General features: G+C 44.8%; 50 protein-coding genes (1 of these 50 only partly in view). 36 read left to right on the top strand and 14 right to left on the bottom strand.

Translation table 11 applies throughout. The annotated features are described in order from the left end of the window. Positions 1–29: 29 nt before the first annotated feature. Positions 30–2546 (top strand): replication restart helicase PriA, encoded by a 2517-nt coding sequence (gene priA / locus DVG78_RS09810; RefSeq protein WP_114460910.1) that lies wholly within the window; start codon positions 30–32, stop codon positions 2544–2546. A 31-nt stretch (positions 2547–2577) separates the two neighbouring features. Further along, a complete protein-coding gene (gene pyk / locus DVG78_RS09805) occupies positions 2578–4035 on the top strand; it encodes a pyruvate kinase (protein ID WP_199563223.1) in 1458 nt (485 codons plus the stop codon). A 65-nt stretch (positions 4036–4100) separates the two neighbouring features. On the opposite strand, the gene DVG78_RS09800 is transcribed toward pyk, so the two are convergent. Next, positions 4101–4364 (bottom strand): SWEET family sugar transporter, encoded by a 264-nt coding sequence (locus DVG78_RS09800; RefSeq protein WP_114460909.1) that lies wholly within the window; start codon positions 4362–4364, stop codon positions 4101–4103. Positions 4365–4822: 458 nt separating this feature from the next. On the opposite strand from DVG78_RS09800, the gene ilvD reads away from it, so the two are divergent. From ilvD to DVG78_RS09710, 18 genes are all read left to right on the top strand, one after another. After that, positions 4823–6508, top strand: a complete 1686-nt coding sequence (gene ilvD / locus DVG78_RS09795; RefSeq protein ID WP_114460908.1) for a dihydroxy-acid dehydratase — start codon at positions 4823–4825, stop codon at positions 6506–6508. A 118-nt stretch (positions 6509–6626) separates the two neighbouring features. Then, positions 6627–8348, top strand: coding sequence for a biosynthetic-type acetolactate synthase large subunit (ilvB, locus tag DVG78_RS09790; protein ID WP_114461021.1), 1722 nt, complete (start codon positions 6627–6629; stop codon positions 8346–8348). 88 nt (positions 8349–8436) lie between these two features. Further along, the gene (gene ilvN / locus DVG78_RS09785; RefSeq protein ID WP_114460907.1) at positions 8437–8973 is read left to right on the top strand and encodes an acetolactate synthase small subunit; all 537 of its coding nucleotides are present in this window, start codon (positions 8437–8439) and stop codon (positions 8971–8973) included. A gap of 89 nt (positions 8974–9062) precedes the next feature. Continuing rightward, a complete protein-coding gene (locus DVG78_RS09780) occupies positions 9063–10205 on the top strand; it encodes a hypothetical protein (protein ID WP_147277036.1) in 1143 nt (380 codons plus the stop codon). A gap of 5 nt (positions 10206–10210) precedes the next feature. Next, the gene (locus DVG78_RS09775; protein ID WP_114460905.1) at positions 10211–10978 is read left to right on the top strand and encodes a class I SAM-dependent methyltransferase; all 768 of its coding nucleotides are present in this window, start codon (positions 10211–10213) and stop codon (positions 10976–10978) included. Between the two features lie 20 nt (positions 10979–10998). Further along, on the top strand, positions 10999–12042 hold the full coding sequence (ilvC, locus tag DVG78_RS09770; protein WP_013926516.1) for a ketol-acid reductoisomerase: 1044 nt from the start codon (positions 10999–11001) through the stop codon (positions 12040–12042). A 152-nt stretch (positions 12043–12194) separates the two neighbouring features. Next, positions 12195–13478 carry a threonine ammonia-lyase IlvA gene (gene ilvA / locus DVG78_RS09765; RefSeq protein ID WP_114460904.1) on the top strand — a complete coding sequence of 428 codons (1284 nt, stop codon included), beginning with the start codon at positions 12195–12197 and terminating at the stop codon, positions 13476–13478. After that, the gene (locus DVG78_RS09760; protein WP_114460903.1) at positions 13475–13693 is read left to right on the top strand and encodes a hypothetical protein; all 219 of its coding nucleotides are present in this window, start codon (positions 13475–13477) and stop codon (positions 13691–13693) included. The genes ilvA and DVG78_RS09760 overlap by 4 nt, the downstream gene beginning before the upstream one ends. Positions 13694–13799: 106 nt before the next feature. Next, the gene (locus tag DVG78_RS09755; RefSeq protein WP_114460902.1) at positions 13800–14642 is read left to right on the top strand and encodes a helix-turn-helix transcriptional regulator; all 843 of its coding nucleotides are present in this window, start codon (positions 13800–13802) and stop codon (positions 14640–14642) included. A gap of 102 nt (positions 14643–14744) precedes the next feature. After that, positions 14745–16148, top strand: a complete 1404-nt coding sequence (gene leuC, locus DVG78_RS09750) for a 3-isopropylmalate dehydratase large subunit (RefSeq protein ID WP_114460901.1) — start codon at positions 14745–14747, stop codon at positions 16146–16148. Then, on the top strand, positions 16145–16582 hold the full coding sequence (locus DVG78_RS09745) for a GxxExxY protein (RefSeq protein ID WP_310589121.1): 438 nt from the start codon (positions 16145–16147) through the stop codon (positions 16580–16582). Before leuC ends, DVG78_RS09745 begins: the two co-directional genes overlap by 4 nt. Before the next feature lie 63 nt (positions 16583–16645). After that, the gene (leuD, locus tag DVG78_RS09740; RefSeq protein WP_114460899.1) at positions 16646–17242 is read left to right on the top strand and encodes a 3-isopropylmalate dehydratase small subunit; all 597 of its coding nucleotides are present in this window, start codon (positions 16646–16648) and stop codon (positions 17240–17242) included. A gap of 20 nt (positions 17243–17262) precedes the next feature. Continuing rightward, a complete protein-coding gene (locus tag DVG78_RS09735) occupies positions 17263–18762 on the top strand; it encodes a hydroxymethylglutaryl-CoA lyase-like TIM-barrel protein (RefSeq protein WP_229598181.1) in 1500 nt (499 codons plus the stop codon). A 16-nt stretch (positions 18763–18778) separates the two neighbouring features. Next, on the top strand, positions 18779–19849 hold the full coding sequence (gene leuB / locus DVG78_RS09730) for a 3-isopropylmalate dehydrogenase (protein WP_114460897.1): 1071 nt from the start codon (positions 18779–18781) through the stop codon (positions 19847–19849). Between the two features lie 192 nt (positions 19850–20041). Beyond that, entirely contained in the window at positions 20042–20254 is a 213-nt protein-coding gene (locus tag DVG78_RS09725; RefSeq protein WP_114461020.1) for a hypothetical protein, read from the top strand. Positions 20255–20345: 91 nt separating this feature from the next. Next, complete coding sequence (locus DVG78_RS09720) at positions 20346–21035, top strand: hypothetical protein (protein ID WP_114460896.1); 690 nt, start codon at positions 20346–20348, stop codon at positions 21033–21035. A 59-nt stretch (positions 21036–21094) separates the two neighbouring features. After that, the gene (locus DVG78_RS09715) at positions 21095–21481 is read left to right on the top strand and encodes a VanZ family protein (protein WP_114460895.1); all 387 of its coding nucleotides are present in this window, start codon (positions 21095–21097) and stop codon (positions 21479–21481) included. Positions 21482–21496: 15 nt separating this feature from the next. Then, complete coding sequence (locus DVG78_RS09710) at positions 21497–21991, top strand: GNAT family N-acetyltransferase (protein WP_114460894.1); 495 nt, start codon at positions 21497–21499, stop codon at positions 21989–21991. A 5-nt stretch (positions 21992–21996) separates the two neighbouring features. On the opposite strand, the gene DVG78_RS09705 is transcribed toward DVG78_RS09710, so the two are convergent. The 4 genes from DVG78_RS09705 to DVG78_RS09690 all read right to left on the bottom strand — a co-directional run bounded on the left by DVG78_RS09705 (position 21997) and on the right by DVG78_RS09690 (position 24155). Further along, positions 21997–22767 carry a TIGR02757 family protein gene (locus tag DVG78_RS09705; protein ID WP_114460893.1) on the bottom strand — a complete coding sequence of 257 codons (771 nt, stop codon included), beginning with the start codon at positions 22765–22767 and terminating at the stop codon, positions 21997–21999. Next, on the bottom strand, positions 22767–22955 hold the full coding sequence (locus tag DVG78_RS09700) for a hypothetical protein (RefSeq protein WP_114068959.1): 189 nt from the start codon (positions 22953–22955) through the stop codon (positions 22767–22769). Before DVG78_RS09700 ends, DVG78_RS09705 begins: the two co-directional genes overlap by 1 nt. Before the next feature lie 64 nt (positions 22956–23019). Continuing rightward, positions 23020–23679 (bottom strand): hypothetical protein, encoded by a 660-nt coding sequence (locus tag DVG78_RS09695; RefSeq protein ID WP_114460892.1) that lies wholly within the window; start codon positions 23677–23679, stop codon positions 23020–23022. Then, entirely contained in the window at positions 23676–24155 is a 480-nt protein-coding gene (locus tag DVG78_RS09690) for a hypothetical protein (protein ID WP_114460891.1), read from the bottom strand. The genes DVG78_RS09695 and DVG78_RS09690 overlap by 4 nt, the downstream gene beginning before the upstream one ends. Before the next feature lie 84 nt (positions 24156–24239). On the opposite strand from DVG78_RS09690, the gene DVG78_RS09685 reads away from it, so the two are divergent. From DVG78_RS09685 to DVG78_RS09670, 4 genes are all read left to right on the top strand, one after another. Next, positions 24240–24593 (top strand): hypothetical protein, encoded by a 354-nt coding sequence (locus DVG78_RS09685; RefSeq protein WP_114460890.1) that lies wholly within the window; start codon positions 24240–24242, stop codon positions 24591–24593. After that, on the top strand, positions 24580–28557 hold the full coding sequence (locus tag DVG78_RS09680; protein WP_114460889.1) for an AAA domain-containing protein: 3978 nt from the start codon (positions 24580–24582) through the stop codon (positions 28555–28557). Before DVG78_RS09685 ends, DVG78_RS09680 begins: the two co-directional genes overlap by 14 nt. 105 nt (positions 28558–28662) lie before the next feature. Beyond that, on the top strand, positions 28663–29943 hold the full coding sequence (locus tag DVG78_RS09675) for an LVIVD repeat-containing protein (protein WP_114461019.1): 1281 nt from the start codon (positions 28663–28665) through the stop codon (positions 29941–29943). A gap of 25 nt (positions 29944–29968) precedes the next feature. Next, positions 29969–30595 (top strand): hypothetical protein, encoded by a 627-nt coding sequence (locus DVG78_RS09670; RefSeq protein ID WP_114460888.1) that lies wholly within the window; start codon positions 29969–29971, stop codon positions 30593–30595. 75 nt (positions 30596–30670) lie between these two features. Here DVG78_RS09670 and rnc read toward each other — a convergent pair whose 3' ends face one another. From rnc to nadD, 4 genes are all read right to left on the bottom strand, one after another. Beyond that, positions 30671–31369, bottom strand: a complete 699-nt coding sequence (rnc, locus tag DVG78_RS09665) for a ribonuclease III (protein WP_114070409.1) — start codon at positions 31367–31369, stop codon at positions 30671–30673. Between the two features lie 63 nt (positions 31370–31432). Continuing rightward, positions 31433–32680: a beta-ketoacyl-ACP synthase II gene (gene fabF, locus DVG78_RS09660; protein ID WP_114460887.1), complete on the bottom strand. Its 1248-nt coding sequence runs from the start codon at positions 32678–32680 to the stop codon at positions 31433–31435. A 31-nt stretch (positions 32681–32711) separates the two neighbouring features. Next, a complete protein-coding gene (locus DVG78_RS09655; protein WP_013926487.1) occupies positions 32712–32948 on the bottom strand; it encodes an acyl carrier protein in 237 nt (78 codons plus the stop codon). Positions 32949–33005: 57 nt separating this feature from the next. Beyond that, positions 33006–33578 (bottom strand): nicotinate (nicotinamide) nucleotide adenylyltransferase, encoded by a 573-nt coding sequence (gene nadD / locus DVG78_RS09650; protein WP_114068966.1) that lies wholly within the window; start codon positions 33576–33578, stop codon positions 33006–33008. A gap of 134 nt (positions 33579–33712) precedes the next feature. On the opposite strand from nadD, the gene DVG78_RS09645 reads away from it, so the two are divergent. The 4 genes from DVG78_RS09645 (at position 33713) to DVG78_RS09630 (ending at position 38089) form a co-directional block, all read left to right on the top strand. Next, complete coding sequence (locus DVG78_RS09645) at positions 33713–34900, top strand: M20 metallopeptidase family protein (RefSeq protein ID WP_114460886.1); 1188 nt, start codon at positions 33713–33715, stop codon at positions 34898–34900. A gap of 7 nt (positions 34901–34907) precedes the next feature. Further along, complete coding sequence (locus DVG78_RS09640; protein WP_114460885.1) at positions 34908–35369, top strand: hypothetical protein; 462 nt, start codon at positions 34908–34910, stop codon at positions 35367–35369. 64 nt (positions 35370–35433) lie between these two features. Further along, positions 35434–37215: a M61 family metallopeptidase gene (locus DVG78_RS09635; protein ID WP_114460884.1), complete on the top strand. Its 1782-nt coding sequence runs from the start codon at positions 35434–35436 to the stop codon at positions 37213–37215. A 100-nt stretch (positions 37216–37315) separates the two neighbouring features. Continuing rightward, on the top strand, positions 37316–38089 hold the full coding sequence (locus tag DVG78_RS09630; RefSeq protein WP_114068970.1) for a glucose 1-dehydrogenase: 774 nt from the start codon (positions 37316–37318) through the stop codon (positions 38087–38089). A 128-nt stretch (positions 38090–38217) separates the two neighbouring features. On the opposite strand, the gene DVG78_RS09625 is transcribed toward DVG78_RS09630, so the two are convergent. Beyond that, on the bottom strand, positions 38218–39870 hold the full coding sequence (locus DVG78_RS09625; RefSeq protein ID WP_114460883.1) for a S41 family peptidase: 1653 nt from the start codon (positions 39868–39870) through the stop codon (positions 38218–38220). A 334-nt stretch (positions 39871–40204) separates the two neighbouring features. Next, positions 40205–41242: an AlbA family DNA-binding domain-containing protein gene (locus DVG78_RS09620; protein WP_114460882.1), complete on the bottom strand. Its 1038-nt coding sequence runs from the start codon at positions 41240–41242 to the stop codon at positions 40205–40207. A 415-nt stretch (positions 41243–41657) separates the two neighbouring features. Here DVG78_RS09620 and DVG78_RS09615 point away from each other — a divergent pair, with 415 nt between their 5' ends. Together DVG78_RS09615 and DVG78_RS09610 are read left to right on the top strand one after the other, a co-directional pair. Continuing rightward, entirely contained in the window at positions 41658–42179 is a 522-nt protein-coding gene (locus tag DVG78_RS09615; RefSeq protein ID WP_114461018.1) for a transposase, read from the top strand. Then, positions 42176–42697 (top strand): transposase, encoded by a 522-nt coding sequence (locus DVG78_RS09610; RefSeq protein ID WP_114460881.1) that lies wholly within the window; start codon positions 42176–42178, stop codon positions 42695–42697. The genes DVG78_RS09615 and DVG78_RS09610 overlap by 4 nt, the downstream gene beginning before the upstream one ends. A gap of 108 nt (positions 42698–42805) precedes the next feature. Here the strand turns inward: DVG78_RS09610 and DVG78_RS09605 are convergent, their stop codons facing one another. Continuing rightward, positions 42806–43699 carry an OmpA family protein gene (locus tag DVG78_RS09605; protein ID WP_114460880.1) on the bottom strand — a complete coding sequence of 298 codons (894 nt, stop codon included), beginning with the start codon at positions 43697–43699 and terminating at the stop codon, positions 42806–42808. A 219-nt stretch (positions 43700–43918) separates the two neighbouring features. On the opposite strand from DVG78_RS09605, the gene DVG78_RS09600 reads away from it, so the two are divergent. The 5 genes from DVG78_RS09600 (at position 43919) to tamL (ending at position 54569) form a co-directional block, all read left to right on the top strand. Continuing rightward, positions 43919–45322, top strand: a complete 1404-nt coding sequence (locus DVG78_RS09600; RefSeq protein ID WP_229598180.1) for a cytochrome P450 — start codon at positions 43919–43921, stop codon at positions 45320–45322. A 161-nt stretch (positions 45323–45483) separates the two neighbouring features. Continuing rightward, positions 45484–46467, top strand: coding sequence for a pyruvate dehydrogenase complex E1 component subunit beta (locus DVG78_RS09595; RefSeq protein ID WP_114461017.1), 984 nt, complete (start codon positions 45484–45486; stop codon positions 46465–46467). Positions 46468–46652: 185 nt separating this feature from the next. Then, a complete protein-coding gene (locus tag DVG78_RS09590) occupies positions 46653–47390 on the top strand; it encodes a hypothetical protein (protein ID WP_114460878.1) in 738 nt (245 codons plus the stop codon). Between the two features lie 67 nt (positions 47391–47457). Then, complete coding sequence (locus DVG78_RS09585; protein ID WP_147277035.1) at positions 47458–52224, top strand: translocation/assembly module TamB domain-containing protein; 4767 nt, start codon at positions 47458–47460, stop codon at positions 52222–52224. Next, positions 52221–54569, top strand: a complete 2349-nt coding sequence (tamL, locus tag DVG78_RS09580) for a translocation and assembly module lipoprotein TamL (RefSeq protein ID WP_114460876.1) — start codon at positions 52221–52223, stop codon at positions 54567–54569. Before DVG78_RS09585 ends, tamL begins: the two co-directional genes overlap by 4 nt. A 65-nt stretch (positions 54570–54634) precedes the next feature. On the opposite strand, the gene purQ is transcribed toward tamL, so the two are convergent. Continuing rightward, positions 54635–55321, bottom strand: coding sequence for a phosphoribosylformylglycinamidine synthase subunit PurQ (gene purQ / locus DVG78_RS09575; RefSeq protein ID WP_114068980.1), 687 nt, complete (start codon positions 55319–55321; stop codon positions 54635–54637). Positions 55322–55599: 278 nt separating this feature from the next. On the opposite strand from purQ, the gene DVG78_RS09570 reads away from it, so the two are divergent. Beyond that, positions 55600–56313 carry an MBL fold metallo-hydrolase gene (locus DVG78_RS09570; RefSeq protein ID WP_114460875.1) on the top strand — a complete coding sequence of 238 codons (714 nt, stop codon included), beginning with the start codon at positions 55600–55602 and terminating at the stop codon, positions 56311–56313. Positions 56314–56424: 111 nt separating this feature from the next. Here the strand turns inward: DVG78_RS09570 and DVG78_RS09565 are convergent, their stop codons facing one another. After that, positions 56425–57671, bottom strand: partial view of a M14 family metallopeptidase gene (locus DVG78_RS09565; protein WP_114460874.1) — the 3' portion only. It continues 670 nt past the right edge of the window; 1247 of the gene's 1917 nt are visible here — the last part of the coding sequence; its start codon lies off the right edge, out of view; it ends in the stop codon at positions 56425–56427.

Below are 57671 nucleotides of genomic sequence, written 5' to 3'. Positions count from 1 at the left end.
TGCGCTTTCAACTTTGGCTTTAGAATAGAGTGCTAACTGCAGAAAATGACGATTTTGGTTTAGAAGAAGTTACGCTGTTTGCGGATTTAATCTTGCCAGTTCCGGTGAGACAATTGTTTACGTATCGTGTTCCGAGAGTTTTCAACGCTGCCATCAAAAACGGGGCTAGAGTAGTTGTTCCTTTTGGTAAAAACCGTGTCGTAACGGGTGTTGTGGCCCATATACATACCACCCCGCCGTCGCGTTATCAGGCCAAATACATTGGTGAACTACTGGATGATGAGCCCTTGGTGACCCCTTACCAAATCGCCCTTTTTAACTGGATTGCCGATTATTATTTATGCAGCGTAGGGGAGGTGCTCAACGTAGCTCTTCCGTCTGGCTTGAAGATTACGAGCCAATCCAAAATTCAGTACAATCCTGATTTTGAGTATTTTGACCTGCTTACCGAAGAGGAAGCCGCCCTTTTGGAAGAAATAAAAAAATACCAATCCCTCACCTACGAAGAAGTGGGAAAGCGGGTAGGTGATCAAAACATCAACCACGTCATCAAATCGTTGATTGGCAAGCGGGCCGTTATTTTGTACGAAGAAGTACGCGAAAAATATAAGCCCAAAATTCAGAAAAAAGTGAAACTGACGGGTCGGTACGAAACCCGAGAAAACCTGATGGAGTTGATTGGTCAACTCGACAAAACACCTAAGCAACAGGAAGTTGTGATGCGTTATATGAGTCAGGTGCCAATCCAAAATGACCCGTATGCCAATCGTACGGGCTTGGAAAAGAGTTTTTTTACCCAAAATGAAGAAATCTCTGATTCGGCATTGAGTACGCTGATAAAGAAAGGCGTTTTTGAAGAATTTGAAGTGACCGTGTCGCGATTTGCAGAAGTAAAACCTGATTTTACGGCGGGCGTTAATATTAAACTAACGACGGCGCAACAACGCGCATTTGACGAGATTATTAATCTATTTCAGGAAAAAGATACGGTACTGCTCCACGGAGTGACGGGGAGCGGCAAAACCGAAGTATATATTCACCTCGCCCAGCAAGTACTGGAAAGCGGCTCACAGGTGCTGTTTTTATTGCCCGAGATCGCCCTTACGACCCAGATTGTAGTGCGCTTGAAAAAAGTTTTCGGCGATAAACTGGGCATTTACCACTCCAAATTTTCCGACAATGAGCGCGTAGAAGTCTGGAAAGGAGTCGTCTCGGGGCAGTTTCAGTTGGTGGTGGGTGTGCGTTCGGCTATTTTTCTGCCCTTCGACGCCCTCGGGTTAATCATCGTTGACGAAGAGCACGAAAGTTCCTACAAACAATACGACCCTGCGCCGCGTTATCATGCCCGGGATGTATCAATTGTGGCCGCACAACACCAGCAGGCCAAAGTGCTGTTGGGTTCGGCCACGCCCGCCTTGGAATCGTATTATCAGGCCTTGAATGGCCGCTACGGTTTGGTGAAATTGACCGAGCGCTTCGGCAAGGCCAGTATGCCCGAATTTGTGCTGATTGATACCAAACAGGAGCGCAAAACAAAAAAAATGAAGTATGAATTTTCGTCGGTTTTGGTGGAGGAACTGCGCGAAACGTTGGCCCGAAACGAACAGAGTATCATTTTTCAAAACCGTCGGGGGTATTCTTCTTATCTACAATGCGAAGAATGTGGGTGGATTGGCGAATGTGAAAATTGCGCCGTAAGTTTGACGTATCACCAAAAAGACGCCGAGCTTCGCTGCCATTATTGCGGCCATAAAGAAGAGGTTCCGAAATTTTGCCCGGGTTGTAGTTCTACCAAAGTGCGCACCGTGGGATTCGGGACCGAAAAGCTGGAAGATCAACTCAAAATTTTCTTCCCTACGGCCCGCGTAGCCCGGATGGATTTGGATACAACCCGCGCCAAAAATGCCTACAAAGAAATGATTGAGGACATTGAGCAGGGCAACGTAGATATTTTGGTGGGGACCCAAATGATTAGTAAAGGACTTGACTTTGAGAATGTAAGTATGGTGGGCGTTTTTGATGCCGACCGGATGATTCACTTTCCTGATTTACGCTCAACCGAAAGGGCGTTTCAGTTGATAACGCAAGTGAGCGGCCGGGCTGGACGCCGGGCAGACCGAAAAGGGCGGGTATTAATTCAGACGGGAAACACAAATCAAAAGATTTTACAAAAAATTATTGCGAACGATTACGAAGGAATGTACGCCGAAGAAATTGTGGAGCGGGAACAATTCAAATATCCACCGTTTACGAGGCTTATAAAATTGACTGTCAGGCATTTGGAGCAAAATGTGGCGCGCCAAGGAGCCGAAAAACTCACCCATCTTTTAATGGAAAAAATGGGGGAAGACCGGGTGCTAGGACCGCAGCCGCCGCTGGTTGAACGCATCCGAAATCGGTTTTTGTTTGACATTCTTATAAAACTCGAGCGCGAAAAAGTTAATTTTAAGGCCGCAAAGACTTTTATCCTCGAAAAAGTGACGGATATTCTGACCGATAAAACATTAAAAGGGGCAGATGTAACCATTGATGTAGATTGCCTCTAATAATACCCATCAAAAAAAACCTAGCCAAAAGATGATCAATAAAAAGACCAAGATTGTTGCCACCGTAGGCCCTGCTTCAGAAACATCTGAACTTCTGTATTCACTGGTACAGGCAGGGGTGAATGTATTCCGACTGAATTTTTCGCACGGCTCTCACGCCGACCACTTGGAACGTATTCAGAAAATCCGCCAAAATAATGCTACCTACGGTCTCAGCGTTGGAATTTTGCAGGATTTGCAGGGCCCTAAAATTCGCATCGGCAATGTCGAAAGCAAAGACGGTGTGAAAATTGTAGCAGGCCAAAAATTAGTGTTTACCAATGACGATATTATTGGTACTTCTGAGCGCGTAAGTACACCTTATAAAGGAATGTACCAAGACGTAAAAATGGGCGAGCGCATCCTGATGGATGATGGCAAGCTGGAAGTAAAAGTAGTAGGCATCGAAGGAACCGATGTGGTAACGGAGGTAGTCTATGACGGTATACTGAAGTCTAAAAAAGGAGTAAACCTTCCAAATACCAAGGTCTCGATGCCGTCGGTGACGGAAAAAGACTACGAAGACCTCGAATTCGGGCTGGAAAATGATGTAGACTGGATAGCGTTGTCATTTGTGCGCTATGCGTCTGATATTCAGGAGGTAAAAGATTATATCAAAGCAAAAGGCAAAAGCATTCGAGTGGTGGCTAAAATTGAAAAGCCCGAAGCCATCGAAAACATTGATGCTATCATTGAAGCCACCGATGCCATTATGGTGGCTCGTGGAGATTTGGGCGTAGAATTGCCCGCCGAAGAGGTTCCCATGATTCAGAAAATGATTGTGGAGAAATGTAATCGCGCGGCTAAGCCCGTTATTGTGGCTACGCAGATGCTCGAAAGCATGATTGATGCACCACGACCCACGCGGGCAGAAATCAATGATATTGCCAATTCTGTATTGGACGGTGCCGATGCCGTAATGCTTAGCGCAGAAACTGCCTCTGGAAAATACCCTATTGAGGCTGTTACGAGCATGGCACAGACGATTCGTCAGGTTGAACAAACAGAAGCGAAGAAAAAAGCGGATGATACCGAAATTTATTTCAAATACCACGCTGCTGTTAATGATAATCCTGGTCCTAATGTGCTGAATGACAACGTGGTAATGAGTGCTTGTCGCTTGGCGCGTGATACCCACGCAAAGGCGATTATCGGTGTGACGCGTTCTGGTTATACGGGTGTTCGTTTGTCGCATCACCGTCCAGAAGCTGATTTGTATGTCTTTACGCCCAGCCGCTCATTAATGTGCGCGCTTTCGTTGTACTGGGGAGTGAAGTCAGTGTTTTATGACCGTGAAGACCTTTCGACAGATGATTTAATTGACGATATCAAAAGGGTTCTTGTTGAAAAAGAAGCGTTGCATACGGGAGATATTTTCGTAAACACGCTGAGTATGCCAGTCAGCAAGCACCGCAAAACCAACGCGGTTAAACTGAGTATTGTAGACTAATCTGCTTTCAGTTTCGGTAGAATTTTAAGCCCTTTCTCTCACCGAGAAGGGGCTTTTTTTATGCACTATATATTGGAAGAACGGGTGTATTTCCATTTAAAATAAAGAATAACAAACGAAAGAACCAGCGTGGTGGCGTTGGCGGCCACAACTGGAAAAGAATGCGCCATGATGCCATAACCGAGCCAAAGCGCTACACCAATGGTAAACAACAAAAACATGGCCAGTGAAACGTCTTTGGCAGATTTGGTACGGTAAATCTGTAAAACCTGGGGAATAAAGGCAAGCGTGGTTAACGCACCCGCTGCATAGCCCATTATCTCTAACATTGCTGTACGAATTTTAATGAATAATGCTTATATAGTAGAAAAGTTATATAAAAAGTTTCATAACATTGCATTTTTGTTGGTATAATACAACAAGTGATTGTAAGGATACTAAAACGTGGCCAGATTTTTGATAAAATCATTAAAAGAAGAGAATCGAAAGAAGTGACAATTTTTTGTGCCTTCAGAGACAGTATAGGCATTTTTGGGTTGGGATAATGCAAAAAAAATAACTTTTGTTTGGAAAATAAATCCTGACCGGTTTTATTTGTAACGCAAATACGCAATTAGCGTAATTTCGCTATCAGAAAAAATTTGCTCTAAAATGTTTGCTAATATAATTGTGGTCGTGGTCGTCATTCTTTGCACCCAAACGGTGTGAGTGGATTCCGATTGCTACCGTCGAAGCCTCGCTCACACCGAAAGATGAGTGAGGCTTTTTTGTAAAACAAACCTCCTATATGTCAGAACAACTTAACAAATTTAGCCGCACGCTTACGCAAGAAGTCACAAATCCCGCCGCCAAAGCCATGCTTTATGGCGTAGGATTGACCAAAGAAGACATGCAAAAAGCCCAAATTGGCATTGCCAGCACGGGTTATGAAGGAAACACCTGCAACATGCACCTCAACGGATTGTCGGTGCATGTAAAAAAAGGAATTCAGGAAAATGGCATGGTCGGCCTTATTTTTCACACCATTGGCGTATCAGATGGCATGACCAACGGTAACGACGGGATGAGCTATTCGCTGCCCAGCCGCGACTTGATTGCCGATTCTATCGAAAACGTAGTGGGTGCTCAATGGTACGACGGAGTGATTGCGGTGGTAGGTTGTGATAAAAATATGCCCGGCGCCATGATGGCCATTGCCCGGTTGAACCGTCCGGCCATGTTGGTCTACGGCGGAACGATTCGGACGGGAGAATATAAAGGACAGAAACTTGACATTATTTCGGCGTTTGAAGCCTTGGGCAAGAAGTTTGCTGGAACGATTTCGGACGACGATTACGAAGGGGTTATTCAAAATGCGATTCCGGGTGCAGGAGCCTGCGGCGGAATGTACACGGCCAATACCATGGCCAGTTCAATGGAAGCAATGGGCTTAACGTTGCCCAATTCATCGACCTATCCAGCCACGCACGAAGGCAAAAAAGCGGAGTGCATCGCCATTGGAGCGGCCATGAAACAATTGTTGGAGAAAAACATTTGCCCGCGCGACATCATGACGCGCAAAGCCTTTGAAAACGCCATGACGGTGGTGATGGCGCTGGGTGGTTCGACCAACGCCGTGTTGCATTATCTCGCCATTGCCCGTGCCGCAGAAGTAGATTTTACGTTAAAAGACATTCAGGATATTTCGGATCGTACGCCTTTGATTGCCGACCTTAAACCGTCTGGTAAGTATTATATGGAAGATGTACTGGCCATTGGCGGGGTTCCGGCCATTATGAAGTATTTGTATCAGCAGGGACTTTTGCACGGCGATTGCTTGACCGTAACGGGCAAAACCATCGCTGAGAATTTGGCCGAAGCTCCTGATTTGGATTTCGATACCCAAAAAATCATTTTCCCGCTTTCGACACCCCTCAAACCCACGGGACACTTACAAATCATGTACGGAAACTTGGCAACGCAAGGTGCCGTGGCCAAGATTACGGGCAAAGAAGGCGAGCGTTTTGAAGGAATCGCCAAAGTATGTGAGCGCGAAGAAGAAGTGATTGAATACATCTCAAAAGGTGAAATCAAAGCGGGGCATGTCATCGTGATTCGCAATGAAGGCCCCAAAGGCGGTCCGGGTATGCCCGAAATGCTTAAGCCAACGTCGGCGGTAATGGGAGCGGGTCTTGGTGACAAAATCGCGATGATTACCGACGGTCGTTTTTCGGGTGGTACGCACGGTTTTGTGGTAGGTCACATCACGCCAGAAGCCTACATGGGCGGAACGATTGGTTTGGTAAAAGACGGTGATAAAATTACGATTGACGCCGTAAACAACGTACTGCAACTGCACGTGTCGGACGAAGAACTGGCCGAGCGTCGTAAGGAGTGGAACCAACCCGAGCCTCCGTTCAAAAAAGGAACTCTGGGCAAATACATCCGCAATGTGAAGTCAGCAAGCGAAGGCTGCGTAACGGATGAAGCATAATTAATAAAGCAACAACAAATTAAAAACCATATCCGTCATGGACAACCAATTAACCATGATTGCACAACAGGAAATTGCGTCAGCAGAAGCTGTTTTGACGCAAGAAACAGTTCAGTCAATGACAACAACAGACGTTATCGCCGAAGGCCCTCGGTTTTTGTCGGGAGCGCAGGCGCTCATGGAATCACTGATTGCCGAAGGGACGGAAGTGATTTTTGGCTACCCGGGCGGTGCCATCATGCCCACGTATGATGCCCTCTTTGATTATACCGACCGCCTAGACCATATTTTGGTGCGGCATGAGCAAGGCGCAGGACACGCGGCGCAAGGATACGCCCGTACCAGCGGAAAACCAGGCGTTTGTCTGGTGACTTCTGGCCCTGGCGGTACCAATTTAGTGACACCCATCGCCGATGCCATTATCGACTGTACGCCTTTGGTGTGCATCATAGGACAGGTAAAATCAACTTTGTTAGGAACGGATGCTTTTCAGGAAACGGACATTATTGGGGTAACAACGCCCGTATGTAAGTGGAATTACCAAATCACCCACCCCGACGAAGTGCCAGAAATAATGGCTAAGGCGTTTTATATTGCCACTTCCGGAAAACCTGGCCCCGTAGTGATTGACTTTACGCGGGATGCGCAAGTTGGGATGATGGACAAACCCTATCAATACAAAAAAATAGAGGGTTTGGCCAGCTACAAACCAAGGACTGTTCCTAAAGATGAACACGTACAGAAAGCGGCGGAATTAATCAATAATGCCAAAAAACCCTACATTTTATTTGGGCATGGCGTATTGATTTCGGGTGCGATGGAAGAACTGAAGGCATTTGTCGAAAAAACCGATATTCCCTGCGCCAGTACTTTGTTGGGATTGTCGGCGATGCCGATTGACCACCCTAATTATGTGGGTTGGTTGGGAATGCACGGTAATTATGGCCCCAACGTCCTCACCGACCAAGCTGATGTCATTATTGCCATTGGAATGCGTTTTGACGACCGTGTAACGGGCGACGCCACCAAATACATTCGTCAGGCTAGAGTAGTGCATATTGAAATAGACCCGTCAGAGATTGACAAAATCATCAAGGCAGAAGCCCCCGTGGTAGGGGATGCAAAGGAAGCTTTGCGGAAGCTGCTTCCCTTGGTGAAGGCCAACAATCACTCTACATGGCGCAATGAATTTAAGAAATTTGACGTCATCGAAGAGCAGAAAGTAACCCGTCGGGAGTTGAAGGAAGAAGGAGAAATCAAGATGGCGGAAGTGGTAAATATGCTTTCCCAAAAAACCAACGGTGAAGCCTGTATTATTGCGGATGTAGGTCAACATCAGATGATTGCAGCGCGGTATTACCAATTTAAAAAGCCACATTCATACATAGCTTCGGGCGGATTAGGAACCATGGGCTTTGCTATTCCGGCTGCGTTTGGTGCCAAAAAAGGCGCTCCTGACCGCGAAGTAGTGGCCTTTATCGGCGATGGTTGTTTTCAGATGACCATTCAAGAGTTGGGAACCATTGCGCAGAGTGGATTAGCGGTAAAATTGATTATTCTCAACAATAATTATTTGGGAATGGTACGGCAGTGGCAACAGCTATTTTTCGAAAAGCGCTATTCATTTGTGGAGCTGAAAAATCCCGATTTTGTAACCATTGCCAAAGGTTTCGGGATTACGGGGCATACTTGCTCTGAGCGCGACAACCTGAGCGACTCGCTGGATGCCTTGCTCAAATCAGATAAACCGTATTTGTTGGAAGTAATCGTGGAGAAAGAAGAAAACGTATTTCCAATGGTCCCTGCCGGGGCTTCGGTTGTTGATATTCGGTTGGACTAGGCCGACAAGACACCAACGGTTTGGTACTTAAATAAATGCACAACTTAAAACTCCCCTTTGGAGCGAGCCGACGATTCGGTTGGGGCTTATGACGACTTACACCATCTGTATATTTACCGAAAATACTTTCGGATTGTTAAATAAAATTACGATTCTTTTCACCCGTCGGCGGGTCAACATTGAAAGTTTGACAGTGTCGGAAACAGAACGAAAAGGGGTGTCTCGGTACACCATCACCATCAAGCACGACAAACGCGAAGAAGTCGAAAAACTGGTGCGTCAAATCCGCAAAGTAGTGGAAGTTTTGGCCGTATTCGGTTATCTGGACGATGAGGTTGTGTACAACGAAATTGCGCTTTTCAAAATCGCGACTCCTATCGGTACCCGGCCCATCGATATCGAAACCATCAATAAAGTGTACAAAGCTTGGGTGGTTTACTGGGGGCTCGACTACGTGGTTATTGAGAAGGCAGGTAATGAAGCCGAAATCATGGATTTTTTCCGTTACATCAAGCCTTATGGGATACTTGAGTTCGTCAAATCAGGCCGTGTGGCCGTCGGAAAAACCCCTCAAGGGTTAGTGGAGTACCTTCCGCAGGAGGTACATGGCGAGTATTATGCTTAAAAAAACTACCTTTGTCAAAGCGTTTGACAATCTAATATGAGAGGGTCGGACTGGTATTAAAACCGATAAATTTGACTGGATACGTTTTAATGAGACAACCACAGCAATCACTTACAACACCTTTTAGGTGGCTGGACAGTAAATTACATCAGTTCTTTGACAATAAATTTTGGCAGGTAAGGCTATTGTTTTTAGCCCTAATTATCTCAACTGGTACGCTATTGACCTTTAATTTTATTTTGGTCGATAAGGGCTTGCGAAGTTTGTATCTTGAAATGCGGCAACCAGGTTCTATCGGCGGGTTTTTTTGGGATGATATAATCAAACAGGGCGCTGACCCGTTTACGCCTAAAGACTATGAAGCGGGTTCACACGAGGCAAATCAAACTTTTCGTCTGACCATCCCGCTCATTGCTTATGCCTTGCACCTAAACGTAGCTACTCTTTATATGCTTCAGCTGTTGGTGGGATTGGTATTTTTATGGACAGTCGTAAACATCGTTAATCGTATTTTGAACGACCGCGTCCTGACGTTTTATTTCCTGACGGGCTTTACAGCGATTTATGCAGGAGCCAATTTTTACATCAATTATTTGGGACATGTAGACGTTTTTCCCTTTTGTTTTATGGCTTTTGCCCTCTACTACCGAAACCCGCTACTTATACTCTTGTTTTCGCAGTTGAGTTTCTGGTGTGATGAGCGAGCCATCATCAATTCTTCATTCATTGGTTTGTGGTTTTTGATACCGTTCGTTGATCAATTACAAACGACAGGTAAATGGAATTGGAAACTTATTTCGCCAACTATTCTCATTTTAATTTTCAGCGGTGTATTGTATTTGGCACTGAGAAAATGGCTTGAATTATCATTCAATTTGAAAATAGGACATGACAATGCTCTATCTGTCAAATCCTTTTTTTGGAGTTTGAGCATTTTTGGGGATAAAGTCACTCGTGGGTTAGAAGGAATGTGGCTGATTATTGGGGCAGCTTGCCTAATTTTGTGGCAAGCCAGACAATTATGGAAACTATTTTTGTTTGCTGGAGCACTAAGTGTCACCTTATTAATTGCTTTACTGGTTGCCGATGGTACACGTGCATTATCGTTTGGTTTTATTGCTTTTTTTATTGCGTTGAAAATACTGCATGAATCCATTCCGTCAAAGCAGCTGAAGTATTTGTTAATTGTTAGTGCATTGGTGTCGCTGATGTTACCTATTTCGTTTCCCTAAAAATTATGAATGCCTCTTACTATAAAGAGTATTATAACATCGAGCGTGAACACTGGTGGTTTGTGGTTCGGAATCAGATTATCATCAATCATTTGAAACAGACTCTGCCCGTCCAACGTCCACTTAAAGTCCTCAACGTTGGAGTGGCAACAGGGCGCTCGTCGGAGTTACTTGAGGTGTTTGGAAGTGTGAAATCGGTGGAGTATGATCTAGAATGTTATGCTTTTACCAAAGCAAATGTACCGATTGATTTGATTCAGGGTTCAATCCTCGAATTACCCTTTGATGATGAGACGTACGATTTGGTTTGTGCTTTCGACGTAATCGAACATGTCGAAGAACATCAACTGGCGGTCGATGAAATGAAACGAGTGTGTAAGCCCAACGGCTTGGTGTGTGTGACGGTTCCTGCATTTATGTTTTTGTGGAATCAGCACGACGACGTTAACCATCATGTGCGCCGGTATACAATGACGATACTGGGAGATTTGTTTAAGAAAAACGGAAAAATTGTGTTTCGCAGCTATTTCAATTTTTGGCTTTTTTTTCCGATTGCTTTTTTCCGATTACTGTCAAAATTGCTGCCCTTGCATCGACAAAAGATAGAAGACGCAGGTTCAGATTTTACCATAATGAACGGACCTTTTTTCCAAAACATATTCGGACATATTTTTAAAACGGAAGACTGGTTGATTCAAAAAAAAATAAAACTGTTTGTGGGCGTGTCGGCCCTGCTTACTTGGCAAAAGACAATAAGATTCAATAACAATTAATAAATAAACAAAACAATTCAATGGCACAAATCAATTTCGGCGGGAGCGTAGAAGAAGTAGTAACCCGCGAAGAATTTCCTCTTGAAAAAGCACGTGAAGTATTGGCAAATGAAACGATCGCCGTTATTGGTTACGGTGTTCAGGGCCCTGGTCAGAGTTTAAATATGCGCGATAACGGTTTCAACGTAATCGTTGGACAACGTAAAGGAAAAACCTACGATAAAGCAGTTGCAGATGGCTGGGTGCCGGGTGAGACGCTTTTCGAAATCGAAGAAGCCCTCGAAAAAGGAACCATCATCTGTTTCTTATTGTCGGATGCTGCCCAAATTGAATTGTGGCCAACCGTAAAAAAAGCACTTGTTCCTGGCAAGTCATTGTATTTCTCACACGGTTTTGGTGTAACTTATAAAGAGCAAACAGGAATCGTTCCACCAGCTGATGTTGACGTATTTTTGGTAGCTCCTAAAGGTTCAGGAACTTCATTGCGTCGTTTGTTTGTAGAAGGCAAAGGGCTGAACTCCTCTTTTGCCGTCTATCAGGATGCTTCCGGCAATGCCCGTACAAAATGTATCGCCATGGGCATCGGTGTAGGTTCAGGCTATTTGTTTGAAACTGATTTCTACCGTGAAGTTACGTCTGACCTTACCGGTGAGCGCGGAACGTTGATGGGTGCGATTCAGGGAATTTTTGCCGCTCAGTACGAAGTATTGCGCGAAAACGGCCACTCACCATCAGAAGCATTCAACGAAACCGTAGAAGAACTGACGCAATCGTTGATGCCGCTTGTAGCCGAAAACGGAATGGATTGGATGTATGCCAACTGCTCAACCACTGCACAACGCGGTGCCCTTGATTGGTGGAAACCTTTCAAAGAAGCAACCAAGCCTGTATTCCAGAAATTATATGATTCAGTAAAATCAGGTGAGCAAGCCAACATTTCTATCACACGCAACTCACAGCCCGACTACCGCGAAAAACTCGAAGTAGAATTGGCCGAACTCCGTGATTCAGAAATGTGGATAGCAGGAGCGGCGGTTCGCAGCCTGCGTCCTGAGCGTAACTAATACTTTTAACCTCGGCAAGGGCTGCGCGCCCTGGGCTGGGCGCCCCCGTTCAAACCCTTGCTGAGGTGATTATCTTCATTTGGAAATATAGAAAATCCTCCGAGTTGTGTAAATTCGGGGGATTTTTTGCAATTACACTAATCGTCATTTTTATGAGTCTAGCCTCCGAAAAAAATAAACATAAAGCCGCCGATTTGCCGACATTTGACAATATTTTGCAAGCCGCCGAGCGAATTCGCAAAGTAGTAAAGCACACCGATTTGGAGCTAAACCTCAATTTTTCGGAGCGGTACGAAGCCAACATCTACTTTAAAAGGGAAGATTTGCAGGTGGTGCGCTCTTACAAGATTCGGGGAGCTTACAACAAAATGGCGAGCCTGTCGGCCGAAGCGCTCGAAAAAGGAGTGGTGTGTGCTTCGGCAGGAAACCACGCGCAGGGCGTAGCTTATGCCTGTAACAAAATGCAGGTTCGTGGCCGAATCTTCATGCCCAGCACCACACCCGCCCAGAAAGTAAAACAGGTCAAACTTTTCGGAAAAGACCAAATTGAAGTAGTACTTCACGGCGATACCTATGACGATGCCTACCACGCCGCCAAGCATTTTTGTGAAAGCAACGAGGCGACTTTCATCCATCCCTTTGACGATGTGCAGGTGATGGAAGGGCAGGGAACCGTCGGGCTGGAAATATTCCGCGATGCTGACTTTAAAATTGATTATTTATTGTTTGCCATTGGCGGTGGGGGATTGGCGTCGGGTGTGACTACTGTGTTCAAACAACTAAGTCCCGCCACTAAACTCATTGGAGTAGAGCCACTTGGCTCTCCGACGATGTACACCGCCATCAAAGAGAATCACGTAGTAACGCTCGAAAACATTGATAAGTTTGTAGACGGAGCCGCCGTAAAACGCGCGGGTGAGCATACGTTTGAAGTGTGTCGAAAGAATTTGGATTCTATTCTGTTGGTTCCCGAAGGAAAAGTGTGCTCGACCATTTTGCAATTGTACAACGAAGAAGCCATCGTAGTGGAGCCGGCGGGCGCCCTGACAGTGGCCGCGCTCGACCAAATCAAGGACGAAATCAAAGGAAAAGATGTAGTACTATTGATTGGCGGTGGCAACAACGACATCACACGTACCGAAGAAATAAAAGAGCGCAGTCTGTTGTACGAAGGACTCAAGCATTATTTTATCATTCGTTTTCCACAACGTTCGGGGGCGTTCAAAGAGTTTTTGAACCACGTTCTCGGCCCCAACGACGACATTGCGCACTTTGAATATTCCAAAAAAACGGCCCGCGAGCGCGGTCCCGCTTTAGTAGGTATCGAATTGCGCCACAAAGAAGATTTTGAACCGCTTTTGGCCCGAATGCAGGAACACAACATGCAATTTGAATACATCAATAATAAGCCTGATTTATTTGAGTTTTTGATATGAACTTTGATTTTAGAAAATACCACGTCAGGGCTATCAATGCCCAAAGTGACGCTGAAAAAGCGGCGATCAACCAAGAGTTGAAAGACTTGTACGACGCACTTTCGGAGGAAGAAAAGAAAGTGTTCAATGAAGAATTGCAGAAATTTCTGATGTCGCAATACAAAGCAATCGGCGACGATTATCAGGCTCTGAAAAAAGGCGGGGCGTTTAATTAATAATCGAATAGTTGCCGAAGTAGGAGGTCGGATGTAGGAAAAAAAATCTTATTTCTTCTTTCCTACCTCTTATTCACTCCTTCTTAATTAACAGTTTATTTCCCCAATGCTTCGCGTTCCTTCTTCCATCAGTGCCCAACAGTTTCAGTCCCTGAAAATTCAGGACATGACCTTTGTGGCCTACCGGAGCGATGTCTATCCGGAGCGAAACGAGATTTTTTTTGAAGAACACGCCGTGGTAGTAGTGTTGGAAGGGGAGAAAAAATTTATTTCACCCAATCAGGATTTGCATGTTCGAAAGGGAGATATTTTGTTTTTTCAGCGGGGCTGTTATTCCATGAATGAGTCCATCGGGAGCGATTACCGAAGTCTGGTTTTTTTCTTTCATGAAAAGCTCCTCAAAGAGTTCGTGAATCAAAATCAGACCCTATTTGCTCAGGCAGAGGCTGACCATACGCAGCCAATTCTGGTTCTGCAATCATCACCGACCTTTGAGAAGTTTATTGATTCGCTTTTGCCTTATTTTCATTCCCAGACGCCTTATTTAAATCAATTTTTGCGGCTTAAATTTCAGGAATTGCTGCTTCATCTGATTGAGATAGATACCTCCGGACAACTCAAATCCATTCTGTTCAATATCTACAAAGGCCAAAAGACGGAATTGGAATACCTCTTGAATAACTACTATTTAAAACCACTGACAATAAGCGAATTGGCGCACTTGTCAGGTCGCAGTTTATCGGCTTTTAAACGTGATTTTGAAGAACAATTTCACACTTCTCCCGCCAATTGGATCAAACAAAAACGCTTGGAACAAGCGGCCTTTCTTCTCAAAAATGCCAACAAAAACGTATCGGAAGTAAGCATGGAAATTGGGTACGAAAGTGTCTCCCATTTTATCAAGGCCTACAAAGAAAAATACGGTTTTACGCCAAAAAAACACGATTGAACCAAAATCGCTATTGTTTGGGCGTAGGGCGTTATGTTTGATTGCATAGATTCCTGCAATTTTGTATCGTAAAATCTCCACGAGCATTAATCTCAAATTGATATGTCAAACCAACCAAGTACCCTCTTCGACAAAGTGTGGGATGCCCACGTTGTCCGCAAGATTGAAGACGGACCCGATGTGTTCTTCATCGACCGTCATTTTATTCACGAAGTAACCAGCCCGGTGGCCTTTTTGGGACTGGAAAGTCGTGGCATCGGTGTGCTTTTTCCTGAGCGTACCTTTGCTACCGCCGACCACAACACGCCGACCATCAATCAGCATTTGCCGGTAGAAGACCCGCTTTCGGCCAATCAATTGAAAGCCCTCGAAACCAACACGGCGAAGTACGGAATTTCGCACTGGGGTTTGGGACACGCCAAAAACGGGATTGTTCACGTAGTTGGGCCTGAAAACGGTATCACCCTTCCGGGCATGACCATCGTTTGCGGTGACTCACACACCTCTACCCACGGTGCTTTTGGAGCCATTGCCTTCGGTATCGGTACCTCAGAAGTGGAAATGGTGTTGGCGTCGCAGTGTATCATGCAGCCCAAACCTAAGAAAATGCGTATTACTATCAATGGTAAATTGGGCAAAGGTGTCTTACCAAAAGATGCGGTTCTGTACATTATTTCGCAGATTTCGGCCAGTGGTGCTACGGGTTATTTCGTAGAATACGCCGGCGAAGTGTTTGAAAATATGAGTATGGAAGGCCGCATGACGGTTTGTAACATGTCTATCGAAATGGGCGCGCGCGGTGGTATGATTGCTCCTGATGAGACTGCATTTGCTTACCTCAAAGGCCGTGAGCAAGCGCCGAAAGGCGAAGCTTGGGACAAAGCTCTGGCCTACTGGAAAACCCTTAAAACCGACGAAGGCGCGACGTTTGACTTGGAATATACCTACGACGCCGCTGACATTGAACCCCAAATCACCTACGGAACCAATCCGGGCTTGGGAACAGGTATCTCTCAGCACATTCCCAAAGCGGAAGACGTATTGGACGGTGGTGCATCGTATGCTAAATCATTGGCGTACATGGGCTTTGCGGAAGATGATACGATCATTGGCAAACCGATTGACTACGTGTTTTTGGGGAGCTGTACCAACGGTCGCATTGAAGATTTCCGGGCGTTTGCGTCTATCGTAAAAGGCCGGAAGAAAGCCGATAACGTAACGGCGTGGTTGGTACCGGGTTCACACATTGTAGAAGCCCAAATCAAAGAAGAAGGTATTTTAGACATCTTGACCGAGGCAGGTTTTTTACTGCGTCAGCCGGGTTGCTCGGCCTGTTTGGCGATGAATGATGATAAGATTCCAGCGGGAAAATACGCTGTCAGTACCTCAAACCGTAACTTTGAAGGACGTCAAGGCCCGGGAGCACGTACGCTGTTGGCCAGCCCTTATGTAGCTGCCGCCGCCGCCGTTACCGGAAAAGTAACTGACCCACGGGAGTTTTTATAGTTTTACAACAACTGTATTTATTACACAGAGAACCTCAGAGCTCATTTGAGAGCCACAGAGAAACGGAGATAAATGATATAACTCGTCGAATAATTGGGTGTGCAATTGAAGTACATAAGGCACTTGGACCGGGCTTACTGGAGTCTGCGTATGAAGAATGTCTGGTTTATGAACTTCAAAGAGCTGGCTTACAGGTCTTAAGACAGAAACCTGTTCCAATTATTTACAAGGAAATCCATTTAGAACAAGGATATAGAATTGATTTATTAATTGAGGGTTTAGTTGTGGTTGAACTTAAAAGTGTGGAAATACTTAACCCTGTTCATGAAGCCCAGATTCTCACTTATATGAAATTTGCCGAAAAGAAGATTGGATTGCTCATCAATTTCAATGTACTTGTTTTAAAAGATGGAATCCGAAGATTTATTAAATAATCTCTGTGGTTCTCTTAAAAAACTCTGCTGTCCTCTGTGTAACACCTTAATAAACGAAACATAATGGCATACGATCAATTCACTATATTAAAAAGTTCGGCGGTACCTCTTCCACTGGAGAATGTGGATACCGACCAAATCATCCCCGCTCGCTTTTTGAAAGCCACCAAGCGGGAAGGCTTCGGCGACAATCTTTTTCGCGATTGGCGCTACAATCCCGACAACTCGCCTAAAACAGAATTCGTACTGAATAATCCGCTTTATTCGGGCAAAATCCTCGTGGGTGGCCGCAACTTCGGAAGCGGTTCGAGCCGTGAGCACGCCGCGTGGGCTATCTACGATTACGGTTTTCGTTGCGTCATTTCGAGTTTCTTTGCCGATATTTTCAAAAACAACTCCATCAACGTTGGAATTTTGCCCGTAACGGTCTCTCCCGAATTTTTGGATAAAATCTTCTTGGCAATCGAAAAAGACCCAAAAACCGAATTAGAAGTGAGTTTGCCCGAACAAACGGTCACTATCTTGGCAACTGGTGAAAAAGAGTCTTTCGATATCAACGGGTACAAAAAACACAATCTGTTAAACGGCTTCGATGATATTGATTATCTGCGGGCCATGAAAGAGGAAATCGGCGCTTTTGAGGCCGCGCTTCTTTTCTAATTATGAGATACATCGAAATAATGGATACGACACTCCGCGACGGTGAACAAACCAGCGGAGTGTCTTTTTCTGCCTCTGAAAAGCTGGCGTTGGCGCAATTGCTTCTCACGGATGTTAAGGTAGATCGCATTGAAATTGCTTCGGCACGCGTGTCGGAAGGAGAATTGCGGGCGGTCAAGAAAATCACCGATTGGGCCAGGGAAAACGGGTTTTTGGATAAAGTAGAAGTGCTGACGTTCGTAGACGGCGAAGCTTCTATCAATTGGATGATTGAATCGGGCGCTAAGGTGATGAATCTGTTGACCAAAGGCTCCATGAATCACTTGGTGCATCAGCTCAAAAAAACGCCCGAAGCGCATTTCGCAGACATTCAAAAAGTCATTGCCTTAGCGCAGTCGAAAGGAATTGCTGCCAATGTATACCTCGAAGATTGGAGCAACGGAATGCGTAATTCTCCCGAATATGTATTCCAATTCTTGGATTTTCTGGCCACTCAACCTATCCGTCGGGTGCTTTTGCCCGATACGCTAGGCGTGCTCACTCCTGCGGAATCCTATGCCTTTGTAAAATCAATTGTGGAACGTTATCCCAATCAACACTTTGATTTTCACGCGCATAACGATTACGATCTGGGCATTGCCAACGTTATGGAAGCCGTTCGTGCGGGAGCGCAGGGATTGCATTTGACCGTCAATGGCATGGGAGAACGTGCCGGAAATGCGCCATTATCCAGTGCGATTGCAGCCTTAAAGGATTTTATGCCGGACGTAACGACGGGCGTAGTGGAAGAGTCGTTGTACTCGATCAGCAAAATCGTGGAGACCTTCTCCGGACTTCGCATTCCTGCCAATAAACCGATTGTGGGAGATAACGTTTTTACCCAAACTGCTGGTATTCATGCCGATGGCGACAAGAAAAACAACCTGTATTTTAACGAGTTATTGCCGGAGCGTTTTGGCCGTAAGCGGTCGTATGCCTTGGGAAAAACGTCGGGAAAAGCCAACATTGAGAACAACCTGCGGGAATTGGGCATCAAACTCGCCGACGAGGACCTTAAAAAAGTAACGCAGCGCATCATTGAGTTGGGCGACCGAAAGGAAGTGGTGACGCAGGAAGACCTTCCGTATATCATTTCTGACGTACTGGATACCAACACCATTGAGTACAAGATCGAAGTACTGAACTACGTCCTGACCCACTCTAAAGATCTCAAACCTTCGGCGACCCTCAAAGTCAAAATCGAAGAAGAGGTATTTGAAGAAAACGCGCAGGGCGACGGACAGTACGATGCGTTTATGAATGCGCTGAAGAAAATTTACGAAGTCAAAGGAAAAACGCTCCCGCAGTTGACCGATTACGCCGTTCGCATTCCCACGGGAGGTCGTACCGATGCGCTTTGTGAAACCATCATTACGTGGAATTGGAATAATAAAGAATTCAAAACCAGAGGCTTGGACTCTGACCAAACGGTATCCGCCATCAAAGCCACGCAGAAGATGTTGAACTTGATTTCTATATAGTCATACAAAATTAAAAATGAAAAAACACATCCTAATCGTTCCCGGTGATGGTATCGGGCAAGAAGTTACCACTGTTGGTAAACAGGTCTTAGACCGCATCGCCGAAAAATTCGGCCATGAATTTACCTACGACGAAGCCCTCATCGGCCACGTAGCCATCGAAGCCACTGGCGATCCGCTTCCCGAAGAAACCCTCGTCAAGATGCGCGCATCAGACGCCATTTTGTTTGGTGCCGTAGGTCACCCCAAATACGACAACGACCCCTCGGCCAAGGTACGTCCAGAACAAGGCTTGTTGAGAATGCGCAAAGAGCTTGGCTTGTACGCCAACCTGCGCCCTATCAAATTGTTTGATGAGTTGTTGGAAGCATCTAGTATCAAGCCTGAAATCCTGAAAGGTTGCGATATTCTCTTCTTCCGTGAACTGACTGGCGACGTGTATTTCGGTAAGCGTGAACGTCTTGACGACGGAAATACCGCCTATGACACCATGATTTACAGCAAATACGAAGTGGAGCGCATTGCCCGCAAGGCGTTTGAAGCTGCTCGTACGCGCAGCAAAAAACTCATGTCGGTCGATAAAGCCAACGTGTTGGAATCAAGCCGTTTGTGGCGTGAAGTTATTCAGAAATTGGCGCCCGAATATCCGGACGTAGAAGTAGAACACCAATTTATTGATGCGGCGGCGATGTTGCTCATCAAAGACCCACGCCGTTTTGATGTGGTCGTAACGGGTAACCTGTTTGGCGATATCCTCACGGACGAAGCAAGTCAAATTGCGGGTTCGATGGGAATGTTGGCTTCTGCTTCTGTAGGCGACAGCACTGGCGTATACGAGCCTATCCACGGTTCGGCGCACGACATCACGGGTAAAGGCGTAGCTAATCCGTTGGCATCGGTTCTTTCGGCAGCGTTGTTGTTGGATATTTCTTTCGGTTTGAAAGCAGAATCTGAGGCCATCATCGCCGCCGTAGATGCGGTTTTGAAAGCAGGTTTCCGCACGCGCGACATCGCCAATAGCGAAACTCCCGCCGACAAAATCCTCGGCACCGACGCCATGGGCGCGGAGTTGTTGAAGAATTTGTAAATTCAGCAATATTATTTTTTAGAAATGCAAATGGCGGCAAAATTTAGTATTTTGTCGCCATTTGCATTTCAATTACTGACATTTTTAATACTGTGATAGCAAAGCTATTTGTTAGCGGTGAACTTAAATCTTGATTGGAGAGATGAAGAGCTTTTTTGTCCAAAATCTTTATCTTATTCAAAAATTACAACCATGAACACGGCCCAAATCATAAACGAGCAATACAAGGTGCTGCCCAAAAAAGTCAGAGAAGAACTCAAGTCACTGATTTTAAAGGGAGACCCGCCATCGGCTCTTATGCAAGAAATCGAAGAGGGGCTGAAAGAAGTTAAACTCATGCAGGAGGGAAAGATAGAAAGTCGCACCTTGGATGATTTGAAAAAAGAGCTGAAAGATGCCCAATAAAGTCAAAATCACTTGCTTTTTTGAGGCTCGTTATAAACGTCTGGTTAGCAAGCTATGCCATGTCGGTTAAAAGTCAAAATCAATCCTATTAATGAAAACTAATTTATCACTGGTATCTATAATCTTTTGCGCAATATTCTTTCTTATTCATATTGCAATCTATGCTCAAAGAGCCGAAGTAAGCTTAGGAGTTCCTGTATTCAATAATGTTTATGTTCATTTTGAAAAACCTATTTCAAAATGGAAAAACATAAGCTTTACAAGTTCCGCAGCTTATAAATTTCACGCTGACAATGATATTCGTTTTGGAGAGCTATTTTTTAGCTCTGTTATAAAAAGTAATTCTATCAGACGTACTAAGTTTGATGTTGGATTAAGGTCATACTTAGTAAAGTTCGACAGACAAAAATGGTTAAATATGTATGTTGGAGCGTCATTTCTGGTTGGCAAAATGAGCAGAGAATTTAATGATTACAGATTAAACATTCCCAAAGATTCACTCACACAAAAAGCCGTTTATTTTGGCCCGGAGTTTACCACAGGGCTTAAAATTATCATTTTAAAGAAAATTATAATTACCCCGGTACTCGGATTAGCGTATTTTTTTAAATCCGATAATTCAGAAAATATTTCTAAGAAAGCAGAACTATGGTATGCAAGGGATTGGTTCGACGGAGAAATTTTAAATCATAACAATACAGAGGCTCGGCGGAAAGATTTTATCAATTCAGGCTTTGGTTGGACTCCCAACATCTATCTAAACATTGGTTATAAATTTTAGAAATATTTTCAATACTAAATCAAGAGTACATAACTAAAATGGTGGCTCTTTAAAGGTTTATGACACTGATAATTAAAAACTTAAAAAATACCTTTTCAAAGCCCCATCTTGCCATCGTTTGGACGTTGGTGATTTTGGGGCTTTGCTCACTTCCGAGCAAGCAAATGCCCAAAGATTTAGGTTGGGATAAATTACATCATTTCGGCTCTTTTGGAATCTTGGGCGCGCTTTGGTATTGGGCCAAGCCTCAGCCCATTTGGGTAATTGTCGGAGGGATTGCCTACGGTTTTTTTATTGAAGTATGGCAGCATTTACTGCCCATTGGCCGTACGTTTGACCTTTACGATGCCCTTGCCGATGCCCTTGGAGTAATCGTGGCCATTCCGATTGCAGAATGGTTTCAAAAGACATTTTTTTTAGCTGGTGATTCGCGTCGCTCACTCTGAAACTTATCTACAATAATGCCTTTTTTAGAAACTCAACGTCTTTATCTTCGCCTTTTTCAAGAAAGTGATGCCCATGATTTGTTCCGCATTGAGAGCAATCCCGAAGTGATGGAATTCATTCGAAAGCCCGTTACGGAACTTTCTCAAAGTTTGGGAAGAATCCGACAAGAAGGCATTTACGCCGCCGCCAATGAGGGACTGGGGCTTTTTGCGTGTTTTGAAAAAGCGACCGATACGTATATCGGACTCGTTAAAATCAAACACATTGAAGATACCGATGATATTGAAGCAGGCTACGCTTTTTTGCCCGAAGCATGGGGCAAAGGCTACGCCACTGAAATCACAAAAAAAGTCATTGAATACCTGCAACAAAACTTTAAAGGAAGAAAAATCGTGGCTTTTGTGCAGGATGAAAATACCTCTTCCAAACACGTTTTGGAGAAAGTAGGAATGAAAAAAGTGGGTGCCGGATATGAAGGCCGAGCGGATGCGGTGGTATATATTCTATAGCGCTCTTACATTTCCCCCTCCACACCTAGTCCAAACAAGGCAAAATCATACTTTACAGGGTCATTAGGGTCTAATTGCTTCAAGTTTTCGGTGAGCTCTAGGGCGGTAAGCCAATCGGTCGTTGGGCGTTGAATGAGGCCGAGTTTGCGGGCTACGCGGTCTACGTGTACATCGCAGGGGCAGATGAGTTGGGAAGGTTTTATCGTGGTCCAAATACCAAAGTCTACGCCTTTATCATCTTGCCGAACCATCCACCGCAAAAACATATTCAGGCGTTTGCACGACGATTTACGGACGGGCGTAGCAATGTGTTTGCGGGTGCGCTCGGGAAAATCTTCTAAACTAAAAAATAGTTCATGGAATGCCGACAAACCCTTTTCTACGTGCAAAGCATCGGTCGTTAACGCCTGCGAAAAGGCGGTTTCTAACGAATCGTGCCGTTGATAATATTCTTTGAAAAAATGAAGAAAATATAGCGTATCCGCCGCGTTGAAGGTACGGTGTTTGAATTGAAGAAAGCGTTTTAAATCGGAATCTTGATGATTTTTGATAAAATCATAGGGCGCACCATCCATCAGCTGAATCAGCTCATTGCACTTGTTGATGATGGTTTTGCGCTGTCCCCAAGCCAACACGGCTGCCCAAAAACCCATAATTTCAATGTCTTGTCGACGAGAAAATTGGTGCGGAATGCTAACGGGGTCGTTGGGGATAAAATCAGGACGGTTGTATTGAGCTACTTTTTGTTCCAATAACTCAGCAACGTAATCGGTCATCAGGCGCGTTTACCTCCGTTTAACAGCCAAACCAACCCCTGCGAAATTCCCGAAAACAATCGCACTATCCCCGTAAATACCAAGGCAAAGAGCGAGATAATCGGGTAAAAAATCGTAAATGCCACACTCCAAAGGCGGTAGCCGAGGGTGGTTTTGAGTTGTTCGCGTTCTTGGCGGCGTGAAAGCATACTAAAAAAAAGTTGATACTGATTTAACGGCAAAGTTCGAGCTTTGGTTCGGGAAATAAAAATATCAATGGGAGAGTTTACGTTTCGGAGAACGTTTGATCAGATAAAAAAATTGAATAGTTGCTCCTACATTAAAAGAAAGCATTTCAGGCAAATAAGAAATTCCCAGACCGGTTAGGTAAGGAAATTGCGGATTGCCTATATCGGCAATGATGGCGGCTCCCCGAAATACAAATCGCGTTTCGACGCGCCTGAATAGTAAAGCTGAGGTTCCGGCAAATCCTTCTAAGGCAAGTCCTATGCCTTGATTATAGGGGGTGCGGGTTTTGTAATCAGGAAAATAATTGCCCTGAATTTCTAATTCACCCTTTACTGTGCCATACGAGAATACTCCACTGTAGCCAAAAAATCTTCTGTTATTTTTATTGTGCTGTTCCCAAGTCGTTTTAACAGAATAACCCCTAAAGGATTGTAAAAAATGATTTTGGGCCTTTCGTGACATGTCTGCGTAGCCTAAACTTACACTAAAATAATGGTTGGGTTTAGAGGTAAAAAACTGTACATAACATTCTGCAATGATTGGATTTTGAAAATCAGCAGCAGATACATAGTGCGTAACATTCTTGACCACATCAACGCCAATAGCTCTTATTTTCAACGTACTGTCTTGCGCTTTAACTGAACAAGAAAGTAATATAAAAATCCAGCAGTATATTTTTTTCATAGTTCATCTATTTTGACAACAATACCACTTTCTTCTCCCTGAGAATTTAATTTTGCACCCTGCGAAGGAATATAATAACTGCGATATTCTACCTCAATTCGTTTGAAAGTGGTAGTATACGTTTTGCCAGAAGCAGGTGCTTCTAGATCCAATATATAACCACAGGTATTACTGGCACTGTAAATGTGCTTTTTGTAGTAAACGGTTAATGTATCGATACGATTAGGCCGAGTAAAAATGTAAGTGGTTGAATCTGAGTTGAGATTGAGAGGAAAAAAAGGGCCAAGCGCATTTGGACGCTGGATTGGTTGAATGCCCTCTTTAGGCACATCCTGTAGCGATCCTAATATAGCCACCTTGGAAATAGTAGCCTCTGTTCGGAATTGGATAGCTAAAACAGGCTCGGCCTCAATTCCGCATTGCTCTCCGCAGCTATACAATAAACAGCATAAGGCAAAAACAAGAAAAAGTTTCATAGTGTGATGGATTTTTGCAAAATTACGAATTGACCTCACAAAGTGCTATTTTAGGTTTTCAATTCTTGATAACCAACTACTTCCATGTTTGAGCATCATACCCAAAAAGTTTTACCTCGCCCCAAGTTTCAGCGTCGTGTATTGAAGTACTCCTTAGTGGCACTGGGGATGATTGGGGTTTCTTGGATAATCGGGGCCGTTGGCTATCATTATTTGACTGACCCGCACCTGTGTTGGGTCGATTCTTTCTACAATGCTGCCATGATTTTGGGGGGCATGGGGCCAGTAGATCCGCTCAAGTCAAACACCGCCAAAATTTTCGCTTCGTTTTATGCGTTATTTAGTGGCATTACTTTTTTATCAGCTACTTCAGTCTTATTTGCTCCTTTCATCCACCGCTTTTTACACATTTTACACGTAGATAATGCTGACCGCTGACGTTCTTAAAGTATACCTTCGTCGACTTACCAATCTCAGTACGCGCAACCGTTCGCTGTTATTAAATACGCTCCCTGCCGAGCAGTTTCTGGATTGGCAGGAACTGGATTTTGTGGATGGGCGCGCGGCATTTGAGGTACTCAAAGACGTCATTTCTCAGAAAAAGACGATAAAACTCTGCCAACGGTTGGACAGCCGTTCCGAAAAAGTCAATGAAATCAGCAAGCGACTGACCAAACTGGCCCGCACCGAACGATTTATCGAAGAAGAGCGCGGCTCGGAGGATTTGTACGTGGCGTATCCCTTTGTGCGGGGCAAACTCATGGATGGTACGGTGATTCACGCACCGTTGGCATTTTTTCCAGTTACGTTGCAACAACAACTTTCTGAAAGCGCAGAAGGTGCTGCCTGGAGACTCCATCGCTGGGGAGAGCCAGCCGCGCTCAATCGTAGTTTTTTGTTGGCCTACGGGCACTTCAATCAAGTTAAAATCTCGGAAGAATTACTCGAAAAAAGCCTTGACGGACTGAGCAAAGACCCGTTGGCGTTTCGGACCGAATTGTACGAATTGCTTAAAAACAGCGCGTTGGAAATCAACTTTAACCAAGACCTTTTTCAGGATACTCTTCAATACTTTGACGGACAATCCAAACCCGACCTTGAGTTGCTCGAACGAAATGGCGAACTCAAACTCTATCCAGAAGCTGTTTTGGGTATTTTTCCCCAAACGGGCAGTTATTTAGGCCCTGACTATGAGGCGTTGATTAGCGAGGAGGGAGATGACTTGGCAGAAAGCGAGCCTTTTTTCTTTCCCATCAGCACTTCCACTCCTAATTCCATCAGAGAGGAGCATACGTTTACGGCTTTCCCGCAGGATGGTACGCAAGAAGCGGCGCTTCAGCGGATTAAGCAAGGCGAGTCATTGGTGGTGCAGGGGCCGCCCGGCACTGGAAAATCGCAATTGATTTCTAACCTGATGGCCGATTTTGCCGCGCGCGGTAAGAGGGTGTTGTTGGTATGCCAAAAACGAGTCGCGCTTGATGTGGTGCATCAGCGGTTGGCGCAGGTGGGCATGTCGCCTTTTCTGGCGTTGGTGCATGATTTCAAAAATGACCGTGCGGCGTTGTATGGGCAATTAACTGCCCAAATTGAGAATGTTGAAGCGTACCAACAGCAAAATTACAGCTTGGACTCGATTGTGCTCGAACGGCAGTTTTTACAAATAAGTCGGAACATTGAACAGGTGGGCAAGGAGTTGGGCGAGTTCAAAAAAGCCCTTTTCAATTCCTTGGATTGCGGACTTTCACCCAAAGAATTGTACCTAACGAGCGACCCAACGGCGCCGCAGATTGCGATGTCCCAATTTAAATCGTTTCAGTTTGATGATAAATTGGAGGTGTTTTTGCAAAAGTTGCGTCGATATGCGTCGTATCGGGAGGCCTTAAATGAGACTCACGCTTGGCATAACCGCGTAGATTTTTCTCAAATATCATTTCAGGAAATCCCCAAAATTGATGCGACCATTGATGAGGTAATCCATTGGAACGAAAATCTGCAAACTCAAACCCAAGGGTGTTTGGGAAAAGCAATACCCATCGACAAAGCCCTGCACCTTGCGAACCAGAAAAACGCACTTCTGCAATGCGCTCAGTGGTTGGAAGAAGAAAATGTTTGGCCGCTATTGAAAAAATGGGAATCTGGCTTTTTTACGAAAGAAACAAAAAAATGGATTAAAAATACGACGGAAGAAATTTTTAGGTTGTCTTCTGAAAAACAACTCGGCACGGAAATAGCGTCTAGTGGATTAACTTCCTTTGCGGTTCGTTTACAAAATATCATTACGGCCCGGGGCTCATTGTTAAAATGGGTTTTTTACGGCGATAAACCCTATTTTCGGTCACTTTCCGCGTCTTACGGCCTGAGTTTGGATTTGGGAGATTTGTACAAACTCAATGATTATTTGACTAACCGAGTCCGTTGGGAACAACTTCTAAAGGAGGTAGGACAGAAGCTGGACGTGTCAATTTTAACCGAACAGTTTGAGCGGTCGGAAGCCAATTATAAGGCATTTATGGTTTCCTATGGCACTGCACAAGAGGTGTTCCAACAGCTTGGGAAAAACTTCGAATTTTTAAGAAAATCAGTAAACGAAGCAAGGTCGTTTCAGGAGGTAAAGAAGAAAATCGAGTCGTTGGCTGCGCTTTGTGAGCAAACCGTTGAGAAGTACCAAGCGTGGCAAAAATATTTGACCAAAGACCAGATAAAACTTTTGCTCGAAAGTCCCACTTTCCAAAACGAACTCAAACAAACCCTTCACCGTGATTTTGATTTATTGACGGAAGCCGACATTCTGAAAAGTAATTTTTCGCCCATTGAAGCCGAAGTTTGTCTAACTCTGGAAACGCAGCTGGCAGCGCAAAACGAAGATTTCATAAAGCTGTTCCAAAATTCACTGCGCTTGGCTTGGTTGGTGCATCTGGAAGAACTTTATCCAGTTTTGCGCGCGGTTTCTTCCTTAAAAATGGGTCAATTAGAGCAAGAGTTGCAGGAGAGTATTCTTCAAAAGCAATCGTTGAGTCGGGAGATTTTGTTGATGCAACTGCGTGAACAAACGGGCAAAAACGTGGAGTTTAATCGGTTACAAAACCGCGTTACCTACCGTGAACTGCATCATCAGGTGACAAAAAAACGAAAGATTTGGCCCGTACGCAAACTCATGGAACAGCACGCCGAAGAGGTATTTCGATTGGTTCCTTGTTGGCTGGCTTCTCCCGAGACGGTGTCGGCGGTGTTTCCGCTGACCAAAGGCCTGTTTGATTTAGTGATTTTTGACGAGGCTTCGCAATGCTATGCCGAATACGGCATTCCGTCCATTTACCGCGCCAAACAAACGGTGGTCGTAGGAGATAGTAAACAGCTGACTCCTTATGACTTATACCGCGTCAGATACGAAGGGGAGAATGAGGAAGAACGGGCGGCATTGGAAGTGGAATCACTGCTCGATTTGTCGAAACAATTCCTGTCCGAAACCATGTTACAAGGGCATTACCGGAGTCGTTCTTTGGATTTGATTGATTTTTCAAACCAGCACTTTTACAAAAATAAACTGCAATTATTGCCTCATTTTGAGGATATTAACCAATCAGAGCTGGCTATTCAGTTTATTAAGGTTGGAGGAGTTTGGGAAAACAATCGGAACCTTGTGGAAGCCGAAAAAGTGGTAGAATTGTTGAATGATTTACAGCGCACGCACCCAAATCATTCCATCGGGGTTGTTACGTTCAACCTTCCGCAACAACAATTGATTGAGAATCTTATTCTCAAGCCCCAAGATAAGACCCACTTTTTAGGGCTCGCTGCTCATTCTCTTTTTGTCAAAAATATCGAAAATGTACAGGGAGATGAGCGGGATATTATCATCTTCTCGGTAGGATATGCGCCCGATGCTCGTGGTAAATTACGGGCACAATTTGGCAGTTTAAACGCCCTTGGCGGTGAAAACCGCCTCAATGTGGCCATTACCCGCGCCCGCGAAAAAGTCTTTGTCGTCACCAGTATTTTGCCCGACGAATTAAAAGTGGAAGACAGCCTGCACGAAGGACCAAGGTTGCTCAAAGCCTATCTACAATACGCTTTGGATGTATCGGAGGGGCGGTACTCGCCCCAGTCTTTTGTGTCAGATAAGTACCGTTCAGAATGGTTGTTGAAAGACCAGTTGATGAAAAGCAAAAAATGGCAAACAGAAGCAGAATCTGCGCCTTCGACGCTGCATTTAACACTCCCTTTTGCCGACCTGACTGTCAAAAAGGATGGTCGATATGAAGGCCTCATTCTGACGGACGATGAGCTGTATCAACAAGCGGTTTCGGCCAAAGAATCCCATGCGTACTTGCCTTTACAGCTGCGTGCCAAAGGCTGGAGTTTTGAGCGGAGATGGAGCCGGGAGTGGTGGAGAAAACGGTAGGTATAGGGATAGATTTAAAACTTTCGATGTCTTCACATTCCGTTCCAACGTTTTATTCGGCCCTTGCGTCTTAGAGGAAATAAACTCAAACCTCTGACGCTTGCCATGAAGAAAACACTTTTACTCTCTCTTTTTTCGGTTGTTTTTCTCCAATGGTCGTGTACTGACCAATGCACCGAAACCCGCAGATACAAACGTTTTACGGCCGTAACGGTCTCCTTGGCGGAGATGCGCCAAAGCGTACGTACCGAAACGGCCCGTGATTTAATCAGTCCCGGTAAGATTTATACCAAGGGAAATTACCTGCTGATTAACGAGCTCAAGGAAGGATTGCACGTAGTGGATAATTCAAATCCTTCGGCACCCAAAATGGTTTCTTTCATTAAGATTCCTGGCAATGGCGACATGGCCATTCGCGGCAACATTTTGTACGCCGATAGCTATGCAGACTTGGTCGCCTTTGATATTTCTAATCCGTTGGATGTCAGAGAAGTAGGTCGTGAGAAAGAAGTGTTTTTAAATGGGCAGTTTGACGGGGCATGGTGGTCTTTGAATAAAAGTACGGGTGCCATCAATGACCAACGGGTTGACATTGTGACCGAAAGTGTGAAAGTAAATTGTGAAGATGGAAATAACGGTTTCTGGCGTGGTGGGGTGGTTTTTGACATGGCATTCCAAAATTCTGCTTCAAGCGGCAGTAGTGCCAATCCTGCTGCTCAAGGGCAGGCTGGCTCAATGGCGCGGTTTGCATTGTATGATAAGTATTTATACACCGTCGGGCAAAATGACATGCAGTTGTTTGACATCAGTGTGCCCCAAAAACCAGCTTTCAGCTCCAAAATTAATTTGGGTTGGGGCATTGAAACCATTTTTCCGTACCGCGATAAATTGTTTATCGGCTCCACCACGGGAATGTTTATTTATGACAATAAAAATCCCGAAAAACCCGAACAACTTTCTGTATTTCAACACGCTATGTCGTGCGACCCCGTGGCTGTAACCGACAATCGGGCGTACGTTACGCTACGTTCTGGCACCCAATGTAACCGTGGCCTGAACCAACTGGATGTGGTTGATATTACGGATTTACGCGCTCCGCGTTTGCTCAAATCATACCCGATGCAAAATCCACACGGGTTGGGCGTTGATTATCCCAATGTGTACGTTTGCGAAGGGATTCACGGTCTTAAAACATTAAACGTAGCCAATGATTTTGACGTAAAACAACTCCAGCACCTGACTGGCATGGATGCCTACGACGTGATTCCACTCTCCAACAAAACGCTGTTGATGATTGGCAAAGATGGCCTGTATCAGTTTGATATTTCCAATCCGTCGAACCTGCGCCAATTGAGTAAGATTCCCGTAAAGCGCGTAGCGATTTAATAGCCTCATCCTAACCCGTTTTGTCATGCTGAAAGCATCTAACTGTTATCGTAACAATAGGGTAGGTGGGCTTTTGCTCCTCCTATGGGTAAGCGCTTCTTTATGCCGCTTACAGGCTCAAAATTCCCCGTTTAAGCCCCACTACGTCAATATGACGGAAGTGGGAGGGTTGTTCGGTCGGGTGGTGTACGATGTCCGGTGGAGTGTTCCGTTGGCGCAGGAAGTGCAGAACCGATTGAGCCTGACCATTCAAACCTTCAATGGTGTACAGCTCAAACCTCGTTTGGCGGTTGGGGCCACGGTTGGGGTGGATTGGTACAAAACGGCTTTACTCACGCCCATTGCCGCTGGAGTACGCTACGATTTGGTCAGCACGCCCAAAAACGTCCATCTTTTTGGCACGTTGGATGCGGGCTATGGCTTCAACTGGCTTCAGGTAGATGGCACAGGCTATGACACCAAAGGCGGCATGATGCTCAATCCAGGTTTAGGACTCAAATTCGGCTTTAAGTCTGGCAGTGCCATGCTGTTGTCGCTTACCTACAAAAGGCAAGAAGCCAAAGTAACCAAACCATTGGGCTGGCAAGAAGTAGAGAAATGGGAAGACCGGGTCTATAACCGAATGGCGTTACGGCTGGGATTTATGTTTTGAGCGATTGAAAAAAGGTAAAAGTGTATATAAACTGCGGAGAAACTCACTTTGCACCTTACACTTTTGCCTTTACACTTACTTCAATTCCAACTGCTCACACGCTTTCTCTGCGGCTGATTGCTCGGCTTTTTTCTTGGAATAGCCGCTACCTTGGGCAAAAACTTCACCGTTCAGTATTACTTGCGAGATAAATTCGCGGAAGTGACGGCTCCCTTTTTCTTCTACGATCATAAAACGAACTTCTTTGCCTTCGCGCTGCGCCCATTCGATGAGGCGGCTTTTGAAGTTGGCGTTGTTGTTGATAAGCGCGTCGAGGTCGTAATGCGTTAGAAGCTCTTTGGTAATAAACTTGCGGGTAAAACGGAAGCCTTTGTCCAAATATACCGCACCGACGAGTGCTTCGAGGGCATCGCCGTACATGGAAGAGTTGGGGGGCATACCTTTGCGATTGCCGTCAAATTCAATCAAACGGTCTAGGCCAATTTTGCGGGCAATTCCGTTGAGGGTTTCACGGTTTACAATGCGCGAGCGAATTTCGGTTAAAAAACCTTCGTCTTTGTAAGGAAATTTTTTGAAGAGGTATTCGGCAATAACCATGCCCAATACCGAGTCGCCCAGAAATTCCAAACGTTCGTTGGATTCTCTAAAACCCTTGATATTTGTCTCCTTAGATGCTGAAGTATGGCGAAAAGCAAGCTGATAAACCTCCATATTCGAAGGTTTTTCGCCGATGATAAGTTCTACGGCCTTTCTAAATTTCTTTTCGGGGGACATGTTCCCCGGCTTAAAGAAATCAATGATGGGATTTAATACCGTAGCCAAAAGCAGCTAAAAGGTTTACATTTTACGGAAAATAACACAGGTGTTGTGCCCACCAAAGCCAAAAGTATTACTTAAGGCAATATTGACGGTGCGCGACTGGGGCTTGTTGAACGTCAAATTTAACCGAGGACTAAACTCTGGGTCGTCGGTAAAGTGATTAATCGTTGGCGGAATCAGTTGATGTTGAATCGCCAGAATAGAGGCTACCGCTTCTACCGCTCCTGCACCGCCCAAAAGGTGTCCAATCATGGACTTTGTCGAACTGATGTTTAGTTTGTAAGCATGCTCACCAAACAGTCGTTCAATCGCTTTTATTTCCTGTGGATCCCCAATCGGAGTGGAGGTTCCGTGGGTATTGATGTAATCAATGTCTTCGGGCGAGATTTCGGCATCTTCGAGTGCATTTTTCATGCACATGTAAGCACCGATTCCATCCGGATGAGGGGCCGTGATGTGATAAGCGTCGGAAGACATTCCTCCGCCGATTACCTCGGCGTAGATTCTGGCCCCGCGTGCCAGTGCGTGTTCGTATTCTTCCAATATCAAGCCCGCACCACCTTCTCCAAGTACAAATCCATCCCGGTCTTTGTCGTAAGGACGCGAAGCCGTTAAGTAATCGTCATTGCGTTCAGAGAGTGCTTTCAGCGAGTTAAATCCTCCAACACCCGCTTGTGTAACGGCCGCTTCTGACCCACCCGTTAAGCAAAAATCAATTTTGCCCAATCGAATGTAATTGAATGCGTCAATCATTGCGTTGTTGGAAGAAGCACAGGCCGACACCGTTACGTAGGTAGGCCCACGGAAGCCCATACGCATCGAAAGAATTCCCGAGGCGCTGTCGGCAATCATTTTAGGGATAAAGAAGGGGTTGAAACGAGGAGTTCCGTCGCCGCTACCGAACGAAAGGACCTCTTCTTCAAACGTTTTTAAACCACCAATACCTGAACCCCAAATGATGCCCGCACGGTCGAGATTTACTTTCTCCAGGTCGAGTCCGCTATCTCTAACGGCCTCTTCCCCTACCACCACAGCAAATTGTGTAAAAAGATCCATTTTACGCGCTTCCTGACGCGGAATAAATTGAGCCATATCCAGACCTTTTACTTCGCACGCGAAGCGAGTCTTGAATTTGGTTGCATCAAATCGGGTAATCGGACCAGCTCCGCTGGTGCCGCTAAACAACCCTTCTTTGTATTCCGACAGTGTGTTTCCGATGGGCGTCAAAGCACCCATGCCCGTCACTACCACTCGTTTTAGAATCATAAAATGGATCTATAAATTACAACAAATATGCTTACTTGACGTTTTCTTCGAGGTATTTGATGGCTTGACCTACCGTACCGATGTGTTCAGCCTGGTCATCAGGAATTGAAACGTTGAATTCTTTTTCGAATTCCATGATCAATTCTACCGTATCGAGTGAATCAGCGCCGAGGTCATTAGTGAAGCTAGCTTCTTCGGTCACTTCTGACTCATCTACGCCTAGTTTATCAACGATAATTTTCTTTACTTTTTCTGCAATCTCTGACATTTTTGTGAGAAGTTTGGTTCAAAATCGCTGCAAAGTAATGTATTTCAAAGGAGATTGTCAAATATAAAATTTCTTCCTTTTTATCATCTCTTCTACAACGTCGGGTACCATGTAGCGAATTGAACGATTATTTCTTAGACAATCACGGATATAAGTGGCCGATATATCCAAAAGCGGCGCAGGGATGAATTTAACGGCGGGGTGGTCGGCAAATTCATGGGCGGCCACATTGGGACGCGGATACACGTATAATCCGTAATATTGTAGAATCGCTTCGTAATTTTTCCAGTTTTTAAATTGCCCCAAATTATCTTCTCCAATAATGAGTTTGAACGTGTGCTGCGGAAATTTTTCCTGCAATTTCGTCAGAGTATCAATGGTATAGCTAGGTTTGGGCATCGAAAACTCCACATCATTTACTTTCAGTTTACTGTTGTCGGCGATGGCTTTTTCAACCATGTCGTAGCGGTCAAATTCATGCAGTAGACTTTTGTTCTTTTTGAAAGGATTTTGGGGCGAAACAATAAACCATACCTGTTCAAGGTCAGTGGCGGTAGCCATGGTATTGGCAATGATGAGGTGGCCTATATGTATAGGGTTAAATGAGCCGAAGAATAGTCCTATTTTCATGATTTAACGTAAAAAGAAGGAATCAAAGAAATAATGCAGGTGATGGATATTTATTAGGTGAAAATCAGTAATCACTGCGTCATCCCCGTTCTATTTTATATTTTTGTTCCGTCAAAAATACTTAATAAACGACAATGTTAGAAAAAATCAAAGCCTTGTCCAAAAGCTACGCGGCAGATGCCGTGGCTAATCGGCGGCATTTACATACGCATCCTGAGTTGTCTTTTCAGGAGTTTAATACCGCTCAATTTGTAGCCAACCGATTGAAAGAAATTGGCTTAACTCCGCAGGAAGGCGTGGCTAACACGGGTGTTGTGGCGCTCATTGAAGGTCGAAATCCAGAGAGTAGAGTAGTGGCTTTGCGGGCTGATATGGATGCTTTACCCATTGTAGAAGCCAATGATGTGCCCTATAAATCTCAAAACCCCGGGGTAATGCACGCTTGTGGGCACGATGTGCATACCTCTTCATTGCTGGGTACGGCGCGTATTTTGCACGAGTTACGGGGTGATTTTGAAGGGTCAATTAAACTTATTTTTCAGCCAGGCGAAGAAAAAATCCCAGGCGGGGCGTCCTTGATGATTAAAGAAGGAGTTCTGCAAAATCCTTCGCCAGCGAGTATTTTGGGGCAACATGTTGCGCCTAATATTCCCGTCGGAAAAATCGGTTTTAGAGAAGGGATGTACATGGCAAGTACCGATGAGCTTTACTTGACCGTAAAGGGAAAAGGTGGCCACGGCGCCATGCCCGATATGCTGATTGACCCCATTTTGATTGCGTCGCACATTATTGTGGGTTTGCAGCAAATCATCAGCCGTAACCGTAAGCCAGCGGCTCCGTCGGTATTGTCGTTTGGAAAAGTCATTGCCAACGGTGCTACCAACGTGATTCCCAACGAAGTATACATCGAAGGAACGTTCCGCTGTATGGATGAAGAATGGCGCGAAGAAGGCTGGAAACGCATCACCAAAATGGCGCAAGGAATTGCCGAAGCCATGGGCGGAAGCTGCGACGTGGAAGTCAGAAAAGGTTATCCTTTTTTGAAAAATCATCCCGAATTAACGCGTCGCTCCAAAGCGGCAGCGATAGATTACATGGGGGCTGAAAATGTCATTGATTTGGACTTGTGGCTAGCAGGCGAAGATTTTGCGTTTTATTCACAGGTGACCGATGCCTGTTTTTATCGCCTCGGAACGCGCAACGAAGCTCGTGGAATTGTATCGGGAGTACATACCCCTACGTTTGACATCGACGAAACAGCCCTCGAAATCGGCCCCGGGTTGATGGCGTGGCTGGCCTTGGAAGAGTTGAAAATGAGTTAAGTACATCATGAAAAAACAAATTCTTACCCTGCTTTTCATAGGCCTTGGGAACCTGTACGCCCAAACGCAATCCACCAAGCCCCCTACGCCGTTTGCGGTTTCAACGCATCCGTTTACGTTTGGAGGACGGCAAATGATTGTTGGACAGGCCATTGGGGGTTTGGAAAAAGAATATCGACTGCTGGATGATGGGGGTATTTTTCGGCGAATGAATACTTCGAAAGAATTTGAAGTATTGGGGCAACAAAATCCGAAGAATATTGAAATAGCGTTTAAGTCATTGCAGGATGTAAAATTTGATACTATAAACTTTCAGCATCCCGGCCGAACTTCTTATTTTATCATTTATAAAAAAGGAAAGAAAGAGCATAAGGTGGTGTGGGGAGATTCCAAATATCCTGCGCCCCAAGGTGCGGTACGTGTGTACAAAGCATTTATGGGCATGATACCCAAAGAAATGCAACTCTGACCACCGACGATGAACTCAATGTACGAATATTTGTGACCTCTTTCTCTTAAAAAATATAACGGTAATGCCCTCTTTTCATCAACTCTTTACGCTTATTTTTATTTCTTTTTGGGGAATAACTTCTGGGTTCTCCCAAAAACTGGCTTTTACAGTCACAATGGAAGAGCCAGCTTCTCATCTTTTTCAAGTTGAACTGAACTGTGAAGGATTCAAAGGCGAAAAGATTGATTTCAGAATGCCCGTTTGGTCACCGGGGTATTATCAGAAAATGAATTATCCCAAGAATCTCCAAAATTTTAAAGTAACGGATGTGAAGGGAAACAAAGTCAATTGGCTCAAAAAAAATAATAGTACATGGGAGGTTGAAAACAACGGAAGGGAGTTGCGCATCAGCTATTCAATTTTAGCCGACCGTAAGTTTGTAGCCAACAGCTATCTGGACGAAGAAAGAGGGTATATCGTACCTACGAGTGTATTTCTCTATCCTGCCAATCAACTGAATTTATCTAGTACAGTTGCCATTCGGCCGTTCTCAAAGTGGAACAAAATAGCAACGGGATTGGATGAAGTAAAGGGTAAACCGAATACTTTTTATGCCCCTGATTACGACGTGCTTTATGATAGTCCTATCCTGATGGGCAATTTGGACGAGTTGCCAGTCTTTTACGTAAAAGGTATCCCTCATCGGTTTATCGGATACAAATTAGGAGAATTTGACCGAGTTCAATTTGTGAACGACCTGAAAAACATCATCGAAAAGGCCTCGGATATTATCGGAGAAATTCCCTATCAGCATTATACATTTTTGGGTATCGGCCCTGGGCAGGGAGGCATCGAGCACGCCAATTCTACGGCAATTAGCTTTGACGGAGCTGCCTTGAATACGCCAGACGGGCGCATTCGGGTGCTTAATTTTTTGGCACATGAGTATTTTCACCATTATAATGTTAAAAGAATTCGCCCTCTTGAATTGGGGCCTTTTGATTATGACAACGGAAACCGTACAAAATTGCTCTGGATTTCGGAAGGGCTTACGGTTTATTATGAATACCTTATTCTGAAAAGAGCGGGAATTACAAACGAACAACAATTGCTGCAATCGTTGAGAAATAACATGCGGGCTTTTGAAAATAAACCTGGTCGACTCTACCAATCGCTCGCGGAGGCGAGTTATGACACATGGTCTGACGGGCCGTTTGGGCGCACCGACGATGAGGTAAATAAGACTATTTCTTATTATGATAAAGGGCCTGTTGTAGGAATGCTACTAGATTTTAAAATAAGGCACGAGACCCAAAATAAGAAATCGTTGGATGATGTGATGAAAGTTTTATACCAACAGTTTTATCGTCAGAAAAAGCGAGGGTTTACCGATGAAGAATTCAAAGCGGTTTGCGAAAAAATCGTTACAAAACCCATTGATGATATTCTTGCGTACGTGTCAACCGTTCGGGAGATAGACTATCAGAAGTACCTTAACTACGCCGGGTTGGAAGTTGATACAACTGCACAAATATTGCCGGGAGCTTGGACAGGAATATCTACCCGAATGAGAAATGATTCGGTAGTGGTAACAAACGTAGAGTGGCAATCGCCCGCTTGGAATGCGGGAATTCGAAGACAGGCGATTTTGCTCAATGCAGATTCCAAGCCAGCTCAGCAATTCGATGAAATCGTGAGCCGAAAGAAACCCTCCGAGAGCATCAATGTTGTTTGTCTTCAAAACAATGAAAAGAAAACAACGATCATTCAATTGTCAACAAAAAGGGAGAAAAACTTCCCGATTCGTCGAGTACCTAACCCAACCGTTTTGCAGAATAAAATCTATGAAGCTTGGGGAAAATAGCGATTCAACACTTTTGTAAAGTGTTTGTTTTCAATAAATTATATCCGTAAAACCAAAAATAGTTCTCATTTACAAACACCCTGTTTAATTTAACTTACGTATGCGTTTACTCAATAAAGTTGCCCTTGTTACGGGCGGAAGCAGCGGCATCGGTCGCGAAACAGCACTTTTATTTGCCCAAGAAGGAGCCGCCGTGGTAGTGGCCGATGTGAATGATACCGCAGGACAAGAAACGGCTCAATTGATTTTGGACCAAGGTGGCAAAGCTGCCTATGTACGGTGCGATGTTTCAAAAGCTTCAGATTGCGAAAACATGGTCGCCTTTGCCGAGCAAACCTTTGGCAAATTGAACATTGTGTTCAACAACGCTGGTATCATGCACAGCGATGACGATAATGCCGTGACGACCGAAGAATCGGTGTGGGATTTGACGATGAACATCAACGTGAAAGGGGTCTTTTTTGGTTGTAAATACGCCATTCCTGCCCTCAAACGTGCCGGTGGCGGCAGCATCATCAACACGGCGTCTTTTGTGGCTTTGTTGGGAGCGGCTACTCCGCAGATTGCCTACACGGCGAGCAAAGGAGCGGTTTTGTCAATGAGCCGTGAGTTGGCGGTGATTCACGCCCGCGAAGGCATTCGCGTCAATGCGCTTTGCCCGGGCCCGCTTCGGACTGAGTTGTTGATGAAATTTTTGAATACCGAAGAAAAGAAACAACGCCGCTTGGTTCACGTTCCGATGGGTCGTTTTGGCGAAGCCAAAGAAATGGCTTATGCCGCGCTTTTCCTCGCCTCGGACGAATCATCTTACATCACAGGAACCGACTTTTTAGTGGATGGCGGTATTACGGCGGCCTACGTAACGCCTGAGTAGTTTTAGAATTTTGAAACCAAAAAAGGCAGCTATCGCTCAAAACGATAGCTGCCTTTTTTGGTGTAAGAGCAGACGCAACTAGGGACGTAACTAGAGACGTAACTAGAGGGCAGACGCAAGGCCTGCCCCTACTTCGTGCCTTTCAAAATTTTGTCGTAGCGGGGCATATCTTTGAATAAATCCAAAGCCGCTTTTACTTCGGGGTCGGTGCGGAACACAAACTCACGCTCCCCTTTTTGAAGGTACACGTGCGAAACAATTTCGCGCTCCAATACCTGCTTAATATCTTTTTTAAACATCGCTAAATCGGTGTCTTTGCTGTGCGTAAGTTTGGTTTTCAGGGCTTTGAATTGCTCCTGCACCGCGTCAAAATATTTTTCTTTCTTGGCCGAGGCTTCCAACTCGCTCAGGTCTTTTTCTACCTGCGTAGTATAATCGTATTCCTTATCCTTCAGCCAATTCACAAATCCCTGATAGTCAGCATCGCTTAGCTCAAACTCCTTGGCGGGCTTGACGGTGGGATGGTCGGCGCGGTACTTGAGCGCGTAGTCAAAGAATAACCCTTTGCTGTTGAGGCTGTTAACGATAGACGTGCGGCTGACCAACTCCGTCGGAACGTCGGGTTCTACGCCCCCGCCATCGTATACGGTGCGACCATTGCGGGTTTTAAAGGCTACTTTGAGAGAATCAGGAATTTTACCCACGCTGCCGTCGTCGTTGCGGTGGCTATAATCAATCGCCTGAATGCAACGGCCGCTCGGAATGTAGTACTTGGCAACGGTTACTTTTAGTTTGGTATTGTAAGACAAATCGCGGGTGGTTTGGACCAATCCTTTGCCGTACGTACGCTGTCCAATCAAGACACCACGGTCATAATCCTGAATAACCCCCGACACAATCTCGGAGGCAGAAGCACTGCGGCCATTGACCAGTACCACCAACGGAATCTCGGTATCGACGGGGGCCATCGGCGCGGTGTAGGTTTTGTTCCATTCTGTTACTTTACCACGGTTCGAAACTACTTCTGCATCTTTTGGGATAAATAAATTACAAATCAATACCGCTTGGTCAAGCAATCCACCGGGGTTTTCGCGCACGTCGAGCACCAGTTTTTTCATGCCTTTTCCTTTCAACTCTACCAAGGCAGTTTTGACTTCCCGGGCGGCGGTTTGGTTAAAATCTTTCAAGTCAATGTAGCCCACTTCGTCGTTCAACATGCCGTAGTAAGGTACATTGCCCGTTTTAACAAATTCGCGGGTTACGTTCATTTCGAGCAGTGAAGGACTTCCTACGCGGCGTACGGCCAATTTTACGGTTGAGTTGGCCTGCCCCTTCATCAATTTATCGGGGTTGGCATCTTTACGGGTGGTTAGATCTACCCCGTCAATTTTTACGATTTCATCCCCGATGTGAAGCCCCGCTTTTTCGGCAGGAGAACCTTCCAGAATGGAGTAAATGATGTTTTTACCTTTATTGTTCGTAATAATGGCCCCGATGCCCGTGTACTGGCCCGTGGTCATGGTACGATAATCTTCGATTTCGTCTTCGGCGTAAAAGTTGGTGTAAGGGTCCAAATTTTTGAGCATGGATTCGATGCTCATCTTGGTCAGGCGATTGGGGTTGATTTCGTCTACATAATAGCGATTCAGCTCCTTAAATAGTGTGGCGTAAATGTCGAGGTTACGGGCGATTTCAAAAAAACGTTCGTCGGGGCGAAAGGCAAAGAATCCTACGCCAATCATACAAACGGCGGCTAAGGTGAGTTTGCGGAGGTGTTTCATGGTTGGGATGAATCGTAAGAAAAGTTTATGGCAGGTTGTCTCTGAATCTTGTGTTGTAAAGTAACGAAAAACAACGATGAAGTTATGTATTTCTACCAAAAAAAGGAGCGATGTCCCGAAAGACACCGCTCGCTGAAAAAGATAATTTTGACTCGAAAACAGCCCAGTAGTGCGCGCTTAAGGCCGCAGGGCCAAAAGAATGACTCTCCATTTAGGGGTCTTTTCAACTAACTGTGTCAAACCCAGTCACTGTTTGATTATCAATAGTAAAGTTTTCAAAAAGTACAGTTGAGTGAAAATATCCCCATTTAGAAATGATTATGTTTCTCTTTTGTCATCTTCCAATCATGCCTTTGATCTGATCACTATCTCTTATGTCCATTTCATGAGTATACTTATTCTCAATTTTATCAATTATATAAGCATTGTTATCAGAATGAGGGTTATTGGCATATAAGTTGGCAAACATAAAGCGGTATTTTGAATATTTAAGTGGGGATTGTTTTCCTCCAAAAAAAACAATTATAAAGCCTTTAAAATCGTGCATCTGTAATTCTTGAGTTTTAAAGAAAACTTTATCACGAATTATCAATGGGTTATGATAATATAATATTGGTGCTGCATTTTTCCATATAATCTCATGTCCTTTCCGTAATTTGTTGGGTTCAGAAAATTGAGTGTTAACTTCAGCATCTGTTACAACTTTACAGTAGATATCATATTCATTCTGAAGTCTGGTCCAATTATAAATTACAAAAGTAAAATCCATGATAACACCGTTTGAAGTATCATAAGAATTAAGATGAAGACCATCAATTCTTAAATACCCTTCAAGATTGGGAAAAGTAATTCTGCGAATCAATGCCTCAACATAGTAATGAGGAGCTGTGTGTGTCTGGCCGTCAAGCCGCATAAAATAGGTGCCTTTATATTGATGTGGCTTGTATAAACTATCTTCAACTTCAATAACATAGACATAGCTCCCTTCATTCTTTTTTAACATCTGGAATCTAACTCCATTGGGAACAGGTGAGAATAACTGAGCTATAGTTCTGATAAATCCGTCTTTTTCAATAAGTTTAGTTACTGGAGAAAGTTCTCCCTGAAATATTTGCTCCTTTTTGCCAGGTGCTTTTTTTCCAACAGGAGCCCCCCAAATTATGATACCACCTTCTGAGTTTAATAGTCCGCAAATCGTTTCATATATCTTTTTCTCTTTTGCACTATGATCATTTTTTTGGTCTTTATCAGCAGCATAAGATTTTAGTTCCAAGAGGTTGGACTCTTCCTGAGCATCAATGAAATAATTTTCAATATCTTCATAATTGAGTTCATGAAGTTTCTTTTTAAAAAATAGCTCTGCGTATGACATAATTAAACTTCTTTAGAAATATTATTTGGTAAGTTAAGAATAAAAGCCCTTGTCCAGCTTACAAAAAAGTCGTTAGTACTGAAAACGTCCCGTTGGTGACTGTTGGACTCTCGAAAATCAACTGTATTTGGGCTCATTATCTCTTTTTTGCATTTGGTGATGTTCTCATCGCTATTGGCGAAAAAATTGTAAATTATTGATAGTTAAATGTTTATTTTATGGTAATCTCTATAGAATCTTGAATTTCCCCAGTGCGCAGATTATTTACAATAAATTTATGTATTTCAAACCCGTGGTCTGTGTCTCCACAGACCTAAAGAAGACAACTCAAAAAAGTTTTGGATTGCAAGTTTAATGTTTAAGAATTATTAATATGGTAAACGAACATCAAGAAAGCAAATTCCGAAACTCAAGAATGAACTTTGATGAAGTTTATTTTTGGACGGATACCATTAAAGATTGGAAGCATTTGCTCAAACAAGACAAATACAAAGAATTGATTATTTCTTCTTGGCAAGAGTTAGTAAATCGAGGTCAAATAGTGGTCTATGCCTATGTGATTATGCCCAATCATTTGCATGTAGTTTGGGAAATGAAAGAATACAATGGTAAGGAAATGCCTCATGCAAGTTTCAATAAATACACCGGCCATTTGATTGTCAAAGATTTACAAAACAATCACCCTCAAGTGTTACCCTATTTTAGGGTTGAAGAAAAAGAGCGAAAATACAGAGTTTGGCAACGCGACCCATTGGCAGTCCTGATGGATAACCGCCAAAAGGTGGAACAAAAAATAAATTATATCCATCTGAATCCACTGCATCAAAGGTGGAACTTGGCTCAACGTCCTGAGGCCTACCGATGGTCTTCGGCCAAATTTTATGAAAAAGGCGAAGACGATGATAGATTTCTGACACACTATCAAGAACGTTTTTGAAGGTCTGTGAAGACACAGACCACGGTCAAGAAAAAAAGGCTCTGAAGAAAGGGTATTCACAGGCAATTTTTGATTTAGGATTAGATAAATATAAGATAGAGATGTGGCGTTCAGCCAACAAAGACGAACCTGTTATTTGTCTCATTACTAATATTTTATATCAGAAAAGGGTTGGCAAACAATATGCTAAACGCTGGAAAATCGAATACTGCTTTAAGCATCTAAAAACGAATGGATTCAATTTAGAAGACATGTCTTTGACTGACCTCAAGAAGATTAGATTAATGATTAGTTTGGTAATTGTTGCTTACGTTTTATCAATCAGAGAAGGTATTATTCAGAAAAAAACACAAAAAATCAGGGTTATAAAGTACAGAAATGGGAATGAATATCCAGCAGTATCAACATTTAGATGTGGCCTGCAATTTATTAGTAATCAAATTGTTAGCTATTTGGAGCTGGATAAATATTTAGGACTCATTCAGCTTAAAAAACATTCAATTGTCCAAATTGTGTAGTAGTATTCTTTACTCTATCTAACACTTGAGTTATGTAGTTCTACCAAAAAAAGGAGCGATGTCTCGAAAGACACCGCTCCTTTTATGAAAATTTATTCTTACGAATGCTTATTTGCCTGACTCAAACAATTGGAAGAATTGATCCAATTTTGGCAAAATAACGATTTCGGTACGACGGTTACGGCTGCGGTTTTGGCTGCTGTCGTTTGCTACTTTAGGCACAAACTCGCCACGACCACCGGCGGTCATGCGCTCAGGAGCTACACCGTATTTTTTCTGGAGGGCGCGTACTACCGAGGTAGCGCGTTTTGCGCTCAAATCCCAGTTGTCTTCCAATACAGAAGCGCTGCTATACGGTACGCTATCGGTGTGGCCTTCTACCAAGATGTCAAAATCTTTGCGGTCGTTTACGACTTTAGCAATTTTGCTCAACACGTTTTCAGCTTGGGTGGTGATGTCGTAGCTGCCGTATTTAAACAACATTTTGTCGGAAAGAGAGATATAAACCACTCCTTTTTTCACTTCGATGTTTACGTCTTCGTCGCTCACATTGTCCAATGAACGCTTGAGGTTCATCACAAGGGCCAAGTTGAGCGAGTCTTTACGGCGCAGATTTGAGTTCAAATCTTGGATGTAAGAGCTCTGACGGTTGAGGGCATCCAATGATTTTTTGATGCTTTCGGCGCCATCTTTGCTGACGATAGAGAGGTCAGAAAGGCGATCCAATAAGTTGGTGTTTGTACGCTTCAAGTAAGCCAACTCATCTTCCATCGCTTTCAATTTGGCCCGCTCGTTGGTGATGTCACCATCTTTCATCTTGATTTGATTGCTCAAATCGCTGATGTCATTTTTAAGTTTTGCACTAAGTGCGTCGCAATCAGCTTTATTCTTGTCAAGAAGAGCCTGAAGTTCAGCTTTATCTTTGGTCAGTTGAGCTAATTGTTTTTTGTTACAAGATGCAAATAATAATACCGACAGGGAAAATAAAATAATCTTTCTCATTGATTATGAGGTTTGAGGTGAATGGTTAAATTTAAGGTTAGAAATTAACAACGGTGTTGTCTTTAATTAAATACATAAACACTTTTTTTGTTTTTTTTACTTGATATAAAAGGACACTTTTTAGGAAAAGTTCAAAAAAACGTCACAAAGATAGGCAAGGAAAATGATATATCAGAAGGATATATAAATATACTTTGCGCTACAATCATGGGTACTATTATGATGAATTACTCTAAATCGGCACTAAGTACTATCCCCGAAGCTAAAAAAAGTCCCTTTTTTGGAAATACATCGGCATTTGTGCGCAACCCTTTAGGCTTTCTTGAAAAAATGCAAAAAGATTTTAGAGGGGCAGGTTTAGTGAGACTAAATTTAGTGAACCGTGATTTTATCTTGGTGCTGAATCCAGAAGATGCCAAGCATGTATTGCAAGAAAACAACCGCAATTACCATAAAAGCGAAGCGTATAAAGTACTGGCCATATTTTTGGGCAATGGTTTGTTGACCAGCGAAGGAGATTTTTGGCGACGCCAACGTAAACTAACCCAGCCTGCTTTCTACAAACAGCGGCTGGCGTTGATGGTGGCAATGATGAACGATGAAGTGACGAGCTTGGTGCATCGGTGGGAACAACACGAAAAGACAGAACCCCTGAATATGTCCGAAGAAATGCTCAACCTGACCCTGAAAATTGTGACCCAAGCCCTGTTTAGTACCGATGTGAAACACCGCTTGGGGGGGATTTCGGAGTCGCTCAACGAGATTATGCACTTTGCAGACAACACCCTCAAAAGTTTCATTCGCCTTCCTCTGTACTTCCCCACACCGCGAAACTTGCGCTTTAAGCAGGCGGTGAAAAAAGTAGAATCGGTTATTTACAGCATTATCGAAGGCCGCCGCGAAGAACTAAAACACAACCCCGAGGTTCGGTACGACGATTTGCTGGATATGTTGATTCATACGCAAGACGAGGAAACGGGGGAGACCATGACCGACCGGCAGTTGAGGGATGAAGTAACGACGATTTTTATGGCGGGCCACGAAACCACCGCCAATGCCCTGTCTTGGGCATTTTATTTGCTGACAAAAAACGAGGACGTTCTTCATAAACTTCGGGAAGAAGTAAAAACGGTATTGGGTGAAGAAGGAATGCCGACGTTTGAAACTGTGCGCGAACTGAAATATACCCTTCAAGTAGTTCAGGAAGTGATGCGTCTGTATCCGCCAGCGTGGGTGATGGGGCGAAGGGCATTGGGGGCAGACCAATTGAGTGGTCATGCCATTGGGCCCAATACCTACCTGCTGCTACCGATTTATTTGCTTCACCGCGACCCGCTACATTGGCAAAAGCCCCACGAATTTTACCCCGACCATTTTTTGCCCGAAAATACCAAGAATCGCCCCACCTATGCCTACATTCCCTTTGGAGGTGGCCCCAGAATGTGCGTAGGCAATAATTTTGCCTTGATGGAAATGCAGATTGTGCTGGCCTTGCTGGTGCGAAAGTTTGATTTTTCGCTCGTAGAGAGAAAGGATGCTGTGGCCGACCCATTGGTTACCTTACGACCTAAAAAAGCCTTAAAAATGAATGTAAAGGCACTTAGCCGCTTGGAAGTCAGTTAGAAAGCCTTAAAATAATCGGCTAATTATTGGGCTTGGAGGGGCCTGCCAGCGTGTGCAAACGAATTTCGCACAGAGGAGGAAAGGTTTATGAGTCGATTTTACAAAAAATTCCTATTTTTACGGCCGTTTTCAACCCAAATTTGAATTTTACATCATATACAATGAGACAAATACTTTTCCGTGAAGCCTTGCGTGAGGCCCTTTCTGAAGAAATGCGCCGCGACGCGAGCGTGTTTTTGATGGGTGAAGAAGTCGCCGAATATAACGGAGCCTACAAAGTAAGTCAAGGAATGCTTGATGAATTCGGACCTGAGCGGGTCATTGATACGCCCATTGCCGAATTGGGTTTTGCTGGGATTGGCGTGGGAGCTGGAATGAACGGCTTACGTCCCGTCGTGGAATTTATGACGTTCAACTTCTCGTTGGTTGCCATCGACCAAGTGATTAACTCCGCCGCTAAGATTCTCTCGATGTCGGCGGGTCAATACAGCTGTCCGATTGTGTTTCGCGGTCCTACTGGAAATGCAGGTCAGTTGGGAGCGCAACACTCTCAAAACTTTGAAAACTGGTACGCCAATACGCCCGGATTGAAAGTGGTCGTTCCGGCCAATCCTTACGATGCAAAAGGGCTGCTGAAAGCGTCTATCCGCGATAATGACCCCGTTATTTTTATGGAGTCAGAGCAGATGTACGGAGATAAAGGAGAAGTGCCCGAAGAAGAATACATTATTCCGTTGGGTAAAGCAGAAGTGAAAAAAGAAGGTACGGACGTGACCATCGTATCGTTCGGAAAAATGATTCCGCGTGTGGTAAACCCCGCCATTGAAGAATTGGCAAAAATGGGAATCAACGCTGAACTCGTTGACCTTCGCACGGTGCGGCCGATTGATTATGATACGGTCATTAATTCGGTAAAAAAGACAAATCGTTGCGTGGTGGTTGAAGAAGCTTGGCCGTTGTCGTCCATTGCTACTGAACTAACCTACATGATTCAACGCAAAGCATTCGATTATTTGGATGCTCCCGTGATTCGGGTCAACAACATGGACGTATCGTTGCCGTACGCACCTACGCTGGTAGAAGCAACGTTACCAAACGTTAAGCGTACCATCGACGCAGTGAAGGCGGTTATGTACCGTAGTTAGGACTAAAAAACTGTTAAATGTCAGGAGTTAAAGGGGGCAAACTCATTCTTCCAACGTTTAATTTTTTATTTTTTTAAGGCTCCTTTCGAGGAGCTTTTTTTGTTTGGCATGATTTTTTAATGAAATTCCTATCATAAAACTGCTATTTTTGGAGTTATTCAATCGACAAATCAATTTTTCATACAATGAAACGATTCATAAAAACTTTCCTGATTGTAATGTTGGCCCAAGCGGGGCTGAACGCCCAAACGGGTGCCGTTCCCGTCGATACAATCTTTAATAATTTCTACCGCGCAACGGGCGGAAAAGCCCTTTGGGATGCCGTACAGACCTACAATATCAAACAGGCCTATCGGGCAGGAACGGCCAATGATTATGATTTATTGATACAGGGTTCATTGTCTCAGCAGGCGTTGTCTAAAATCCGTACCATCATGAAACGTGATTTTATCTACGGAATCAAAGGCGCGGATGGATGGGTGAAAATCCCCATCGGTAGCCGCGACAAAGTCACGCAGTTTCAAACGAGCGATTTGAGCGAGAAAGAACGCGAAAATATGCGTCGTGAGCTAGGCGATTTGTTGGTGCCTTTTGGAAATTATACGCAGAAAGGCTACATCGCTACGGTTGTAGGTACGGAGCAAGTAAACGGCAAACCCGCCTACCAAGTAGAAATGGAAGGAAAAGGAGTAAAATACAACTTATATTTTGATGTGGCAACGAGCTTACTGGTTCGGGAAAAACTGACGCTGCCCACCCGCGAGGTGCAAACCCGCGACCATACCCAGTACGCCAAGTCAACCTACGGTATTTCGTACCCTTCGGAGTCTACCTATGTGAGCAGTATTGATAAAAAGCCCGTAAAAGTCACAACCGTCATGGAGTTTAATCCAACAATTTCAGACAATACATTTGCAAGATAAAAAAGAGAAAGAACAGTTTCAATGATTAAACACCGTACCACCCGCGTGGTAGCATCGCCATACCGGTTTGAGAAAAGTAGGCAAAATAGTTCTTCTGGTCTTCATTGGTTTGTTATTGGTTTTGGGAACAGCCATCGTTTGGCTGCAAACAGGGTCGGGACAAGACTGGCTTACGCGTCGTGTGGTATCGTATCTGCGCCAAAAACTTCAAACCCGCGTTGAAATCGCGCAGGTACGTTTTCAATTGCCTGACTGGATAGAATTACAAAATATTTATCTGGAAGATAAACAGCGGGATACCCTGCTGATGGGCAAAAGGGTATTTGTGGACTTGGACGTGTGGGGGTTGATGCAAAACAAAGTGGGCATTAATAACATTGAACTAGAAAATGTTTACCTCAACGTTCGTCGTACTTTACCCGATACTACTTTCAATTTCGGCTTCGTTACGCAGGCCTTTAGTAGTCCTGATACCCAGCCCGATACCGCATCAACACCGTTGGATATGCGTTTGGATGCCATCAAACTCAAAAATGTAAGAGTATCGTACCGCGATGCCCTCATCGGAACCGATGCCGCGCTTTGGATTGAAGAATCAAACGTAAATTTTTCGGCTTTTAATCCTTCTTATAACCGGTACCATTTGACCAATACAGTCTTAAACGCGGGCAAAGCTACGGTGAGAATGTACGCCCCGCTTCGGCCTGCAAAACCAGAGATAGACAGTTTGGCGGCAATCAATTCCGCCGATTCTTTGGATTTAAAATTGGGGAAAATTCAGGTTAAGAATTACGAAATTACCTACAACGACGAGACCCAAAAGCTGAAAGCAAGCGGTAAAATTGGGCAGTTGGATTTGGAAAGTGACTATATCCATTTGGATAAACTTGCGGTCTCGCTCAAAAAAGTAGGGGTACAAAATACAAATTTGGCCTACCGAACCGAAAGTCTGAATGTAGACATAAGTCAATTTAATACGCAGCTAGAAAATTTTGTTTTTACCCCCGCACGTACCGCTGGGAAGTTGAAATCAGCAAGTATGGTGGAGAAAAGAGGCTTTGTGCTGCGCCAGGTGCAAACAGATTTTGTCTACTCCAACACGCAAACATCCCTTGAAAATCTGTTTATCCAAACCAACGAAACCATTCTTCGGAATCGGGCCGTTTTAAGTTATCGTTCGTTGGATGAATTGACCGATAATATTGGCAATGTAGGTGTAGATGTCAACCTGAAAAATAGCCAAATCAGTTTTAAAGATGTGTTGACTTGGATGCCCACGCTCCGAAAAACGCCACCTTTTGACCGCAATCCAACGGCCATTGTCAAGGTAAATGGAATAGTGACGGGCAAGGTCAATAAATTAACCCTGAAGGCCGTCGACGTACAGACCCTGCAAGGAACTCACCTGCGTATGGAGGGGAAAATTGCGGGTTTGCCCGACCCGCAAAAAATGGCCTTGGATTTGAAAATCGGCGAATTATCTACTACCCATACCGATATTGAACGTATTGCTCCCAAAGATGCCTTGCCAGCTTCTATCGAAATTCCTACGAAACTGCTGCTGACGGGTACCGTGAAAGGCAGCCTGAATGACCTCAATCTGAACACGCGTTTGGCCTCCGACATGGGCGACGCGACGTTTGAAGGGAATCTGAAGAATTTTGTCAAAGGCAAAAATGAAGCGTATCAGGGAACGCTGGTTTTAAAAGATTTTAACGCAGGAAAACTGCTCAAACAATCTCCCGAACAACTCGGGAAACTTTCGTTGACGGCAACCGTCAATGGGCAGGGGATTGACCCAAAAACCTTGCAGGCTGAACTGAAAGGCACGGTTTTGAGCGCGGATGTCAAAGGATATACCTACCAAAATCTGAATCTTGAAGGCACGTATCGTCAGCAGGTAGCCGATTTTGTCGCCGCCATCGCCGACCCTAACGCTACCTTACGTCTCAATGTGCAGGCTGATTTGCAGCCCGAATATCCCGTCATATCGGCAGAAGCGGATATTGACGAATTACGACTTAAACCCCTCAATCTGTACAGTGAAAACCTCGGGGTTCGTGGGAAAATAAACGCCGTTTTTCCTTCCACCAACCCCGTCGACCCGCGCGGTACGTTGCTGATTCAGGACGGGGTGTTGATTCAGGATGGGAAAGAGATTCCTTTGCAAACCCTGTCGTTGAACCTCGAAAACGAAAATGGCGAACGATTGGCGGTCATTGATGCCCCTTTCCTCAAAGCCCGCGCTACGGGGGTGTTTCGTTACGAGCAACTTGCCGATATTTTATTGACCGAAATCAATCGCTACTTTGCCCTGCCTGCCATTCAATACAAGCCCATCACAGAGCCATATCGGTTCTCTTTGGAAGGTAAAATGGCCAACCATGCTGCCCTGAAGGCATTTGTGCCTGAATTGACGCGGATGGACACGGTACGGTTTTCGATGCAATTAAATAGCCAACAGGATACTACACTGCGGCTGAAATTACAAGCACCGCTGGTAGAATATGACAGTATGTTGGTAGAACGGGTAACCATTAACGTAGACGGAGCTAACAATAAAGTCAATTATGCTACTTATGTGGATAAAGTAACGTCGGGAACGACCAACATTCGACGTACGTACCTAAATGGCGAAATCGCCAACAATATTGTAGGGTTTAACTTGGTACTCAAAGATTCGTTGGATAAAGACCGCCACGGAATGGAGGGTGTATTGGCTTCGATAGAGAATAATTATCGCCTGCAATTACGGCGGCGGGGACTGTTACTTGATTATAAAAATTGGACTGCCGATTCCACGGGTTATGTTCAGTTTGGAAAAGATGGGCTACTAGCCCGGAAATTTACCATTACCCAGAATCGGCAGCGACTTTTTGTAAATAGCCTGACCGATACACCCAATGGCCCACTGAGAATCGAAATGGATAGCCTTAATTTACGCCCGTTGGTGGGTATTATGGCCGATTCTACGCTCATGGGTGGGGTTCTAGCGGGTAATGTTATTTTGCAGAATTATACGCAGGAAAACCCTGCTTTTACGGGCGATTTTTCCATTCGTGATTTGACGGTGATGGATATTCTCATCGGTAACCTGAATGCCAAAGCAGCCAATCAGTCGGCTGATAATATTGTGGCCGAAGCCACCCTCAAAAGTGCCCAAAATGATGTGCAGCTGAGCGGAAATTACTTACTCAAAAGTAAAACGCCGCTGAATTTAACGTTGGACATTCGTCGGATGGGAATGCAGACCGTAGAAGCCTTTAGCCTTGGGGAGTTACGGCGTACGCGTGGTTCGCTGGCGGGCAAAGCGACCATCAAAGGGGCAATTGACAAACCTCAGATTGATGGCAGTGTTGCGTTTGACAGTGTGTCGTTTAACGTCACTCAGCTGGGGGCTACGTACCGTATCAACAACAGTCGTTTGCAGTTTAAAGGGTCGGACATTTTACTGCAAAAATTTGTGGTAAGCGATACCGCCAACCGCCCGTTGCAGATCGACGGCAAAATCAACATTGCTAAAATTCCTGATGTTTCGTACGACCTAAATATCGTCGGCAAAGATTTTACGGTGCTCAACGCCACTCGGAAAGAAAATGAGTTTTTCTACGGAAAAGGAATCGTGGACGCCAACCTGCACGTGGCGGGGGTGGGTTCAAAACCAGCCATTGACGGCTCCGTAAAACTCAAAGAGGGAAGTGATATTACGGTTATTTTGCCCGACGATAATTTTGGAGAAAACGCCACGGAAGGCATTGTTGAATTTATAAATCCCAACAAACCCGTCGTGGTGGATTCGAGCGCAATCGAATCGACCTCCGTTGATTTTGCCTCTGAAATCTCGCTCAACCTCGAAGCTGACGACCGCTCGCAACTCACCATTGTGGTGGATGAACTCAACGGCGATAACCTCAAAGTACGGGGCAATGCCCAGCTCAACGCGGGCATTTCGCCAAGTGGTCAGGTATTTATTTTGGGTTTGTACGAAATAACCCAAGGCTCTTATGACCTCACGTTTGAGATTCTGAAACGCGGCTTTACCATTCAAAAAGGAAGTCGTTTGATTTGGACTGGCGACCCCATGAAAGCCGACGTAGACATCACGGCGGTGTATCCCGTTACGGCTGAGTTGACGGCGCTTAATCAATCTGCCGCTAGGTATGGAAAAGTCCCGCTTCAAGTATTGCTCAAAATGCAGGGAAGTTTGGAAAAACCCCAAATCACTTTTGATATTCAGCCAGATAATACCAAACTATCGGCAAGTTATGTGGAGGAAATAAAGAATACGGGGGTGTTTGGTGAGATACAGCAGAATCAGGCGGCCATGAACAAACAAGTCTTTTCGTTGTTGGTGCTGAATAAATTTTCGGGAGAGCAGTCGTCCGATTTCTTTTCGAGTGTGAATCCTGAGCTGATTGCCCGCGAAAGTGTGAGTAAACTGCTGACCGACCAACTCAATATGTTGGCCTCTGATTTGATTAAAGGCGTAAAATTGGATTTCAATCTCAATTCCACATCCGTTTCGACCACCACGGGTACTGCCGCCCAAACCGACCTGAATGTAGGGTTGAGTAAAGCCTTTATGGATGACCGCCTAACGGTCAATGTAGGCCGTAATTTTGAAATCGAAGGCGGCGCACGAGCGGCTCGTTCCACCGAAATCATTGACAATGTAAACGTAAATTATAACCTGACCCGGGATGGGCGCTATGCTTTTCGGGCCTACCGAAAAAACCAGTATCAGGCGGTATTGGAAGGGTTTATTGTAGAAACAGGCGTGAGTTTTGCGGTAGTGTTAGATTACGATAAATTGAAAGAAATGTTTAAAAAATGACGTTTAGATTTAGCTGTATACTTCTCGTACTCCTGTCCAGTTTTTTTATGGGCTGTTCGGTCTCGCGCTATCTGCCGCCCAACGAGAGCCTGTATGTGGGAGCGGAGGTAAAGATGGCGCCCGACTCCAACGTGTCGGCCAAGACGGCTAAAACGGTCAAAGCAGAGCTTGAACCCGTCCTGCGGCCCCAACCCAACAGCATGTTATTGGGGTTTCCCTATAAAGTTTGGTTGTATTATTTTCTGGGAGAGCCCAAAAAAGAAAAGAGTTTCCGGGGGTGGTTTCGGAAACGTTTTGGGGAGTCGCCTGTTTTTGCCAGCAAGCGTGCGGTTACGACCAACAGCGCGGTGATTACGAATTATTTGAACAACGAAGGCTATTTTCGTTCGACGGCTTCGGGAGAAATGACTGAAAGTAAACGCCGGGCCAAGGCCGTTTATACGGTAGGGTTGAGAAAACGGTACACCATTAAAACGGTTGAATTTATCACCAAAGACAGCTCTGTCTTCTCTAAAAATCTGCAACTGGCCCAAAAAAGTACGCTTTTGAAAGAAGGCACTCCTTATCGTTTGACGGTTATAGAAGAAGAGCGTAACCGTATTGAGCGGGAGCTTAAAAAACACGGATTTTACTACTTTCGCCCCGATTACCTGATTGTAAAGGCCGATACAAATCTTAACAATCACCAGACGCGTTTGTACGTAGAGCTAAAGCCTAATACGACGCAGTTAGCACTAAAAACGTACTTTATTCAAAATATTTACGTCATTTCGGACAATGGACGCTTAAGGACCGATACGTTGGCCGAGGTGACTGGACGACGTGGCAATATCCGGATTATTGACCCCGCTCACGCCTACCGCCCGCGCATTTTTTATGATGCCATTGGATTTCGTAAGGGAACGCTCTACAGTAGCGAATTGCACGATGTGTCGCTCTCGCGGCTTATCAACCTCAAAAATTTTAAGTTTGTAAAAAACCAATTTGAATTGCTGCCCCGTTCAGATTCGGCCTTGTTGGACGTGTATTATTACCTTACACCCCTGAAAAAGAAAACCCTACGTGCCGAACTCAGCGGGGTGACTAAATCGAATAACTTAGCCGGGGCGCAGGTGGGGCTGACTTGGCTCAATCGGAATCTTTTTAGGGCGGCGGAGCAGCTCCGTATTACGGCCAATGCAGGTTTAGATTTGCAGATAGGAGGCCGAAGCGACTCCACTGCCAAAGTGAGAAATTTCTACCGTACGAGTGTGGAGGCGGAGCTATCGTTTCCACGATTTGTGCTACCGTTTTATAGAGTACGGCCCGATAAAAACCAAACATTACCCAAAACCACCCTGACCACTGGTTTTGAACAGTTAACCCAACAGGGGCTTTATCGTCAAACTTCCATTAAATTAAACTGGGGGTATAGTTGGCGAAAAAACACCCAGATTGAGCACACATTTTTGCCGATTGCCCTCAACGTAGTGAAACCAAAGATTATTGATGGAGAAGCATTTTTAAATCTTATTATTGACCCCACTGCTAAACCTCAGGACTTACTGCGTTACTTCAAAATTCTGGAAAATCGTCTCATTTTAGGGGCACAATACAACATTGCCTACACGCCAACCCCAAAACCATTAAGCAAAAATACTTTTGTCATAACGGGTGGGGTTGATTTGGCGGGGAACGTGGCGGGATTGATTGCCAAACGTCGTGAGGAAGTGGGGCAGGTGTTCGGCATTCCGTACGAACAATACGCCCGTTTTGATGCAGAAGTTCGTCATTATCGCAATGTCAGTCCCAAGCTCCGCTGGGCAAATCGCCTTTTGATTGGGTTGGGTATTCCGTACGGAAATTCATTGTCATTGCCGCAATTTAAGCAGTATTTTGCGGGTGGAACAAACGGGATACGGGCGTTCCGGGCGCGAACGCTGGGCCCGGGAAGTTATAAATTAGACACGGCTACCACCAATATTTTCGGAAATGTGGCCTTCGGCGATATTCGTTTGGAGGCAAACAGTGAGCTGCGTTTGCGAATCAGTGAGTATTTTGAAGGGGCGATGTTTGCCGACGCAGGCAATATCTGGATGTACCGCAATTACGATGATTCGTTTTATACGCCCGAAGAAAATGCGGTGTTTACCAACCAATTTTACAAACAGGTAGCCGTTGGTGGAGGAATCGGCCTTCGGATTATTACCCCTTTTGTGCTCCTGCGCCTCGACTTGGCGGTGCCATTTCGAAAGCCGTGGCTTCCCGAAAATGAGCGGTGGGTGTTCCACCAATTTGATTTACGAAGCAAACCTTGGCGAAAAGAAAATTTGGTATTCAACATTGCCGTTGGTTATTCTTTCTGATACTTTCCAAACAAAAAGCGCGAATGTGAACCACATTCGCGCTTTTTGTTTGGAAAAAAAATGGTTTATGCCGTTACAGCCAAAAGCTGCTCCAGTATAAAACGGCCATCGGCGTTGCCTAAGGCAGGGTCGGAGGCGCGCTCTGGGTGGGGCATCATTCCGAATACATTTTTACCCGCGTTGGTTACACCCGCGATATTTTCTAAGCTGCCGTTAGGATTGGCGGCTTCGGTGATAAGACCGTTTTCGTCGCAATAACGGAACAATACTTGGTCGTTGTCGTTGAGGCTTTTGAGGGTATCTTCGTCGGCAAAATAACGCCCGTCGCCGTGGGCAATCGGAATTTTATAGGCAGAGCGGTCCAAACCGCCCGTCAAAATCGTGGATTTGCTTTGTGGATTCAAGTAAATATTGCGGCAGATATAGCGTTGTGAGCTATTGCGCAATAATACCCCGGGAACCAATCCTGCTTCGGCTACAATCTGGAAACCGTTGCAGATGCCCATGACGTACCCGCCGCGATTTGCGTGGGCAATGACCTCGTTCATGATGGGAGAAAAACGGGCAATAGCGCCAGTGCGCAAATAATCGCCGTAGGAAAAACCTCCGGGAAGAATCACAAAATCACAGCCTTGAAGGTCGTGGTCTTTGTGCCAAAGTTTTACCACTTCTTGGCCTAAATTGACCCGTAATGTATAGACAGTATCATCGTCGCAATTGGAACCGGGAAAAACTACTACGCCGAATTTCATAGATATAGGAAGTATTGAGCGGATGTTTGATTGACTTACCGCTGCAAAGTTAGGGTTTTAGAGGCGGTATTGGTAACAAAACTTCAGCTAACTTTAAAGAAAACAAAAATTGCCCCCTAAAAATCGAATCACAAACAGGCGTAAAATCCAAACAAGCTTTGGAACAATCTGCAGCATGGAAGCGCAACCTTTGTACAAACATTGGCGGGTCATTGTGGATATTTTTCTGAATGCGGTAAAATATCCCAATTCGGGTCTTTGTTAACAAAATAGTATCTATGCAAATTTTGAAAAATCTTTTTCAGGTAAGCGGCGACCTCAACGGACTTACGTTTGACCAACCTGGAGCGTTATGGAATGATGGAAACGCATACGTGCTAAAAACACCGCAAGGGTTAATCCTTTTTGACTGTGGGTGTGGTGAAACCATCGAGCAACTCTTCGACAATATGCGCTATTGGGACCTCGCGCCAGAGGAAATCCAGTATTGCCTCCTAACCCACGCCCATCTGGACCACGCTGGAGGGGCGCATATCCTCAAAAAAAGAGGCGTGAAAATCATGGCCGTGGCCGAAACTGCCGAGGCCATTGCGGCGGGCGACGAACGCTGTTGTGGCTATTTGTATCATAAAACCTTTCAGCCCGTTATGGTAGACCAAGTTCTGGTGGACAAACAACGACGTAATCTATTGGGGGTAGAAATAGAGGTGATGCACTTGCCGGGCCACAGCATGGGTTGCACAGCCTATCTGTTTACATGGGAGCAAAAACGAGTCGTCATCAGTGGAGATGTGATTGGCACCTTGCTGAGTGGCGATTTTGGGTGGAGTGGCTCCATTGATTTCGACAAAAAAATCTATACCGCTTCTTTACGCCGGTTTGCCAAAATAGAGACTGATATTATGTTGCCGGGCCACGGTATGGTTTATTTTCACAAGCCGCGTCGGCGTGTGGAAGAAGTGCTGAATGCGGCCTTGATGCAATGGCGATAAAAAAAGGTTGTCGAATCCATTTTTGAGAGACTCGACAACCTTTTTTACAGATTTTTCCCGTTCTCCGCAGTTTCTTGTCAATCAGCTCGCTTTCGAGAAAGGAGGATTTGGCTAATTCCCCAGAACGATTTCTTTCTCTTTGTAACCGCCTCGGGTGGAAGAAAGCTTCACTTTTGCCTTGACGGGACCTTTTTGGTTGAGTTTTACTTTAAAAATGGCTTCTTTTTGTTCGCCAACCTTGGTGTAGCCACTGTAAATCGTTTTGTCAAATAAGGTGGGTTGCGTGATTGTTACTTTTGCATCTTCGTAGCCTTTGAGTAATGCCTTGTCAAAGTCCAGCGTGACGCGGTCTTCCTGCACTATTTTGACCAATTTGGCCTGCTCCAGCGCAACGGGCAGCTTTCCTGCATTGCTCCACGTTACTTTTATTTCGTATTCATCATTGGTTAATGCTTTGATGGTCACGTCTTTTAGGTCAATCTGAGGAAGTTCTTTCGCCATCGCCAAGTTGAATTTAGATTGTTTGGCAATCCAGTTTTCCAACTGCCACGCGGGGCCATTTTGCGCAAAGAATTTAGGATGGAACCCGCCGATTTCTACTTCTCCCAATACGGGGTGCATGAGTTTTGACCAGGGTTTGAAGCCATTCTTTTTGTTGGCTTCGTCGTCCCACATGAGGCCATCGTACTCATCGTAAGCGCCATCTTTGTTGTAATCTTTCATGGCACCACCGTTCCAAAGTTCATCACCGTACCACACGGAGCCGTAATAAAAATAACCGAAGTCAGGACCGTGGCCAAACAAAGGTTGGGGCTTGGTGGGGTCGCCAGTGGTGCGGTCGGTTTTGCTGCGGGTGGCGTAGGTATCATACACATCGCCAGCCCAAGGATAACCCGTAAAAGCCAATCCCACGCTGTCCATGTGTTTATAAATCGCCAAATCGGCGGGAAACATACTCTCGGCACTTTTGGAAGTCGAGGGCGGGCGCAGGTGCATTGGCACGCGTGTATCCATCGAGTTGACGACCGAGATGTTGGGATGGGCCAACAGCCACAAAACCGTGGAGCGCGTTTCAATTTCACTCAACGGGTACTCGCCCGCACCACCCTGCGTGTAGCCGCGCCCCGTGAGGTCGCCCCCTTGGTCGGGTCGCCAGTTTTCTGGATAATTACGGTGGTTGTCCAAGCCGCCGATGCCGTCTTCGTTGTATTTTCCGTCGCCGTCGTTGTCAATACCTTCGGTGTAGACCAGCCAATCGCCCTTGCCTTCCAAGACGCGTTTCATCAATCGCCCCGACGGATCGCGGGGGTCGAGGGTATAATCGGCTTTTTCTTTTTCTGCTTTGGTAACGGCTTTTT

The organism is Runella aurantiaca, from assembly GCF_003339505.1.
Lineage (GTDB): Bacteria > Bacteroidota > Bacteroidia > Cytophagales > Spirosomataceae > Runella > Runella aurantiaca.
This window is presented reverse-complemented; position numbering and strand designations above follow the sequence as displayed.

Excerpts from the sequence above, each read along its gene's own strand:
- pyk (WP_199563223.1), top strand. The coding sequence starts at position 2,578 with ATGATCAATAAAAAGACCAAGATTGTTGCCACCGTAGGCCCTGCTTCA.
- DVG78_RS09800 (WP_114460909.1), bottom strand. The coding sequence starts at position 4,364 with ATGTTAGAGATAATGGGCTATGCAGCGGGTGCGTTAACCACGCTTGCC.
- ilvD (WP_114460908.1), top strand. The coding sequence starts at position 4,823 with ATGTCAGAACAACTTAACAAATTTAGCCGCACGCTTACGCAAGAAGTC.
- ilvB (WP_114461021.1), top strand. The coding sequence starts at position 6,627 with ATGACAACAACAGACGTTATCGCCGAAGGCCCTCGGTTTTTGTCGGGA.
- ilvN (WP_114460907.1), top strand. The coding sequence starts at position 8,437 with ATGACGACTTACACCATCTGTATATTTACCGAAAATACTTTCGGATTG.
- DVG78_RS09780 (WP_147277036.1), top strand. The coding sequence starts at position 9,063 with ATGAGACAACCACAGCAATCACTTACAACACCTTTTAGGTGGCTGGAC.
- DVG78_RS09775 (WP_114460905.1), top strand. The coding sequence starts at position 10,211 with ATGAATGCCTCTTACTATAAAGAGTATTATAACATCGAGCGTGAACAC.
- ilvC (WP_013926516.1), top strand. The coding sequence starts at position 10,999 with ATGGCACAAATCAATTTCGGCGGGAGCGTAGAAGAAGTAGTAACCCGC.
- ilvA (WP_114460904.1), top strand. The coding sequence starts at position 12,195 with ATGAGTCTAGCCTCCGAAAAAAATAAACATAAAGCCGCCGATTTGCCG.
- DVG78_RS09760 (WP_114460903.1), top strand. The coding sequence starts at position 13,475 with ATGAACTTTGATTTTAGAAAATACCACGTCAGGGCTATCAATGCCCAA.
- DVG78_RS09755 (WP_114460902.1), top strand. The coding sequence starts at position 13,800 with ATGCTTCGCGTTCCTTCTTCCATCAGTGCCCAACAGTTTCAGTCCCTG.
- leuC (WP_114460901.1), top strand. The coding sequence starts at position 14,745 with ATGTCAAACCAACCAAGTACCCTCTTCGACAAAGTGTGGGATGCCCAC.
- leuD (WP_114460899.1), top strand. The coding sequence starts at position 16,646 with ATGGCATACGATCAATTCACTATATTAAAAAGTTCGGCGGTACCTCTT.
- DVG78_RS09735 (WP_229598181.1), top strand. The coding sequence starts at position 17,263 with ATGGATACGACACTCCGCGACGGTGAACAAACCAGCGGAGTGTCTTTT.
- leuB (WP_114460897.1), top strand. The coding sequence starts at position 18,779 with ATGAAAAAACACATCCTAATCGTTCCCGGTGATGGTATCGGGCAAGAA.
- DVG78_RS09725 (WP_114461020.1), top strand. The coding sequence starts at position 20,042 with ATGAACACGGCCCAAATCATAAACGAGCAATACAAGGTGCTGCCCAAA.
- DVG78_RS09720 (WP_114460896.1), top strand. The coding sequence starts at position 20,346 with ATGAAAACTAATTTATCACTGGTATCTATAATCTTTTGCGCAATATTC.
- DVG78_RS09715 (WP_114460895.1), top strand. The coding sequence starts at position 21,095 with ATGACACTGATAATTAAAAACTTAAAAAATACCTTTTCAAAGCCCCAT.
- DVG78_RS09710 (WP_114460894.1), top strand. The coding sequence starts at position 21,497 with ATGCCTTTTTTAGAAACTCAACGTCTTTATCTTCGCCTTTTTCAAGAA.
- DVG78_RS09705 (WP_114460893.1), bottom strand. The coding sequence starts at position 22,767 with ATGACCGATTACGTTGCTGAGTTATTGGAACAAAAAGTAGCTCAATAC.
- DVG78_RS09700 (WP_114068959.1), bottom strand. The coding sequence starts at position 22,955 with ATGCTTTCACGCCGCCAAGAACGCGAACAACTCAAAACCACCCTCGGC.
- DVG78_RS09695 (WP_114460892.1), bottom strand. The coding sequence starts at position 23,679 with ATGAAAAAAATATACTGCTGGATTTTTATATTACTTTCTTGTTCAGTT.
- DVG78_RS09690 (WP_114460891.1), bottom strand. The coding sequence starts at position 24,155 with ATGAAACTTTTTCTTGTTTTTGCCTTATGCTGTTTATTGTATAGCTGC.
- DVG78_RS09685 (WP_114460890.1), top strand. The coding sequence starts at position 24,240 with ATGTTTGAGCATCATACCCAAAAAGTTTTACCTCGCCCCAAGTTTCAG.
- DVG78_RS09680 (WP_114460889.1), top strand. The coding sequence starts at position 24,580 with ATGCTGACCGCTGACGTTCTTAAAGTATACCTTCGTCGACTTACCAAT.
- DVG78_RS09675 (WP_114461019.1), top strand. The coding sequence starts at position 28,663 with ATGAAGAAAACACTTTTACTCTCTCTTTTTTCGGTTGTTTTTCTCCAA.
- DVG78_RS09670 (WP_114460888.1), top strand. The coding sequence starts at position 29,969 with ATGCTGAAAGCATCTAACTGTTATCGTAACAATAGGGTAGGTGGGCTT.
- rnc (WP_114070409.1), bottom strand. The coding sequence starts at position 31,369 with ATGTCCCCCGAAAAGAAATTTAGAAAGGCCGTAGAACTTATCATCGGC.
- fabF (WP_114460887.1), bottom strand. The coding sequence starts at position 32,680 with ATGATTCTAAAACGAGTGGTAGTGACGGGCATGGGTGCTTTGACGCCC.
- DVG78_RS09655 (WP_013926487.1), bottom strand. The coding sequence starts at position 32,948 with ATGTCAGAGATTGCAGAAAAAGTAAAGAAAATTATCGTTGATAAACTA.
- nadD (WP_114068966.1), bottom strand. The coding sequence starts at position 33,578 with ATGAAAATAGGACTATTCTTCGGCTCATTTAACCCTATACATATAGGC.
- DVG78_RS09645 (WP_114460886.1), top strand. The coding sequence starts at position 33,713 with ATGTTAGAAAAAATCAAAGCCTTGTCCAAAAGCTACGCGGCAGATGCC.
- DVG78_RS09640 (WP_114460885.1), top strand. The coding sequence starts at position 34,908 with ATGAAAAAACAAATTCTTACCCTGCTTTTCATAGGCCTTGGGAACCTG.
- DVG78_RS09635 (WP_114460884.1), top strand. The coding sequence starts at position 35,434 with ATGCCCTCTTTTCATCAACTCTTTACGCTTATTTTTATTTCTTTTTGG.
- DVG78_RS09630 (WP_114068970.1), top strand. The coding sequence starts at position 37,316 with ATGCGTTTACTCAATAAAGTTGCCCTTGTTACGGGCGGAAGCAGCGGC.
- DVG78_RS09625 (WP_114460883.1), bottom strand. The coding sequence starts at position 39,870 with ATGAAACACCTCCGCAAACTCACCTTAGCCGCCGTTTGTATGATTGGC.
- DVG78_RS09620 (WP_114460882.1), bottom strand. The coding sequence starts at position 41,242 with ATGTCATACGCAGAGCTATTTTTTAAAAAGAAACTTCATGAACTCAAT.
- DVG78_RS09615 (WP_114461018.1), top strand. The coding sequence starts at position 41,658 with ATGAACTTTGATGAAGTTTATTTTTGGACGGATACCATTAAAGATTGG.
- DVG78_RS09605 (WP_114460880.1), bottom strand. The coding sequence starts at position 43,699 with ATGAGAAAGATTATTTTATTTTCCCTGTCGGTATTATTATTTGCATCT.
- DVG78_RS09600 (WP_229598180.1), top strand. The coding sequence starts at position 43,919 with ATGATGAATTACTCTAAATCGGCACTAAGTACTATCCCCGAAGCTAAA.
- DVG78_RS09595 (WP_114461017.1), top strand. The coding sequence starts at position 45,484 with ATGAGACAAATACTTTTCCGTGAAGCCTTGCGTGAGGCCCTTTCTGAA.
- DVG78_RS09590 (WP_114460878.1), top strand. The coding sequence starts at position 46,653 with ATGAAACGATTCATAAAAACTTTCCTGATTGTAATGTTGGCCCAAGCG.
- tamL (WP_114460876.1), top strand. The coding sequence starts at position 52,221 with ATGACGTTTAGATTTAGCTGTATACTTCTCGTACTCCTGTCCAGTTTT.
- purQ (WP_114068980.1), bottom strand. The coding sequence starts at position 55,321 with ATGAAATTCGGCGTAGTAGTTTTTCCCGGTTCCAATTGCGACGATGAT.
- DVG78_RS09570 (WP_114460875.1), top strand. The coding sequence starts at position 55,600 with ATGCAAATTTTGAAAAATCTTTTTCAGGTAAGCGGCGACCTCAACGGA.